Here is a 57,435-nt window from a genome sequence, read left to right on the forward strand (position 1 = left end):
CCCGGATGGCGCCGCACTGGCCCGCCTCGACGGACCCCTCCGCCCGCCCGGTCCCGCCGTCCTCGATCCACGGGGTACGCGTCCCGCCGCGCTCGGCGCGCCTGGTCGACGCCATGCCGGACTACGGCGACTGAGCCGGGGCGCACGAAAGGGAACCGCGCGCCCCCCACCCACGTCCCACCGCCGCCCCCGCGACACGGGGCACGGACCGGCGAGGAGCGATGCGGTGAACCCCGAGCGACCTGAGGACGTCAACGTCCCGGACCCCGACAACGCGGAGGAGCCCGCGGCGGCTCAGCGGGCGGAGCAGCGCGCGGGTGAGGGGACCGGACCGCGTGCGGGTGCGGAGTCGGGCACCGGCACGGGCACGGACGCGGAGCCGGGTGCGAGCGGGAGGGCGGACGCGGTCGGCACGAGCACGGCGGCGACCGCGGAGGCGGCGACGAAGCCGGAGGCGGCGGACACCGGCGGGGGCGCGGAGCCCAACGCTACGGACACGAGCGTGGCGGCGAAGCCGGAGGCGGCGGCAGAGTCGGGGGCGGCGGACGCGGGCGCAGAAGCGGAGGCGGAGGCGGAGGCGGCGCACAGCACGGCGGACGCCGAGGCTCCCCACCCCGGAGACCCCACCCCGGACACCGACAGCGACACCGACACCCCCGCCGAAACCACCCACTCAGCCGCGCCCCACTCGGATGAACCCGCTCCCCCGCCCCGCCCCCGTACCGCGCTGATCGTCGCCTCCGTGGCCGCTGCCGTGCTGGCGCTCGGGGGCGGTGGGGCGTGGCTCGCCGCCGGGGTCGGGGCGGACAGTGAGCCTGGAGCGGCTGGGGCGGGAGGCACTCCCCCGCCGCTCGCGTTGGACGGGGGAAGCACCGCGGGGATCGCGCCCGGGGAGTCGAATCCGTACGGCGTGCGGTACGTGGCCGAGGGGAAGTTGCCGGACGGACCGGGGTCGGCGGCGGTGCGGGCGCCGGAGGGTGCCGTCGGGAAGGACGCGGTGGCGCGGCTGGCGCGGGCGCTCCAGGTCGACGGGGCGCCGGTGGCGGACGGGGACGGATGGCGGGTCGGCGGGCGCGCCGGGGAGCCGGTGCTGCGGGTGAGCGGGGGCTCGGCGGGCGGGTGGTCGTTCAGCCGGTACACGCCCGGCACCGACAACTGCCCCAAGGGCGACGTGTGCGCGCAGGACCCGGTCGCCCCGGCAGCCGACGCGGTGAGCGTGGCGAAGGCCAGGGCGGTGGTCGCGCCCGTGCTCAAGGCGCTCGGGCAGGACGGCGCGAAGACGGACGCGAGCCAGGTCATGGGTGCCCGGCGGGTGGTGAACGCCGATCCGGTGGTGGGCGGGCTGCCCACCTACGGCTGGACGACCGGGCTGACCGTGGACGAGCGGGGCGAGATCGTCGGCGGGCACGGGATGCCGGCCGTACCGGAGAAGGGCGCGGAATACCCCGTACTGAGTGCGGACAAGACCCTCGCGCTGCTCAACTCGGCGCAGCCGGAGGGGCATCGGATGGGCATCGGGGGCTGTGCGACACCGGAGCCGCTGAAGGACCGGCTGGAGCAGCCGTGCGGGGCGAACACGACCCCCGCCTCCCCCGCGTCCCCGAAGGGTGACCGGCTGACCGTGGAGAAGGCGGTGTTCGGGCTCGCCGCGCACGCGGTGAACGGCCAGGAGGCGCTGGTGCCGTCGTGGCTGTACCAGGTGCGGGGTACGGCGGCGCGCGGCACGTTCACGGTGACGTACCCGGCGGTGGACCCGAAGTACCTCACCACGGCGGCGCCGTCGGGCTCGGCGGGGAGCGGGCGGTCGGTGAAGATCGGGGCGTACAGCGCGCACGGACGTGAGCTGACCGTCCGCTTCATGGGCGGTGTCTGCGCCGACCACCGCGCCGCCGCGAAGGAGAGCGCCGGGCGGGTCACGGTGTCGGTCACCGAGCACCCCCGGGCGGGCAAGGTGTGCGTGCTGATGGCGAAGGAGTTCGCCGAGACCGTACGGCTGGAGGCGCCGCTCGCCGGGCGGACGGTCGTCGCGGAGGACGGCGGGCGCGTGCCGCAGGCGGAGTCGCTCGCCCGCCCCGAGAAGTAGTCACCCGCGCCGGGGCGCGAGAACGCGCGAGGCGGCGGACCCCCGGGTCGGGGGCCGCCGCCTCGCGCGTCGGACCGGTCGGACCGGGCCGCTTAGCTGAAGGAGTCGCCGCAGGCGCAGGAGCCCGTCGCGTTCGGGTTGTCGATCGTGAAGCCCTGCTTCTCGATCGTGTCCACGAAGTCGATGGTGGCGCCGCCCAGGTACGGGGCGCTCATGCGGTCGGTCACGACCTTGACGCCGTCGAAGTCCTTCACGACGTCGCCGTCGAGGGCGCGCTCGTCGAAGAAGAGCTGGTAGCGCAGGCCGGAGCAGCCGCCGGGCTGGACGGCGACGCGCAGGGCGAGGTCGTCACGGCCCTCCTGGTCGAGCAGCGCCTTGACCTTCGACGCGGCGGCGTCGGTCACGATGATGCCGTCGGTGACGGTGCTGGTCTCGTCCGATACGGACATCTACATCTCTCCCAAGTCGTACGGAGACTGCTTTTCGAGGAGTGCAACCGGCGCGTCGGCCGATTCATTCCGGGCCGGGCGGGCGCGTTGCCGCGTTCTGCTTCTCTCTTCAATGCTCGCACACGGCCGGGAGGGGGGACAGCGGCTCGGCGCTCCGGTCCCGGAGCGTGCCGGGATTCACGTCACATGGACACTTTCGCCATCGTCAAAGTGACGTGAAGCGGTTATGATAGATAGCGTCAGTTAGACGAAAACTAGAAAGGGTAGGTGTCGTGACCACCGCCCAGACCCCGCAACTCGACGTCCAGCCGTCTCCGCTCGCCCTGCTGCTGCTCGGCCGCGGCGCCGACCCGAAGAGCGAGCGGGGCGTCGAATGCCCCGGCGATCTGCCCGCGCCCTCCGACCCGGACCTCGTCGAGCGTGCCCGCGCCGCGAAGGCGAAGCTCGGGAACAAGGTCTTCGTCCTCGGCCACCACTACCAGCGTGACGAGGTCATCCAGTTCGCGGACGTCACGGGCGACTCCTTCAAGCTGGCCCGGGACGCCGCCGCGCGTCCGGAGGCCGAGTACATCGTCTTCTGCGGTGTGCACTTCATGGCGGAGTCGGCCGACATCCTCACCTCCGACGACCAGAAGGTCGTCCTGCCCGACCTCGCCGCCGGCTGCTCCATGGCCGACATGGCGACGGCCGAGCAGGTCGCCGAGTGCTGGGACGTGCTGACCGAGGCGGGCGTGGCCGAGCAGGTCGTGCCGGTGTCGTACATGAACTCCTCCGCCGACATCAAGGCGTTCACCGGCAAGCACGGCGGCACGATCTGTACGTCGTCCAACGCCAAGCGCGCCCTGGACTGGGCCTTCGAGCAGGGCGAGAAGGTGCTGTTCCTGCCCGACCAGCACCTCGGGCGCAACACCGCCGTGCGCGAGATGGGCATGTCCCTGGAGGACTGCGTCCTCTACAACCCGCACAAGCCGAACGGCGGGCTCACCGCCCAGCAGCTCCGCGACGCCAAGATGATCCTGTGGCGTGGCCACTGCTCCGTGCACGGCCGCTTCAGCCTGGAGTCGGTCGAGGACGTACGCGCCCGGGTGCCCGGCATCAACGTGCTGGTCCACCCCGAGTGCCGGTACGAGGTCGTGGCCGCCGCCGACCACGTCGGCTCGACGGAGCACATCATCAAGACCCTGGAGGCGGCTCCGGCAGGCTCCAAGTGGGCCATCGGCACCGAGCTGAACCTCGTCCGCCGCCTGGCGAATCGTTTCGCGGCCGAGGACAAGGAGATCGTCTTCCTCGACCGCACGGTCTGCTTCTGCTCCACCATGAACCGCATCGACCTCCCCCACCTGGTCTGGACCCTGGAGTCCCTCGCCGAGGGCACCCTGGTCAACCGCATCGAGGTGGACCGCGAAACGGAGGCGTTCGCGAAGCTGGCGCTGGAGCGGATGCTGGCGCTGCCGTAAGAGCCTTCATCTGTACGTGGGTCAGGGGCGCTTCCCGGTGTCGGGAAGCGCCCCTTTCGTGCCACGATCGGGGGAACGGTTCCCGATCTCTTGGACAGGTGATCTTCCGGTGTCCCAGTCTGGCGAACGACCGAAGGAGGGGCGTGACATGACTGCCGTCGCGCATGAGCCGACCACGCCGGCTGAGGGACTGCTGGACATCTTCCTGTCCCTGGACACCCCCGAGGGCTTCCGTGCCGAGCTGATCGAGGGGGAGATCGTTGTGACACCGCCGCCCGACGGGGACCATGAGGACTACATCGGACTGATCGTGAGCCAGGTGATCAGGCGGTCCCGGACCGATATGCAGTTCTCCGGGAACAAGGGCCTGCTACTGAAAAGCGCGGAGCGCGACCCGAAGGACCATGTGATCCCGGACGGCACCTTCGCGCCCACCGCGCTGCGGCTCTACCGCGGCGCCGAGTCCTGGATGCCCTGCGACGGCGTCGTCTTGGTGCTCGAAGTGACGTCCAGCAAGCCCCGGACGGACCGCGAGGCCAAGCGTCACGGTTACGCGCGTGCCGGGATCCCCCTGTACCTGCTGGTGGACCGGGATGCCTCCTCGATCACGCTGTTCAGCGATCCGGGGAGCGACGACTACCGCCAGCTCTGCACCGTCCCGTTCGGCACGTCCCTCGCGCTCCCGGACCCCTTCGGCTTCGAGCTGGACACGACGGACTTCCTCTGAGGCTCTGACGGTGACAGACAGAGAGGCCCGGCCCGCACGATCGTGCGGGCCGGGCCTTTTCCACGTCCGGACGTCACATCCGGCCGCCCGGTTACACCTTCACCGGCTCCGGTTCGTCCGCCGAAGCCTCCGGCTCCGTCGGGTTCGCCTTCTTCGCTGTCTTCTTGGCCGCGCGGCGTTCCTTGCGGAGTTCGAGCATCGCGTAGAGCGTCGGGACCAGGAGGAGGGTGAGGAGGGTGGAGGTGATCAGACCGCCGATGACCACGACCGCGAGGGGCTGGGCGATGAAGCCGCCCTGGCCGGTGACGCCCAGGGCCATGGGGAGCAGGGCGAAGATCGTCGCCAGGGCGGTCATGAGGATGGGGCGGAGGCGGTGGCGGCCGCCCTCGATCACGGCTTCGACGACGCCGTAGCCCTGGGACCGGTACTGGTTGATCAGGTCGATCAGCACGATCGCGTTGGTCACCACGATGCCGATCAGCATCAGCATGCCGATCATCGCCGGGACGCCCATCGGGGTGCCGGTGACGATGAGGAGACCGAGCGCGCCGGTCGCCGCGAACGGGATGGAGACCAGCAGGATCAGCGGCTGGACCAGCGAGCGGAACGTCGCCACCAGCAGCATGAACACGATCGCGATGGCCGCCAGCATGGCGAGCCCCAGGTTCTTGAACGCGTCGTCCTGGTCGGAGGAGACACCGCCGATCTCGGCCGTGGCGCCCGCCGGGAGCTTCAGCGTCTTGAGCTTGGCCTGGAGCTGGGTGCTGACCGCGCCGGTGTTGTCCCCGGTCGGCCGGCCCTTGATCGTCGCGGCGCGCTGGCCGTCGATGCGGGTCATGGAGACGGGTCCGTCGACCAGCTTGACGGTCGCGATGTCACCGAGCTCGACCCGCCCGAGGTTCAGGTTCTTGAGCTGGGCCAGCGTGGTCGCGGGCTTGGCGGAGCGCACCACGATGTCGCGCTCGGTGTCGTCCAGGATCGCCTTGCCCGCGGGGGTGCCGCGTACCGCCTGCGCGACGGCGCCGCCCAGCTTCTGCTGGTCGAACCCGGCGGCGGCAGCCTTGCCGTTGGCCTTGACCGAGATGCGCGGCACGCTCTGCGAGAGGTCGCTGGTCACGTCGGTGACGTCGTCCAGCCCCGCCACGGTGGAGCGGACCTTCGCGGCGGCGGTCTTCAGGGTGGCCGGGTCGGCCGCCTTGACCACGACGCTGAGGTCCTGGTTGCCGAAGCTGTCGCCGCCCGACACGGTGGTCGTGCCGATGCCGTCGAGCCTCGCGAGCCCGTCCGTCAGGTGCTTCTGCACGTCGGCGAAGGACGCCCCGTCCTTCAGCATGACCTGGTACGACGCCTGGTTGGTGTCGGTGCCGCCGCCGAACGCCGCCATGAAGCCGGAGGAGCCGATGGTGACCTGGTAGTCCTTGACGCCCTTGATCGAGCCGAGCAGCTTCTCCACCCGCTTGGCCTGCGCGTCCGTCGCCTCGAGGCTGGTGCCGGGCTTCAGCGTCTGCTTGACGGTGAGGACCTGCTGCTCGCCCTGGTCGAAGAAGTTCGTCTTCAGCAGCCCGGACATCCCGAAGGTGCCGAGCAGCACGACCACCGCGATCAGCACACTGGTGAGACGGCGCCGGGTCGCGAACCGCAGGACCGGGACGTAGACACGCTGGAGACGGCTGTTGTTCTCCTTCTCCTCCGCCCGGCGGCGCGCCTCCTCGGCGTCCTCGGGGGTGCCCTTGGGGGCGCGCAGGAACCGGTACGACAGCACCGGCACGACCGTCAGCGACACCAGCAGCGAGGCCAGCAGGGCCGCCGTCACGGTGATGCTGAAGGAGCCGAACAGGGCGCCCACCATGCCGCCGACCAGCCCGATCGGCAGGAAGACGGCGACCGTGGTGAGGGTCGAGGACGTGACCGCTCCGGCCACCTCGCGCACCGCGCCGATGATGGCGGCGCCGCGCTCCTCGCCGTAGCCGAGGTGGCGCTTGATGTTCTCCAGGACCACGATCGAGTCGTCCACGACCCGGCCGATGGCGATGGTCAGCGCGCCCAGGGTGAGCATGTTCAGGGAGAGCCCGCGCGTCCACAGCACGATCAGCGCGAGGACCACGGACAGCGGGATGGACACCGCCGTGACCAGCGTGGAGCGCACCGAGGCGAGGAAGACCAGGATGACCAGGACCGCGAAGAGCAGACCGAGCGCGCCCTCGGTGGTCAGACCGTCGATGGCCTTGGAGACCGCCGGACCCTGGTCGCTGACCACGGTCAGCTTCGCGTCCGGGCCGAGGTCGGTACGGAGCTTCGGCAGCTTGTCCTTGACCGCCTGGGAGATGGCGACGGCGCTGCCGTCGTGGTCCATGGTGACGTTGACGGCGAGGCTCGGGCGGCCGTCGGTGCGGGTGAGGGAGTCCGACGGCGCCGGGCGCTCCTCGACCTTGGCCACATCACCGAGGCGTACGGGCTTGGCGCCCGGCTCGCCGGTGACCATCAGATCCTTGATCTGGGTCAGCGAGGTGTAGCCGCCGCCGACCTGGACGGTGCGGTTGGCGCCCTGCTCGTCGAAGGAACCGGCCGGGACGGTCGCGCCGCCCGCCTGCAGCGCGGGGACCAGCGCTGCGGGGGTGAGACCTGCCTTGGCGAGCTTGGCGTTGTCCGGGGTGACGGCCACCTGGACGTCACGGACGCCGGTGACCTGGACGCGCCCGACGCCGTCGATGTCCTTCAGCGCGGGGACGACCGTGCGGTCCAGCTTGTCGGCGAGCGCCTGCTGGTCCTGGCCGGAGGACGCGGCGAGGACGACGGTGGGCATGTCGTCGGTGGAGCCGGAGATGACCTGCGGGTCGACGGTGTCCGGGAGCTGCCCCCGGGCCCGGTTCACGGCCTGCTGCACGTCGGTGACGAGCCGCTTGGTGTCGTTGCCGTAGTCGAAGGACGCCATGATCACGGCGTTGCCCTCGGAAGCGGTGGAGGTGACACCGGTGATGCCGTCGACGCCCTGGAGGTTGTTCTCGATGGGCTCGACGACCTGCTTCTCGACCACGTCGGGCGAGGCGCCCTGGTACGGCGCGATCACCGACACCATGGGCAGGTCGATGGTGGGCAGGAGCTGCTGTTTGATCTGGGGTATCGCGATGGCTCCGAAGAGCAGCGCGACGAGCGACACCAGGCCGACGAGGGCCCGCTGTTTGAGGCTGAACCGGGACAGCCAGGACATGGGACAGGGTCTCTCTTCTGTGAGCGGCAGAAGCTGCTGGGACGGGCGCGGAAGCTTGGGCGGGCACGGAAAAGACGCCCACTCCATACCCTGGCCCATGGCCGGACCCGGCTCCGTAGCCCCCAGGTCCCGTCTCTTACCCGGCTCCTACTCCACGCGCAGTACACGCGGGTGGAGGTCACTCCGTCCGGGGACGTACCAGTCCGGACTCGTAGGCGATGACCACGAGCTGGGCGCGGTCGCGGGCGCCGAGCTTGGCCATGGCGCGGTTGACGTGCGTCTTCACGGTCAGCGGGCTGACCTCCAGGCGCTCGGCGATCTCGTCGTTGCTGAGCCCGCCGGCCACCTGGACCAGCACCTCGCGCTCACGCCCGGTGAGCGCGTCGAGGCGGGCGAGGCGGACCGGGTCGGGGGCGGCGGTGTCCGCCTGGGCGAGGAAGCGGGCGATCAGTCCCTTGGTGGCGGCCGGGGAGAGCAGCGCCTCGCCGTCGGCGGCCAGCCGGATCGCGGCGAGCAGTTCCTCCGGCTCGCTGCCCTTGCCGAGGAAGCCGGAGGCGCCCGCGCGCAGCGCCTCCACCACGTAGTCGTCGACCTCGAAGGTGGTCAGGATGACCACGCGGACCCGGGCGAGGTCCGGGTCGGCGCCGATCATGCGGGTGGCGGCGAGTCCGTCGGTGCCGGGCATCCGGATGTCCATGAGGACCACGTCGGCGGCGCGCTCCTTGGCCAGCCGTACCGCCTCGGCGCCGTCGGACGCCTCCCCGACGACGGCCATGCCGGGCTCGGACTCCACCAGCACCCGGAACGCGCTGCGCAGCAGCGCCTGGTCGTCGGCGAGCAGGACGCGGATCGTCACGCGGACTCCTCCCGGTCGGTCGTACGGGTCTTGACCGGCAGGATGGCATGGACGCGGAAGCCGCCGCCGAAGCGGGGTCCGGTGGTCAGGGTGCCGCCGAGCGCGGTGACCCGCTCGCGCATCCCGAGCAGCCCGTGCCCGCCGCCCCCGCCGGGCGCAGCGGTGCCGCCGGGTCCGTTGTCCAGCACGCTGACCTCGATGTTCGGTCCCACCCGTACGACACTGACCTCGGCCTTGGCGCCGGTCCCGGCGTGCTTCTGGGCGTTGGTCAGCGCCTCCTGGACGATCCGGTAGGCGGCGAGGTCGACGGCGGCGGGCAGTTCGGTGTCCTGGTCGGCGCGGGCGACCTCCACCGGGAGTCCGGCGCTGCGGAAGGTCCCCGCCAGCTCGTCGAGGCGGTTGAGACCGGGGGCGGGTTCGGTGGGCGCGGCCGGGTCGCCGGACTGGCGCAGCAGACCGACGGTGGCGCGCAGCTCCCCGAGCGCGGAGCGGCTGGCGGAGCGGACGTGGGCGAGCGCTTCCTTGGCCTGGTCGGGGCGCCGGTCCATGACATGGGCGGCGACGCCCGCCTGCACGTTGACCAGGGCGATGTGGTGGGCGACCACGTCGTGCAGCTCGCGGGCGATGCGCAGCCGCTCCTCGGCGACCCGGCGGCGCGCCTCCTCCTCGCGGGTGCGCTCGGCGCGTTCGGCGCGCTCCCGTATCGCCTGCACGAAGGCGCGGTGGCTGCGCACGGCGTCGCCCGCGGTGGCGCCGATGCCGGTCCAGGCGATGATGGCGAGGTTCTCCTGGGCGTACCAGGGCAGCGGTCCGGCGAGCATCGCGGCGGCGGTCAGCAGGGTCGTGACCAGCAGCGCGACGCGCCAGGTGGTGGCCCGCCCGGTGGTGGAGGCGACCGTGTAGAGGGCGACGACGGCGCACATCACGACGGGGGCGCGCGGGTCGCCGGTGACGCACTCGACGAGCGAGCAGACGCCGGTGACCGCGAGGACGGCCATGGGCGCGCGGCGGCGCAGCACGAGCGCGACGGCACCGACGACCATCAGGACCAGGCTCAGCGGGTCCGGGGCGCGCTCGCCCCAGGCGACACCGTGCTCGCCGTGCGGCGAGGCGAAGGAGCCGCCGATCATGCACACCAGCACCAGACCGGCGAGGACGGCGTCCAGTGCGAGGGGGTGGGCCTGCGCTCCGTACCGGGCGCGTTGGAGAGTGCTCACCGGTGAACAGTACGGGCGCCGGGCGGGGTACGGGAATCGGTCCCCGGACAGCCGGGGTCTGTCATGGTCGCCACGCCGTCGCTGACAGCCCCCCACGCGCCGCACGGACCGTCAGGTGTCGGTCGGTGTTCGCCCCGGGTATCCATGACGGACGCCTGGTGTTGGCCGTACCGGCCCAGCCTTCTGCTCGGCGTCCGTGCCCAGGCGGCCGGACGCGTCCAGTCGACGAAAGGCGGTCCCCGTGCGCCCCCACCCCTCGTCCCTCCGCTCCCTGTGGACGGTCGCCGCGCTCGCGCTGGTGTCGGCGGCTGCCCCGCTGCTGCCGACCGCCCCGGCGGCGGCAGCGAGCTACGGGACGCCGACGATCAAGCTGTCGGCCGGGTATCTGTCGGGCGCGGTCGGCGCGAGCGGGGACCCGGTCGTCACGGCGACGGTCGCGCAGAGCGGCGCGAGCGCCTCCGACCTGACGGTCGCCGCGAGCAAGACGAGCAGGTCGGCGGTGGCGGGCACGGGAGACGTGCAGGTCACGGGCGCGGGCGAGACCCGTACGGTCGCCGTCACCGCCCACGCGCAGGGCTACACCGACCTCACCCTGAAGGTGACCGGGCTCGGCGGCAAGACGGCCACCGCGACCCTGCACTACGCGGCGTCCCCGGCGGTGCAGCACTCGGCGGACGCCCGCTATCTGACCGGCGCGTCGGACGCCTCGGCCGCCGTGGACGCCGGGAACGGCTACCTCCTGGTCGCCAACGACGAGGACAACACCCTGCGCCTGTACGACGGTTCGTCCTCCGGGGCGCCGGTGAGGAGCTGGGACCTGAGCAGTGCGCTGGGCGCCGACAAGGAGGTGGACATCGAGGGCGGCACCCGGATCGGGAACACCGTGTACTGGACCGGCTCGCTCGGCAACAACAAGGACGGCGCGTACAAGCCCGCCCGGAACACCGTCTTCACCACCACGCTCTCCGGCTCCGGCGCGGCGACCTCGGTGACCTTCGGGACGGCGGGCCACCGGCTCCGGGACGACCTGGTGGCCTGGGACCAGGCGAACGGCGACCGGTACGGCTTCGCCGCGGCGACCGCCGACGGGCAGACCCCGAAGCAGGTCGACGGGCTCAACGTGGAGGGCCTGGAGTTCGCGCCCGGCTCCACCACCACCGCCTACCTGGGCTTCCGCGCCCCGCTGGTCCCGCCGCAGGAGGGCGGGAAGGCGCTGCTGGTGCCGGTGACGAACATGGACCAGGTGGTACGCGGCACGAAGGCGACGTTCGGCACGCCCGTCGAGCTGGACCTCGGCGGTCTGTCGGTGCGGGATCTGCGCCTGGGCGACCAGGGGCAGTATCTGATCCTGGCGGGGTCCTGGGCGGCGGAGGACAACAGCGCGCCCTATGCGCTCTACACGTGGGACGGCGTGGCGGGGCACCAGCCGGTGAAGGCGCTGGACCTGCCGACGGCGGACGCGGGCGGCTGGGAGTCGATCGTGACCACGCCCGATCTGTCGGTGCCCGGCGGCCGGGTTCAGTTGATCACCGACGACGGCAGCGCCGACCTCTACGGCGACGGCACCGAGGCGAAGGACCTCTCCCACCCGGAGTGGCAGAAGTCCCGCACCACGTGGTTCACGCTGAACTGACGTCCCGGAGTCTGCGTGGTCCCGGGCAGGTCAGCCCGGGATCAGTCCGTCGTCCCCGAGCAGCTCCCGGACCTCCTCCAGGGTGGCGTCCGGGGCGGGCAGGATCAGCTCGGAGGGCTCCAGGGCGTCGTCCGGCAGCGGGGTGCCGAAGCTCCGGACGGCGTCGAGGAGGGCGGTGAGGGTGCGGCGGAAGCCCGCCTCGTCACCGCTCTCCATCTCGGCCAGCAGCTCGTCGTCCAGCTTGTTCAGCTCGGTGAAGTGCGCGTCGTCCACGCGCACCTGGCCCTCGCCCATGATCCGTACGATCACGTCGGCCTCCTCGGCGTCGGTCCCGGCGGCGGGCTACTGCTTGTCGAAGCGCGGGGTGTCCTGCGACTGCCGGTCCTGCGCCTGGCCGGTGCCGCCCTCGATGGCCTGCTGCGGGGAGCCCCCGGCCAGCTCGGCCTTCATCCGCTGGAGTTCCAGCTCGACGTCCGACCCGCCGGAGAGGCGGTCCAGCTCGGCCTGGATGTCGTCCTTGGCCATGCCGGACTGGTCGTCCAGGGCGCCGGAGGCGAGCAGCTCGTCGATGGCACCGGCGCGGGCCTGGAGCTGGGCGGTCTTGTCCTCGGCGCGCTGGATCGCGAGACCGACGTCGCCCATCTCCTCGGAGATGCCGGAGAACGCCTCGCCGATGCGGGTCTGCGCCTGGGCGGCGGTGTAGGTCGCCTTGATGGTCTCCTTCTTGGTGCGGAAGGCGTCCACCTTGGCCTGGAGGCGCTGGGCGGCGAGCGTCAGCTTCTCCTCCTCGCCCTGGAGCGTGGCGTGCTGCGTCTCCAGGTCGGTGACCTGCTGCTGGAGGGCGGCACGGCGGGAGAGCGCCTCGCGGGCGAGGTCCTCGCGGCCGAGCGCGAGCGCCTTGCGGCCCTGGTCCTCCAGCTTCCCGGACTGCTGCTGCAACTGGTTGAGCTGGAGCTCCAGGCGCTTGCGGGAGGTCGCCACGTCGGCCACGCCCCGGCGCACCTTCTGGAGCAGCTCCAACTGCTTCTGGTACGAGTAGTCGAGGGTCTCGCGCGGGTCCTCGGCCCGGTCAAGGGCCTTGTTCGCCTTCGCGCGGAAGATCATCCCCATACGCTTCATGACACCGCTCATGGGCTTCGCGCGCCCCCTTCTGACGGAACTCCGGCTCACCGATCCTGCGACAGAACCCACAGTACGGGCCCTGCCTCCATTACCGCACCGTTCGGGACCTCATGCTCTCCTCCCCAGGGACGAGGGCGGACGCCCCCGCTCCGGCGTGAGGAGTAGGTGATCCCCGGGCGGCGCCCCGTTCGTCCCCCGTTTCCCCCGGTGCGGTCCCTGCTACAGACGCCGGGTGTTGCCGGATCGTTCCCCAGAGGGCTGGGGTCCATGCCGCGAAGCCCGTACCCTTGGGTTTTGTGTTCCGTAGCCGTGCCAAGGAAGAGAAGGCCCCCGCCGACAAGGCGCAGGTGACCCTCTCCAAGCAGACCCGTGACCCGCAGGCCCCGAAGGGCAGGCCCACGCCCAAGCGCAGTGAGGCCCAGTCCCAGCGGCGCAGCGTGGCCAGTACGCCCACGAACCGCAAGGACGCGGCCAAGCGCCAGCGCGAGGAGCGCCGCGGCGCTCTCGAGCGGCAGCGCAAGGCGCTGGCCGGCGGTGATGAGCGGTACCTGCCCGCCCGTGACAAGGGCCCGATCCGGAAGTTCGCCCGTGACTGGGTGGACTCGCGGATCAACGTCGCGGAGTACTTCCTGCCCTCGGCCATCGTGATCCTGGTGCTCAGCGTCGTGCGGGTGCCCGCGCTGCAGAGCATCGCGCTGATCCTGTGGCTGATCGTGATCGTGCTCATCGTGGCCGACTCGGCGTGGAGCGGCGTCCGGCTGCGCAAGGCGCTGGCCCAGCGCTTCCCGAACGACAACCGCAGGGGCGCGGTGGCCTACGGTCTGATGCGCTCGCTCCAGATGCGTCGGCTCCGGCTGCCCAAGCCGCAGGTCAAGCGCGGAGAGCGACCCTGAGCGCAGACGCAGCTCCCCGGCCCGCCGCCGGGCTCCGGCCGGGCGGACCGGGTGTTCCGCGTGACCTCCTGCGCCATGAACTGGTGACCCGGCAGCTCGACGAGCAGCTCCGGGCGCGCTACTCCCTGGGGCGGCGGCTGCGGGTGCTCGACGTGGGCACCGGCCGGGGCGCGGGCGCGCTCAGGCTGGCCCGGCTCGGCCATCACGTCACCGGGGTGGAGAACGACCCGGTGGTGATCGCGGGGGCGCGCGCGAACCTGGCCGCCGAGCCGGAGGGCGTGCGCGAGCGGGTCCGGCTGGTGCACGGCGACGGGCGGGACACCGGCGTGCACTTCCTGCCGGGCAGCTTCGACGTGGTCCTCTGCCACGGTCTGCTGATGCGGGTCGAGGAGCCCGATCCGCTGGTCGCGGGTCTGGCCAGGATGCTCGCGCCCGGCGGTCTGCTCTCCCTGCTGGTGCGCAACGGCGACGCGCTCGCCATGCGGCCCGGTCGTGCCGGTGACTGGACGGCAGCCCTCGCCGCGCTCGACGCCACCGCCCTGCTGCCGCGCTCGCGCTCCGAGTCCGACGGCGAGAGCCCGGCCGAGCAGCCCGGTCCCCGGGGTCGCGCGGAGCGCCTGGCGGTACTGACCGCCACCCTCGACGGCATCGCCGCCCCGCTGCACGCCTGGTACGGCGTGGGCGTCTTCACCGACCTCGCCGACGCGGACGACACGGCGACGGCGCCGCCGTCCCCGCCGTCTTCGTATCCGGCCACCGACGTGCCCGGACTCCTCGACGTGGAGGAGCGGGCGGGGTGTACGGACCCCTACCGCGGGGTCGCGGCGCTGCTGCACGTGTGCGGGGTGCGGGGCTGAGCCCGTCACCTGCACGGGGCTGAGCGCCCGTTCGGGCGTATCCGGCGGGGCGGTACGCGCCCCGCGCGCTCAGACTCGGGGCATGGACGCTTCCCGTACCCGCACCCTCGGCCGGGTGGCGGCTCCGGCAGCCGTGCTGGTGTGTTCCGCCGTCCTCGGCTCCGGCTGTTCGGCGCCGGTCACCGCCCCGGCGGAGCCGTCGGCCGCGCGGGCCGCGGTGCCCGAGGTGTCGAACCAGCTCCAGGACCAGTACCAGCGGGTGATCAAGGAAGCCCTGCCGTCGGTCGTACAGATCCAGGCGAGCCGGGATCTGGGCTCGGGGGTCGTCTTCGACACCCAGGGGCACATCGTCACCAACGCGCACGTGGTCGGCTCGGAGAAGACCTTCAAGGTGACGACGGCCAGCAGCGAGGACCAGCTCACCGCGAACCTCGTCTACTCCTATCCCGACCAGGACCTCGCGGTCATCAAGCTGGACCGGGTGCCCGCCGGGCTGAAACCCGCGGTGTTCGCGGACTCCGCCAAGGTGCAGGTGGGCCAGATCGTGCTGGCGATGGGATCGCCGTTCGGGCTGTCCTCCAGCGTGACGCAGGGCATCGTCTCCGCGACCGGGCGGACGGTCAGCGAGGGCGACGAGGGCGGCGGCACGGGCGCGACCATCGCCAACATGGTGCAGACCTCGGCCGCGATCAACCCGGGCAACAGCGGGGGCGCGCTGGTGAACCTGGACGGCCAGGTCGTCGGCATCCCCACCCTCGGCGCCGCCGACCCCGGGACGGGCGGTGGCGCGGCACCCGGCATCGGCTTCGCCATCCCGTCCTCCCTGGTCCGCACGGTCGCCGGTCAGATCGTCGAGCACGGCAAGGTCACCGACTCCGGCCGCGCCGCCCTCGGCATCAGCGCCCGCACGGTCGTGGACGACAGCTACCGCCCGGTCGGCGCCGCCATCGTCACCGTCACCCCGAGCGGCCCCGCCGCCCAGGCCGGCCTCCGCACCGGCGACGTCATCACCCGCCTCGACACCACCACGATCACCTCGGTAACAGCCCTGGCAGAAGCCCTGGCAGCGGACAAGCCCGGCCAACGGGTAAAGGTGACCTACCAACGAAACGGCAGAGAGGGAACGACAGAGGTAACCCTGGGCGAGCAGTGAGCCTCTTTCAACGGGGCGAGCTGTGATCTTTTAGGGGCGCGGGGAACTGTGATCTTTTAGGGGCGCGGGGAACTGCACGACCAGCCACAACGAACCCGCACCCACCCGACAACGGACCCCCAACGGCGATCAGGCGCCCCGCCGAAGCCTGCGCAGCATCCGCGCATCGTCGAACCCAACCTCCCGCGCCGCCGACTCCACCGTCGCCCCATGCCCGATCAGATGCTCCGCCCGCTCCACCCGCAGCGCCTGCTGATACCGCAGCGGCGTGAGCCCGGTCGCCCGCCCGAACACCCGCGTGAGCGTCCGCGCGCTGACCCCGGCGTGCGCGGCGAGAAGATCCAGCGGCAACCGCTCGGCGAACCGCCCGTCGATCAGGTCCTGCACCCGATGCGCCGTGTCGTCCAGATGCCCCCGGTGCCGCAGCATGGCGCTGGTCTGCGGCGCATCGCCATTACGGCGCGCGTAGATCACCATCTCGCGGGCGACCCGCGCGGCAAGCGCGGGCCCGTGCCGTACCGCCAGCAGATGCAGCGCGAGATCGATCCCGCTGGCGATGCCCGCGGAGGTGACCACGCGGTCGTCGGTGGTGAAGAGCACGTCCCGGACGACGGTGGCCCGGGGGTGGCGGGCGGCGAGTTCGTCCTGGAGCGCGTGGTGGGTCGTACAGCGGCGCCCGTCGAGCAGTCCCGCGCGGCCGAGCGCCTCCGCCCCGGCGCAGACGCTGGCGACCGTGCCGCCCGCCGCGTGGTGCGCGCGCAGCCGCTCGACCAGGGCGGCGCCGGGCGCGGGACCGCCGCGCAGGGCGGGGGCGCGCCAGCCCGGTACGACGACCAGGTCCTCGGCGCCGAGGGAGGGCCACTCGGTGCGGGTCGTGAGCGGGAGCCCCTGCGCGCTGGTGACCTGCGGGGTCTCGGCGACGTAGTCGAGGGTGTACGGCTGCCCGAAGCTCGCCGCCGTGGAGAAGACCTGGGCGGGTCCGGCGAGGTCGAGGAGGTGGACGTCGGGCAGCAGGACGAAGACGACGCGGGTCATACGGGCGATGCCGCCAGCTCCGCGACCGTGGCGATGCGGGCGAAGCGGTCGCGCAGGACAGCCTGGGTGCGCTCCATGATCGCGTCGACGCCGAGGTCCCCGATGGGGTTGGTGGTGGTCGCGTCGGCCACGAAGACGATCTCGTAGCCGAGGTCGCTGCCGAGCCGGGCGGTGGTCTCCACGCACTGTTCGGTGCGGATGCCGCACACCCACAGCTCCCCCACGCCCGCCTCGGTCAGCAGTTGCTGGAGGTTGGTGGTGGTGAACGCGTTGTGCGCGGTCTTGCGCAGCACCGGCTCGCCGGGCAGCGGCTGCTCCAGCTCCTCCAGGAGCCGTACGTGTCCGAGGTCCGGGTCGAAGACGTCGCCGCTGCCGGGCTCGGTGTGCAGCACCCAGACGACGAGGTCGCCGTGGTCGCGGGCGAGCCGGACGAGCCGGTTGACGGGTCCGGCGATCCCGGGGTTGCCGATCTCCTTCCACAGCGGACGGGCGCGGAAGGATTCCTGGACATCGATGACGACGAGTGCTCGCTTCATGCCGTCCAGTCTGACCTGGGGATACGCGGTCGCGGCAGACACGATCGGGGCCGGGTGCGGAACGATCCGGTCACCTCGGGGAGGGTGTCAGGTCCCGGGCGCGCCGGGACCTGACGGGTGAGCGGGTTACGCGGTCTGTTCCGCGTTCAGGCTCATCGGGCCGTAGATCTCGGTGCTCTCCTCGAACAGCCGCACCTGCTCGGCGCCGCCCTCCAGGAGCGCCTTCCAGTGCTCGCCGATCCAGGACTCGGCGTCCCCCTGCGTGGTGAACTCCTCCGGCTCGACCGCGGGCGGGACCTCCGTCCCGTCGGCCTTCTCGAACCGCCACGTCCATGCCGTCATGCATGCCTCCTTCGATCCGACGCTGCGGGCAGCGTATGCGCTCGGCGGCGCCGGTCACAGGAGATCGTGGATCATCACCCGGCCAGGGCACCCTTCCCGCACACCCTTCCCGCGCACCCTTCCCGCGCACCCGGCCAGGGCACCCCGGGGCGGCGACACGCCCCGCGGCACCGCGTCTTCGGGGGCACCGGGGCGCGGGAGCCCCGGTGCCGGGTGAAAATCGGTCCGTGGACGTCACTCTGCTCGGCACCGGTGCCCCGCCGGGGCTGCCCCGGCCCGACTGCCCCTGTGCCGTGTGCGCGACCGCCCTCGGGCGGGACGCGCGGGCGGCGACCGCGCTGCTCGTGGACGACGCGCTGCTGCTCGACCTCACCCCCGGCGCGGCGTTCGCGGCGGCGCGCGCGGGGCACTCGCTGGGCGGGGTGCGCCAGGTGCTGCTCTCCCATCCGCACGACGGACCCGCCGTGGAGGTGCCCGCCGGGCTGCCCCAGCCGGTGCGGGTGCCGGACGGCCGCGAGCTGACCCTGCTGACCGGGCACCGGGTGCGGGCGCTGGCGATGGACGCGGGCGGCACCGGGTACGCGGTGACCGGTCCTGACGGGCAGCGGCTGCTGTATCTGCCGCCGGGCGGCTTCCCGGCGGGGCTCGAAGCACCGACCCGGGCGTACCACCTGGTCCTCGCCGACGTGGTGGGGCGCCCGGACGCGCTGGCCCGGCTGCGCGCTGCCGGGGCGGTCGGTCCGACGACGGACGTGGTGGCCGTCCACCTCGACCACGACGTGCCGCAGGGCGCGGAGGTCGCCCGGCGGCTCGCGGCGGCCGGGGCGCGCGCGGTGCCGGACGGTACGACGCTGGCCGTGGGGGCGTACGAGGAGGTGCCGGACGTGCCCCGCAGGACGCTGGTGCTCGGCGGCGCCCGCTCGGGCAAGTCGGTGGAGGCGGAGCGCCGCCTGGAGGCGTTCCCGGACGTGCTGTACGTCGCCACCGGCGGCACGCGCGGCGGCGACTCGGAGTGGGCGCGGCGGGTCGCGCTGCACCGCGAGCGGCGTCCGGGGTCGTGGCGTACGACGGAGACGACGGACCTGGTGCCGGTGCTGGCCGAGGAGGGTCCGCCGGTGCTGGTCGACTGTCTGTCGCTGTGGCTGACGGACGCCATGGACGCGGTCGGGGCGTGGGACGACGCGGAGTGGGCGGACGGCGGCGAGAAGGCGCTGCGCGAGCGGGTGCGGGAGCTGGTGGCGGCGGTACGGGACGCGCGCCGCACGGTGGTGGCGGTGTCGAACGAGGTGGGCTCGGGCATCGTCCCGGCCACCGCCTCCGGGCGCCGCTACCGCGACGAACTCGGCCGACTGAACGCGGCGTTCGCGGCCGAGTGCGAGCAGGTGCTCCTGGTGGTGGCGGGTCAGGCGCTGGTGCTGCGGGGCTAGCCCCGGCGTGCTAGCCGGGGGTCAGCCGGAGGTGTCCTCCTTGCGGGCCACCACCCGGCAGGCGTTGGCGAAGCGGGTGCGCCGGGTCAGCGGGGAGAGCAGCAGTTCCGCCCCGGCGGCTGCCGTCAGCGCCGGGGACGTGACCCGGCGCAGGGGCGGGGGAACGTGGGCGAGCGCCAGGGAGAGCGCTGCCGTGAGGTCGTAGGGCAGATGGGCGGCGGCGCGGTCGGTGGTGACGATCGCGCAGCCCCGCTCGGCCAGTTCGGCGCGGAGGTTGGCGAGCGGGGGCAGGTGGAGGTGGCGCGGCTGGCCGTGCGGGAGCCACCACTTGCCGAGCAGCGCGGCGAACGCGCTCGCCGGGTCCGGGACTTCGAGGACGAGATGGCCGCCGGGGCGCAACACCGTGAGGGCGGCGCGCAGTTCGGCGCGCGGGTCGGGGACGTGCTCCAGGTGGTGGAACATGCTGACCACGTCGTAGCGGGCGCGCAGCTTCTCCGTGACGCCCGGGGTGGTGAGGAAGCCCCGGTGAGCCTCCTCGATCCGCCCCGCGGCGCGTGCCTTCTCGACGCGGGCGGTGGGGTCGAGTCCGTCGAAGCTCGTGTAGGGGAAGAACTCCTTGGCGGACTCGGGGAAGCGTCCGTCGCCGGTGCCCACGTCGAGCCAGCTCTCGGGGTCGGAGAGACCGGTCAGGGCGCGGGCGGTGGCGCGGTGGCGGCGGTGGACCGCGCGCGGGGACAGCACGCGGGCGGCGATCTGGTCCAGATGTCTCTCGCAGGGGTCCCGTTCGGTCGCGGCGAGGTCGTCGGCGGCGAGCCGGGGGTTCTGGAAGGTGTGGGCGCAGTCGGCGCACTCGTCGAGCCCGAAGACCCCGGGGCGCTCCCGCAGCGGGTCGGGGGCGCGCAGCCGGGTGCGCAGCCTCGGGGAGCCGCACCAGGGACAGTCCGCGCGGAGCGGTCCGGAGAATCCGTCGGTGGACTGCGGGGCGGGTGGAGAGGGCTGCATGGGCGGCTCCCTGTACGGCATTTCGCGGTAAACCGGAACGTATGGGATACCGATCTTGGGCGCAACGACGTGCCGGTGACGGGCTTGCGGTGTGGCGCGGAAGCGGCGGAGCGTGGACGGTACTGTTCCGCGAATGAGCAGGATTGATCTGGACGAGTTCTCCGATCTGATCGAGCGCCCGGACGGCGCGGTGCGCCGCGAGGCCGAGGCACGCCGGGAGCGCCTGGCCGTCACGCCCGGTTCGCTCGGGCGCCTGGACGAGCTGGGCGAGTGGCTCGCCGCCGCGCGGGGCACCGTGCCGGTACGGCAGATCGAGCGGCCACGCGTGGTGCTCTTCGCCGGTGACCACGGCGTCGCCCGCCTCGACGTCTCGGGGCGGACCGCGGGCACCGCCGGGGAGCTGGTGCGGGGCGTGCTGGAGGGCGCGAGCCCGGTGGCGGTGCTGGCCCGCCGTCTCGACGTACCGGTACGGGTCGTGGACCTCTCCGTGGACACCGAGCCGGACGCCTTCCCGGCGGAGGTCGTACGGCACCGGGTGCGGCGCGGCAGCGGCCGGATCGACGTCGAGGACGCGCTGACCCTGGACGAGGCGGAGGCTGCCTTCCGCGCGGGTGTCGCCGTCGCGGACGAGGAGGCGGACTCGGGCACGGATCTGGTGGTGCTCGGCGATCTGAGCGTGGGCGGTACGACGGCGGCTGCGGTGCTGATCGCCGCGCTGTGCGGGACGGACGCCTCGGTGGTGACCGGGCGTGGTGGTCTCGCGATCGACGACCTGGCGTGGATGCGCAAGTGCGCGGCGATCCGCGACGCGCTGCGCCGGGCCCGGCCGGTGCTCGGGGACCAGCTCCAGTTGCTCGCGACGGTGGGCGGCGCGGACCTGGCCGCGATGACCGGGTTCCTGCTCCAGAGTGCGGTGCGCAAGCTGCCGGTGGTCCTGGACGGGGTGGTGTCCGCCGCGTGCGCGCTGGTCGCCCAGCGCGTCGCCTTCCGGGCGCCCGACTGGTGGCTCGCGGGCCACCTCAGCGGCGAGCCGGGTCAGGCCAAGGCGCTGGACCGGATGGCTCTGGAGCCGCTGCTCGACCAGGGTGTGCGGGTCGGTGAGGGCGTGGGCGCGCTGCTCGCGCTGCCGCTGGTGCGGTCCGCCGCCGCGCTCGCGGCGGAGCTGCCGGAGGTGAAGGCCGGGGAGGCGGGGGCTGAGGAGACCGGGGCTGAAGAGGCTGAGGAAGCTTCGGACGAGGAGAGCGCGCGGCCCGTGGAGTGAACCCCGGGCCGTCGGTGGCTGCCACCCGCCGATGAGCGCGTTTCGCGGCTTTGGCGCCCATATGATCGTCCGTCATGGGAGACGCCCGAATCGCCGTGGACCCGCAGACCGAGCCCGGGCGGCGGTCCGGCGGACGGTCCCGCCGGGCCGCCGCGTGCGCGGTCTGGTATCTGCGGGCCGTCGCGTTCGTCAACTTCCTCAGCGCGGTGTGGGTGTCGCTGGGCCAGGACGTGCGCCGCCACAACCAGGAGAACCTGTTCACGCCGTATCTGCTGACGGCGGGCTTCGCCTCCGGGGTGTTCACCGCGTTCCTGGCGATCACCATGCGGCGGCGCAAGCGGGCGGCGTGGATCCTCAACCTGGTGCTCAGCGGGGTGTTCCTCGCGCTGTTCGCCTTCGCCATGGTGTTCCCGGAGATCCACGGCTCCGTGCAGAACTGGGTGTCGCTGGTCCTCACGGCGGCTTTCGTCGCCGCGCTGCTCACCGGGCGCCGGGAGTTCTACGCCAAGGGCGACCGGTCCAACCCCCGGCTCGCCGCGACTGTGGCGGGCGGGGGCGGACTCGCCGCCTCGCTGCTCGCCGGGCTCGTGGTGACGGTCACCAACCAGGCGCCGGACGCGGCGCGTTCGACCTTCCTGGAGCGCTGGCACTACGGCACCCTGCGGCTGATCTCGGTCGCCGCCGAGGAGTCCCACTTCCCCGGCATCGACCCGCCCAACTGGGCGAACGTCGGCGTCAACGTGCTCAGCACCGCCCTGCTGCTCGCCGTCCTGTACGCCGCGTTCCGCTCCCGGCGCGCGGTCGACCCGCTCACCGAGGACGACGAGAAGCGGCTGCGCGAGCTGCTCGACCGGCACGGCGAGCGCGACTCGCTCGGCTACTTCGCGCTGCGCCGGGAGAAGAGCGTGGTGTGGTCCCCGACCGGCAAGGCGGCTGTCGCCTACCGCGTGGTGGGCGGGGTCAGCCTCGCCTCGGGCGATCCGCTGGGCGACCCGGAGGCATGGCCGGGCGCCATCGTGCCCTGGCTGACCGAGGCGCGGGCGCACGGCTGGATCCCGGCGGTGATGGGCGCGAGCGAGGAGGCGGGGACCGTCTACGCCCGGCACGGTCTGGACGCGCTGGAACTCGGCGACGAGGCGATCGTGGAGGTGGCGGACTTCACCCTGGAGGGCCGCGCGATGCGCACGGTCCGCCAGGCGTACAACCGGGTACGGCGGGCGGGGTACCGGGTGCGGGTACGGCGCCACGAGGACATCCCCGCCGACGAGATGGCGTACCTCGTGAAGCGGGCCGACGACTGGCGCGACGGCGCCACCGAGCGCGGTTTCAGCATGGCGCTCGGGCGCCTCGCGGACCCCGAGGACGGCCGGTGCGTGATGCTGGAGTGCGTGGACGCCGAGGGGCGGCTGCGGGCGCTGCTGTCCTTCGTGCCGTGGGGTCCGGGCGGGCTCTCGCTGGACCTGATGCGCCGTGACCGGGACTCCGACAACGGGCTGATGGAGTTCATGGTCATCGATCTGCTGCGCGGGGCGCGGGAGTTGGGGGTCACCCAGGTCTCCCTCAACTTCGCCGTGTTCCGCTCGGTGTTCGAGCGGGGCTCGCGACTCGGGGCGGGTCCGGTGCTGCGGCTGTGGCGGTCGCTGCTGAGCTTCTTCTCGCGCTGGTGGCAGATCGAGTCGCTGTACCGGGCGAACGCCAAGTACCGCCCGATCTGGGAGCCGCGCTTCCTGCTCTTCGAGAAGAGCGCGGACCTGCCCCGTATCGCCCTCGCCTCGGCGCGCGCGGAGGGCTTCCTGGAGGCACCGGGGCTGCCCAAGTGGCTGCACCGCAGACATCTGGAGACCCACCGGTGAGGGTCCGCAGGTGAGCCGCGCGGTCCGGTGGGCCCGCGCCGAGTGGGGACCGCTGTACGGCGCCCTGCGCGCGCGGGGCGGACTGCCCGCGATCCCGATGACGTTCGCGGCGGTGTCCCTGACCGCGCTGCTCCAGTACGTCCAGAACCAGCCCTGGGGCTTCCGCGCGGTGCAGGCGGCGGGCGCGGTGCGCGCCCAGGACCCCTGGTGGGCGGCTCTGCTGCGCACCCCGCTCTCCCTCTTCGTGCCCGCGCTCGACCTGCCGGTGTGGGGCGCGCTGGCGCAGATCCTGTGCGTGTTCGGCATCGCGGAGATCTGCCTCGGCCGCCCGCGGACCCTCACCGTCGCCTACGCCGCCACCCTCGCGGGCACCCTCTACGCCCGCCTCGGCATCGGACTCGGCCCGCACTCCCCGCTGGGTCTGCCCGCCTCCGACGCCCTGGTGGTGGACACCGGTCCGTCGGCGGCGGTGGTCGGGCTCGCGGTGTTCGTGGCGGCTCGTTACGGCGCCCGGACGACGGCTCTTCTGGTGCCGGTGGCGATAGTGGCCGAGGTGCTGGTCAAGGACAACCTGGCGGGCAAGGAACATCTGGCGGCGCTGCTGGCGACGGGGGCGCTGTGCGCGGTCTCGGCGGTGCGGCGCCGGTACCGGACCCGGACGGCGGGTCAGTTGCCGCGCGGGAGGCGGGCCGGGCTGGGGTCGGGTTTGCCGCCGATCCAGTCCTGCACGGCACGGCGGGGACCGGCCCAGCGGCGGTCGTGGCGGTAGGCGCGCAGCAGGGCACGGGCGCGGGCGCGCGGGCGGTGGACGTAGAACCGGCGCGCCCACGGCGAGGTGGGGCGGGCCAGCCGGATCGCGCCCGCGAGGGCGAGCAGGGGCACGACGGCGCCGAAGATCGCGACGCGTGCCTTGCCCTTGCTGAGCGCGACCAGCGAGAAGAAGAAGTTCACCGCGATGGTGGCGATGACCCCGCCCCGGTCCTGGAGTTCGTCCTGGGTGAGGTCGTTGACGCCGAACGGGGAGAACCCGGCGAGGAGCAGCCCGACCAGCGCGGCGGTGAGCACGACGACCTCGACGCTCTTGCGCCCCTCGGCGGTCCAGTAGACGTCGTCCAGATGCAGGATCAGCGCGAACTCGTCGAGCACCAGCCCGGCGCCGATCCCGAAGACCACGGCCGCGAACGCGCCTCCGAAGCCGTGCCGGTCACTGGCGACGGCGCCGAACCCGCCGACGAGGGTGAGGACGATCCCGGGCACCACGTGATGGATGTGCACCCCGCCCGCGCTGACGTTGCCGAACGGCCCCTTCCCCGCGCGGATCAGCCGGGTGACGAGCCGGGTCACGAGGAAGGTGAGCACGAAGGCGGCGAGGGCCAGCAGCAGCGGAAGCTTGCCCGGTTCCAGGATGTTCCGCTCCCACCAGTGCCCCATGTGCGCACTTTATCCCCGTTGTCCCGGGCGAGCGGGGCAGACCGGGCGGCGCCCGGAGTACGGCTCCGGCGACCACCCCCCTCGCGACCGCCCCTTCGCGACCACCCCGACGCTCGCCCTCGCGCCCGCCCGATAGCCTGCGCCGATGCCCGAGACCCCCGCCGCCGCCCCGCTCGACGGGCTCCGCTTCGCCTTCGGCACCCTCACCGTGCTGCCCGTGCGCGTGCGCCGCTGGGACCGGGAGGCGGCGCGCGCGGGCATGGTGTGCGCCCCCGTCGCCGGGCTCGCCGTCGGTCTCTGCGCGGCGGCGCTCGGGCTGCTGCTCCTGCTGCTCGGCGCGGGACCGCTGCTCGCCGCCGTCGCCTCGGTCGCCGTACCGGCGGTGCTGACGCGGGGTCTGCATCTGGACGGGCTCGCCGACACCGCCGACGGACTCGGCAGCGGCAAGCCCGCCGAGGACGCCCTGCGGATCATGAAGCAGTCGGACATCGGACCGTTCGGCGTGATCACCCTGCTCCTGGTGCTGCTCGCTCAGGTGGCCGTCCTGGCCCAGCTCTACGGCGCCTCCTGGACCCGGGGCGCGGTCGCGGCGGTCGTCTCGGCGCTCGCCGCCCGGCTCGCGCTCACCCTGGCCGCCCGCGCCGGGGTGCCTGCCGCCCGCCCGGAGGGGCTGGGAGCGGCGGTCGCCGGGGTGGTGCCCACGCGGAACGCGGGGGCGGTCGTAGCGGGGTGCGCCCTGCTCGCGGCGGGCTGCGGCGCGGCTCTCGGCGCGTGGGGTGCCGTCCACGCCGCGGTGGCCGTCCTGTTCGCCCTCGGCGCCGCCGAACTCCTGCTGCGCCGCTGTGTCCGGCGCTTCGGCGGGGTCACCGGGGACGTGTTCGGCGCCCTCGCGGAGACGGCGGCGACGACGGTTCTGGTCGTGCTCGCGCTGGGCGGCGCGGGGTAACCGCCCTGTGGGCGTGCGGAGTTGCCCGCAGGCGAAGGGAAGGCCACGTTCGGGTGGCTGCCCGAAGGAATGAGCGAGCGGGCGCACGCGCGTAGTCTCGTGGCGGGTGTTCGCCGACGGGGTGGAGACCCCGGTTGCCGAAGTGGTCCAGCGCTGGGCCTAGGGTCGGCTCTCGGGCCCGGTCGACCCACCCCTTTGCGTGAGGCCGCCCCACCGGGCGGCCGAGGAACGCAAACGGCCACTGCAACTTCACATCGGAAGCGAGATTTCACCACCGTGACTGCTCTGACTCTCAGCACCGCCGCGGCGCCCGGCGTGAGCGCCGACGCGATCGTGATCGGTGTCGCCAAGGCCGGCGCGGGCCCCGTTGTGGCGCCCGGCGCCGAGTCCGTCGTCGAGGCGTACGACGGCGCGCTGCCCGGCGTCCTGGAGACCCTCGGCGCCTCGGGTGCCGAGGGCGAGCTGACGAAGCTGCCCGCCCCGGCGGGCTTCGAGGCGCCGCTCCTGGTGGCGGTGGGCCTGGGCGCCGAGCCCGAGGCGGAGGCGGGCTACGACGCCGAGACCCTGCGCCGCGCCGCCGGTGTCGCCGCGCGCGGGCTCGCCGGTACCGCCAAGGCCGCGTTCGCGCTGCCCGTGGACGGCCCCGGCGCCGTCGCCGCGATCGCCGAGGGCGCGCTGCTCGGCGCCTACGCCTTCGACGCGTACAAGGAGAAGACCGAGGACGGCGACGCCAAGAACGCCCCGCTGGGCGAGGCGGTCGTGCTCACCGCCGGTGGCGACGACCACGACGCGGCGCTCGCCCGCGCCGTCGCGGTCAGCGAGGAGCTGAACCGCGCCCGCGACCTGGTCAACACCCCGCCGAACGACCTCGACCCGGAGGCGTTCGCGGCCATCGCGCGCGCCGCCGCCGACGAGCACGGCCTCGAGATCGAGGTCCTCGACGACGCGGCCCTGGTCGAGGGCGGCTACGGCGGCATCATGGGCGTCGGCGGCGGCTCCGCCGCCACCCCGCGCCTGGTCAAGCTGGCCTACACGCACCCCGACGCCGACAAGCACCTCGCCTTCGTCGGCAAGGGCATCACCTACGACTCGGGCGGCATCTCGCTGAAGCCCGCCGGGCACAACGAGACGATGAAGTGCGACATGGCCGGTGCCGCCGCCGTGTTCGCCGCGGTCGTCTCCGCCGCCCGCCTCGGTCTCAAGGTCAACGTGACCGGCTGGCTGGCGCTCGCCGAGAACATGCCGTCGGGCTCCGCCGTCCGCCCGGGCGACGTGCTGCGCATGTACAGCGGCAAGACCGTCGAGGTGCTCAACACCGACGCCGAGGGCCGCCTGGTCCTCGCGGACGCGCTGTGGGCCGCCTCGGCCGAGGAGCCGGACGCGATCGTGGACGTGGCCACGCTCACCGGCGCCATGGTCCTGGCGCTCGGCAGCCGCACCTTCGGCATCATGGCCAACGACGACGCCTTCCGCGCCTCGCTGCACGACATGGCCGAGGAGACCGGCGAGCCCGCCTGGCAGATGCCGCTCCCCGAGCACCTGCGCAAGGGCATGGACTCCCCCGTCGCCGACATCGCGAACATGGGCGAGCGCATGGGCGGCGGACTGGTCGCCGGTCTGTTCCTGCGCGAGTTCGTCGGCGAGGGCATCACCTGGGCGCACCTGGACATCGCGGGTCCGGCCTTCAACGAGGGCGGTCCCTTCGGCTACACCCCGAAGGGCGGCACCGGTACCGCGGTCCGCACGCTGGTTCGGCTCGCTGAGCTGACCGCCGACGGCGACCTGGGCTGAAACCACCCGCCGGAGCAGGGGGCGCGGTCCCGCATCGCGCCCCTCGCACCACCTCCGGCACCGCTCCGCCCCAGGTGAGGGCGGTGCCGACGCACCCGAGGGGCGCGCAGTGCCGCCGGAGCGGACGTGGGACGTCTCACACCCCGGCCCGGCGTATGGACCACCCCGGACAAGTGCAAAGATGGAGCCCGGCAGGACAGGGCCCCACCCGAGGGCCGAAGCATCAAGCGGCCGGACACCAGCCGCCTGCCGGTCACCGACGACCGGCGTACGGCGCACATGCATGGAGGACGTGACGTGGCGAACGACGCCAGCACCGTTTTCGACCTAGTGATCCTCGGCGGTGGCAGCGGTGGTTACGCCGCGGCCCTGCGCGGAGCGCAGTTGGGCCTGGACGTCGCCCTGATCGAGAAGGACAAGGTCGGCGGCACCTGCCTGCACCGGGGCTGCATCCCCACCAAGGCCCTGCTGCACGCGGGCGAGATCGCCGACCAGGCCCGCGAGAGCGAGCAGTTCGGTGTGAAGGCCACCTTCGAGGGCATCGACGTCCCGGCCGTCCACAAGTACAAGGACGACGTGATCTCGGGCCTCTACAAGGGTCTCCAGGGTCTGATCGCCTCGCGCAAGGTGACGTACATCGAGGGCGAGGGACGGCTGTCCTCCCCCACGTCGGTGGACGTCAACGGGCAGCGCGTCCAGGGTCGTCACGTCCTGCTCGCGACCGGCTCCGTGCCGAAGTCGCTGCCGGGCCTGGAGATCGACGGCGACCGGATCATCTCCTCCGACCACGCCCTCGTCCTGGACCGCGTGCCCAAGTCCGCGATCATCCTCGGCGGCGGTGTCATCGGCGTCGAGTTCGCCTCGGCCTGGAAGTCCTTCGGCGCCGACGTGACCGTCATCGAGGGTCTCAAGCACCTGGTGCCGGTCGAGGACGAGAACTCCTCCAAGCTCCTTGAGCGCGCCTTCCGCAAGCGCGGCATCAAGTTCAACCTGGGCACCTTCTTCGAGAAGGCCGAGTACACCCAGGACGGCGTCAAGGTCACCCTCGCCGACGGCAAGGAGTTCGAGGCCGAGGTCCTGCTCGTCGCCGTCGGCCGCGGCCCGGTGTCGCAGGGGCTCGGCTACGAGGAGCAGGGCGTCGCGATGGACCGCGGCTACGTCCTGGTCGACGAGTACATGCGCACCAACGTGCCGACCATCTCGGCCGTCGGTGACCTCGTCCCGACCCTCCAGCTCGCGCACGTCGGCTTCGCCGAGGGCATCCTGGTGGCGGAGCGCCTGGCCGGTCTGAAGGCCGTCCCGATCGACTACGACGGTGTCCCCCGCGTGACGTACTGCCACCCGGAGGTCGCCTCCGTGGGCATCACCGAGGCCAGGGCCAAGGAGATCTACGGCGCGGACAAGGTCGTCGCTCTGAAGTACAGCCTGGCGGGCAACGGCAAGAGCAAGATCCTCAAGACCGCGGGCGAGATCAAGCTCGTCCAGGTCAAGGACGGTGCCGTGGTCGGCGTCCACATGGTCGGCGACCGCATGGGCGAGCAGGTCGGCGAGGCGCAGCTCATCTACAACTGGGAGGCGCTGCCGGCCGAGGTCGCCCAGCTCATCCACGCCCACCCGACGCAGAACGAGGCGCTCGGCGAGGCGCACCTGGCGCTGGCCGGCAAGCCGCTGCACGCCCACGACTGAGCCATCGGCCCTCGGGCGCGACGACACAGACTTCCGCAATTCCTTAAGGAGCAACCGAAACCATGGCGGTTTCCGTAACCCTTCCGGCGCTCGGTGAGAGCGTCACCGAGGGCACTGTCACCCGCTGGCTGAAGGCCGAGGGCGAGCGCGTCGAGGCCGACGAGCCGCTGCTCGAGGTGTCGACCGACAAGGTCGACACCGAGATCCCCTCGCCCGTCTCCGGCGTGCTGGCCTCGATCAAGGTCGCCGAGGACGAGACCGTCGAGGTCGGTGCCGAGCTGGCCCTGATCGACGACGGCTCCGGCGCCCCCGCCGCCGCCCCGGCCCCGGCCGCCGAGCCCGCTCCGGCGCCCGCCGCCGAGCCTGCCCCGGCGCCCGCCGCCGAGGCACCGGCAGCCCCCGCCGCTCCGGCCGCCGAGGCGCCCGCCGCCCCGGCCGGTGCCGCCGAGGGCACCGACGTGGTCCTGCCCGCGCTCGGTGAGTCCGTCACCGAGGGCACCGTCACCCGCTGGCTGAAGTCGGTCGGCGACTCGGTCGAGGCCGACGAGCCGCTGCTCGAGGTCTCCACCGACAAGGTCGACACCGAGATCCCGGCGCCCGTCTCGGGCACCCTGCTGGAGATCGTGGTCGGCGAGGACGAGACCGCCGAGGTCGGCGCCAAGCTCGCCGTCATCGGTGTCGCCGGTGCCGCCCCCGCGGCCGCCCCGGCTCCCGCCGCCGCTGCCCCCGCCGCGCCCGCCGCTCCTGCGGCTGCCGCCCCGGCCCCGGCCGCCCCCGCGGCTCCGGCGACTCCGGCTCCGGCTCCCGCCGCGCCCGCCGCCGCTGCCCCCGCCGCTCCGGCCGCGCCCGCCGCCGCTGCCCCGGCTCCGGTGGCCCCGGCCGCCCCGGCTCCGGCTCCGGTGACCCCGGCCACCGCGCCCAGCTCCCCGACCGCCACCCAGGCGACCGACGAGGGCGCCTACGTGACCCCGCTGGTGCGCAAGCTCGCCGCCGAGAACGGCGTCGACCTGGCCGGCGTCAAGGGCACCGGCGTCGGCGGCCGTATCCGCAAGCAGGACGTCCTCGCCGCCGCCGAGGCCGCGAAGGCCGCCGCCCCGGCTCCGGCTCCGGCCGCTGCCGCCGCTCCGGCCGCCGCGAAGAAGGCTCCGGCGCTGGAGGTCTCCCCGCTGCGTGGCCAGACCGTCAAGATGACCCGCATCCGCAAGGTCATCGGCGACAACATGGTCAAGGCGCTGACCGAGCAGGCTCAGCTCTCCTCGGTCGTCGAGGTCGACGTCACCCGTCTGATGAAGCTGCGCGGCAAGGCGAAGGACTCCTTCGCCGCCCGTGAGGGCGTCAAGCTCTCCCCGATGCCGTTCTTCGTCAAGGCCGCCGCGCAGGCGCTGAAGGCCCACCCGGTCATCAACGCCCGCATCAACGAGGCCGAGGGCACCATCACCTACTTCGACACCGAGAACGTCGGTATCGCGGTGGACTCCGAGAAGGGCCTGATGACCCCGGTCATCAAGCACGCCGGTGACCTCAACATCGCGGGCATCGCCAAGGCGACGGCGGAGCTGGCCGGCAAGGTCCGCGCCAACAAGATCACCCCGGACGAGCTGTCCGGCGCGACCTTCACCATCTCCAACACCGGTTCGCGCGGCGCCCTGTTCGACACGATCATCGTGCCGCCGAACCAGGTCGCCATCCTCGGCATCGGCGCCACGGTGAAGCGCCCGGCCGTCCTGGAGACGGAGGAGGGCACGGTCATCGCCGTCCGCGACATGACCTACCTGACCCTCTCCTACGACCACCGCCTGGTCGACGGCGCCGACGCGGCCCGTTACCTGACGACGGTCAAGCAGATCCTGGAAGCGGGCGAGTTCGAGGTAGAGCTCGGCCTGTAACCCCCGGTCGCTGAAGAAGCCCCCTGTCCCAGGACAGGGGGCTTCGCCGTTTCAGCCGAGGGCGAGGGCAACTCCCCGAAGGGGCGCGGGGCTGTGTCGACATGCGGCTCCGCCGCGCGGGCGCGATCAGCCACAACCCACCCGCACCCGCCCAAATCCAGAACCCCCCGAGTCCTCCCGCGTCGAAAACACCCTGTGCCCCTCGTCTCACCTGGGCAAAAGCACCCCTATGCGCCGCACGGCATCCGCACCGCACCCTTATCGTCGTAGAGCCGCCTCGCGAAGGAGCCCAGAATGACCGCGCCCGTAATCCACTCGCTGCGCGAACAGATCCGCGAGCACATCGTGGAGGGCATCGTCAGCGGCCGCTGGCAACCGGGCGAGCGCATCGTCGAGCGCCGTATCGCCACAGAACTGGAGGTCAGCCAGACCCCGGTCCGCGAGGCGCTCCGCGAGCTGGAGTCCCTCCGCCTGATCGAGTCCGCCCCCAACAAGGGCGTACGGGTCCGCAACCTGACGGCAGCCGACCTGGAGGAGAGCTACCCCGTCAGGGCGGGCCTGGAGGCCATAGCCGCAGAACTCGCGGCCGAAGCCCTCGCCGAGGACTGCTCGGCCCTGGAACCCCACGTGGCGGCCCTGTACGAGGCCGACCAGGCGGCCGACGGCACCGGACAGGTCCGCCACACCGTCGGCTTCCACCGCGAGCTGGTGCGCGCCGCGGGCAACTCCGTGCTGCTGCACACCTGGGAGGGGCTCGGCATCGAGGTCTTCACCGCGCTGTCGATCCGCTGGCTGGGCACCGTGCAGCAGTCGTACGCGGAGGAGCACGAGGAGCTGGTGGAGGCGTTCAAGCGCCGCGACCCCCGGATCGCCGAGCTGGTGAAGGCGCACGTGCTGGGCTGCGCGCCCCGCGCCTGAGCCGTACCTCGCTCACCTGCGGAAACGGGCACGAAAACCCGCAAAAACACGGCACCGGGTGCCTGTCCAAAAGACACCGGGTGCCTACTTTCGCGCAAAGACGGGGTTTTCAACCCCAAACCTTTGATCGATCATCGATCAGGGGGTTACAGTCACCGACGGACTTCCACCGAAGTTCTCGCCCTGTCCTGCCAAAGACCAAGGGCACCCCCATACCTCTTCTCCTTGAGGGCACCCCCTTCGACTGAGGAAGGCGGCGACATGACCGACCCCAACGCCATCCAGCAGAGCGCGCTCGACCAGCTCCCGGACCGCGACGCCGAGGAGACCGCCGAATGGCGGGCCTCCCTGGACGCCGTCGCCAGGGAAGCGGGCCCGCATCGCGCCGCGTACCTGATGCGGCGCACGCTGGAGCGCGCCGAGGCGGACGGCATCGGGCTGCCGAAGCTCGTCGAGACGGACTACCTCAACACCATCCCCACCGCCGCCGAGCCGGGCGTGCCCGGTGACGAGGCGATGGAGTCCCGGATCACCGCCTGGAACCGCTGGAACGCGGCCGCGATGGTCACCCGGGGCAGCAAGTACGGCGTCGGCGGTCACATCGCCACCTTCGCCTCCGCCGCGTGGCTGTACGAGACCGGCTTCAACCACTTCTTCAAGGGCAAGGAGGGGGACGGCTCCGGCGACCAGCTCTACATCCAGGGCCACGCCTCCCCGGGCATCTACGCCCGCGCCTTCCTCGACGGCCGTCTCACCGAGACCCAGCTCGACAACTTCCGCCAGGAGGCGGGCGGCAACGGTCTGCCCTCCTACCCGCACCCGCGCCGGCTGCCCTGGCTGTGGGAGTTCCCGACGGTGTCGATGGGCCTCGGCCCGCTCTCCGCGATCTACCAGGCGCGGTTCAACCGCTACCTGACCAACCGCGGCATCAAGGACGTCTCCGCCTCGCACGTGTGGGCGTTCCTCGGCGACGGCGAGATGGACGAGCCGGAGTCGACGGCGGCGCTCGCGCTCGCCGCCCGTGAGGAGCTGGACAACCTCACCTTCGTCATCAACTGCAACCTGCAGCGCCTGGACGGCCCGGTCCGCGCGAACTTCAAGATCGTGCAGGAGCTGGAGGCCCAGTTCCGCGGCGCGGGCTGGAACGTCGTCAAGACGCTGTGGGGCACCGCCTGGGACGAGCTGTTCCAGCTCGACACCACGGGCGCCCTTGTCCGCCGTCTGCGCCAGGTGCCGGACGCCCAGATCCAGACGTACCAGACGCGTGACGCCGCCTACATCCGCCAGGACTTCTTCGGCGCCGACCCGGCGCTGGTGGAGATGGCGAAGCTGCTGAGCGACGACAAGATCCTCGAGTGCTTCCACCTCTCGCGCGGCGGCCACGAGGCGCGCAAGGTCTACGCCGCGTACCGGGCGGCCGTCGAGCACAAGGGCGCGCCGACCGTGATCCTGGCCCAGACGGTCAAGGGACACACCCTCGGTCCGGGCTTCGCCTCCAAGAACGCCAACCACCAGATGAAGAAGCTCTCGGTGGACGAGTTCAAGGCGATGCGCGACCTGCTCGAACTGCCGATCCCGGACAGCGCCTTCGCCGACGGCCAGGTGCCCTACGGCCACCCGGGCGCCGACTCCCCCGAGGTCCGCTACCTCCAGGAGCGCCGCGCCGCCCTCGGCGGTCCCGCCCCGGCCCGCCGCACCCAGCCGCTGCCCGCGCTGCCCGCCCCCGCCGACAAGGCGTTCGCCTCCTTCGACAAGGGCTCCGGCTCGCAGAACGTGGCGACCACCATGGCGTTCGTCCGCCTGGTCAAGGACCTGGTCCGCGACAAGGAGACCGGCAAGCGCTGGGTGCCGATCGTCCCCGACGAGGCGCGCACCTTCGGCATGGAGTCGCTGTTCCCCTCGCTCGGCATCTACTCGCCCAAGGGCCAGACGTACGAGCCGGTCGACCGCGACCAGCTCATGTACTACAAGGAAGCCAAGAACGGCCAGATCCTCAACGAGGGGATCACCGAGGCCGGTTCGATGGCCGACTTCATCGCCGCGTCCAGCGCGTACTCCACGCACGGCGAAGCGATGATCCCGTTCTACATCTTCTACTCGATGTTCGGCTGGCAGCGCACGGCCGACCAGATGTGGCAGCTCGGCGACCAGCTCGGCCGCGGCTTCCTCGTCGGCGCGACGGCGGGCCGTACGACCCTGACGGGCGAGGGTCTCCAGCACGCCGACGGTCACTCCCCGGTGATCGCCGCGACCAACCCGGCCGCGCTGACGTACGACCCGGCGTTCGCCTACGAGGTCGCCGCCATCGTCAAGGAGGGTCTGCGCCGGATGTACGGCGAGGCCGCCGAGGGCGAGGACAGGGACGTCTTCTACTACCTGACGGTCTACAACGAGCCGCTGCCGCAGCCGGCCAAGCCCGCCGTCCCCGGCATCGACGAGGGCATCGTCAAGGGTCTGTACCGCTTCAACACGGCGGAGTCCGCGGGTGTGACCGTCCCGGCGAACGCCCCGCGCATCCAGCTCCTGGGCTCGGGCACGGCGATCCACTGGGCGCTGGACGCGCAGAAGCTGCTCGCCGAGGAGTGGGGGGTCGCCGCCGACGTGTGGTCCGCGACCTCCTGGTCCGAGCTGCGCCGTGACGCGATGGACGCCGACGCGGCCCTGCTGCGCGGCGAGGAGCGGGTGCCGTTCGTGCGCCGGGCGCTCCAGGGCGCCGAGGGTCCGGTCCTCGCGGTCTCCGACTACATGCGTCAGGTCCCCGACCAGATCGCGCAGTGGGTCGACCAGGACTGGTCCTCGCTGGGCGCGGACGGCTTCGGTCTCTCCGACACCCGCGCGGCGGCCCGCCGGCACTTCGGTGTCGACGCCGAGTCGATCGTGGTCGCGGCCCTGGCCCAGCTCGCCAAGCGCGGCGCGGTCAAGGCGACGGCGGTGAAGGAAGCCCGCGAGAAGTACGGTCTGTGACCTTCTGAGGTCGCTGGAAGGGGTACGGCGTGACGCCGTGCCCCTTCTTCGTTTCCCGGGTCCGTTTCCCCGCCGTTCACCGTGCCGTTCCGCGTGCGGGGCGGGTGCCGAGGCCCGATGCTTGTGCCGTGATGGACGAGACGGAGTTCTGGGAGCTGATCGACGCCACCCGCGAGGCCGCCGAGGGCGACCCCGAGGAGCAGGCAGACCTGCTGGTGGACAAGCTGCTCCAGCTCGACCCGGACATGGTCCTGGACTTCGCCCGTCACTTCGAGGCCCGCTACAACCGCGCCTACCGCTGGGATCTGTGGGGCGCCGCCTGGATCCTGCTGGACGGGGCGAGCGACGACGCCTTCGACTACTTCCGGTGCTGGCTGATCGGCCAGGGCCGGGATGTGTTCGAGGGCGCGCTGCACGACCCGGACGCTTTGGCGGAGCTGCTGGACGACTTCGACGAGGAGATGGACGGCGACGGCGAGGAGCTGGGGTACGCCGCCGACGAGGCGTACGAGCGGCTGACCGGGGTGGTCGCCCCGGACCTGGGGATCGCCCCGGCGCCCGCCGAGCCCGCGGGCACGGCCTTCGACTTCGAGAACGACGCGGTGCTGGCGGAGCGCTACCCGGCCCTGTGGGAACGCTTCAGGGAGTGAGGCGTGCCCGCCCGCCCCGCGGCGCCCCGTTCACCGGTCCGCCGCTCACCGGCCCTGCAGCCGGGCCGCCGCGTTCCTGATCTCGGGGAGGCGGGCGCTCAGGGCGGCGCCGGGGCAGGTGGTCTGGTAGCCGTCGTTGTGGCCCGCGAGGGCGGGGAGGGTGGCGGTCGTGCCCGCCTTGTAGCGGCTCAGTCCGCTGCTGGAGACCAGGCGGACCCGGGAGCGCGGGTCGACGTCGGCGAGACCCAGCTTCCAGGCGGCGACGGCGGCGATCGCGTCGGTCATCGCGCGCGGGACGGGGACGCCCGCGGTGAAGGTGCCGAGCGCGGCGATCCCGGCGGTGCGGTGGTTGAAGCCCTGGGTGTGGGCGCCGGTGACGGCACGGTCCTCTCCCCCGGCGCGCCCCTCGTAGACGGTGCCGCAGCGGTCCACGAGGAAGTTGTAGCCGATGTCGTCCCAGTGCCTGCTGCCGGTCTGGCCCGCGTACAGGTCGCGGATGATGCGCGGGGCGTCCGCGCAGTCGTAGCCGTTGGGCGAGTCGGTGTGGTGGACGAAGACGGCGATCACCTTGTCGTCGTAGCGCGGGGCGGGCTGCTCGTGCCGGGCGGTGGCGTCCAGCCAGGCGGAGCGGGGCACGATCACCGGGCGGGGTGCGAAGTGGGGCGCCGGCGCGTGGGGGGCGGTCGTGAGGGGGTGGGCGGAGTGGTGGGTGACGATGCTCTCGCTGCCCCGCGCGAGGACGAGCACCGCGATCAGGGCGGTGAGGGCGGGCAGGCAGCCGACGACCAGCAGCACCGCGCCGGGTACCCGGACGCGCCGCCTCTGTCCGTCCGGTCCTCGCGTGGCACGCATGATCCCATCGTCGGATCGCCCGGCCAGGTCCGCGATGTGTGCTGTGCCACCCGGTGGAACCATCGTCCCCGTCCGGGACGTTTCCGGGGGTACACGCACACGTGCGCCGTTTCCCCGCCGGGGCGCTCGCGCGCGGCTGATCAGCGGGCGTGTCCCGACCGTACTGGGGGGTCCGAGAGAAAGGCGGCTTCGTGGACCTGCTCGACGTGCTGCTCGTGCTGGTGGTCCTCGTCTACGCGGCGGCCGGGTACCGGCGCGGTCTGGTGGCCGGGTGTCTGTCGCTGGCCGGGTTCGTGGGCGGCGCGGCCGTCGGTGTCTGGGCGCTGCCCTGGGTGACGGGTCTTGTGGAGCGCGGATCGGCGGCGGCGACCGTGGTCGCGGTGCTGACGGTGCTGGTGCCGGGTGTGATCGGGCACGAGCTGGCGGGACAGTTGGGGCTGCGGCTGCGCAGCCGTATCGACCGCACGGGCGGGGGCGCGCTGCGGGTCGTGGACGGGATGGGCGGCGCGGTGGCCAACTCGGTGGCGGTGCTGCTCGTGGCGTGGGTGGCGGCGAGCGTGCTGGCGGCGGCGCCCTCGCAGACGCTGACGACGGCGATCCGCAACTCGGCGCTGCTCGGCGCGGTGCAGGAGACGATGCCGGAGACGACCCCGGTGTGGTTCGCGCGGGCCACCTCCGCGCTGACGGAGGCGGGGTTCCCGCAGGTCTTCAACCCGTTCGAGAACGAGTCCACGGCCCGGGTCGCCAAGCCCAGCGGGGACAGTGTGACGGCGGAGGCGACGGAGGCTGCCCGGACGAGCACGGTGAAGATCGAGGGCGCGGTGGGCGCCGAGGGGCGCGAGGGCAGCGGGTTCGTGTACGCACCCCACCGGGTGATGACGAACGCGCACGTGGTGGCGGGGATCGACGACCCGACGGTGCGGGTGGGCGGCGTCGGTCCTTCGTACACGGCGCGGGTGGTGCTCTTCGACCCGAACCGGGACGTGGCGGTGTTGTACGTGCCCCGGCTGAGCGCCCCGGTGCTGCGTTTCGACGACGGCGCGCGGCGCGGGGACTCGGCGGTGGTCGCGGGCTATCCGGAGGACGGCGGGCTGAACCTCCAGGCGGCGACGGTGGCGAACCGGGTGCGGGCGACCGGCCAGAACATCTACAACGACCGCACGGTCACCCGCGAGGTGTACTCGGTGCGCTCGACGGTCCGCCCGGGCAACTCGGGCGGACCGCTGCTGACCACGTCGGGTCGGGTGTACGGCGTGGTGTTCGCCCGCTCCACCTCGGACTCCGAGACGGGGTACGCGCTCACGGCGGCGGAGGTCGCGGGCGACGCGTCCCGGGCGGCGAAGGCGACGGCGCCGGTGGACACGGGGCATCTGATCACGTCGTCGTAGGGCGCCCGGGAATCCTCGCGGGAGCTGAGGTCTCTCAGACCGGGCGCCCCATGCAGACGTCGTCCACGTACTCCCCGGCGATGAAGAACTCCTCCGGGAAGACGCCCTCGGTCTTGAACCCCTCGGACTCGTAGAGCCCGCGGGCCGGGGTGTTGTGGCCGAGGACGCGCAGGGTGAGGCGCCGGGCGCCCTGCGCGCGGGCCAGTTCGACGGCGCCCCGGACCAGGGCGCGTCCGACGCCCAGACCGCGTGCCTCCTCGGCGACGGCGATGCCCTGGATCTGCCGTACGTGCGCGTTCACGGCGAGCGGGACGGGCTGGCAGATGCGGACGTAGCCGACGAGGCGGCCGTCGAGTTCGGCGGCCAGGTGGTTCTCCGGGGGGTGCCGCTCGCCGAAGAAGGCGGGGTAGGGCGGGCTCGGCTCGGGCTGCACCGAGTGCAGGGTGGACCAGGTGAGCCGGTCGAGCAGGGCCAGTTCCGCCTCGTCCTCGGGCCGGGCGGGTCGTATCAGCGGGTGCGTCATGGGAGGACTGTACGGCGGGTGCCTGGCGGCGAATTGGGGAGCCGGGGGCTGTTCTCCCCGGTTTCCGGGGCACTGGCGGCCATGCTGGGATCATGGAGCATGCGAAAATCGCGGTGGCCGGTGCGTCCGGTCTGATCGGCAGCGCCCTGGTGCGGTCCCTGCGGGGCGACGGGCACGAGGTGGTCCGGCTGGTGCGGCACGAGCCCCGGGGCGGCGACGAGGTGCGCTGGGACCCCGAGCGGCAGACCGTGGACGCGGCCGGGCTGAGCGGCTGTGACGTGGTGGTGAACCTGGCCGGGGCGGGGGTCGGGGACAAGCGCTGGACGCCGGAGTACAAGCGGCTGATCAGGGACAGCCGGGTCCTTGGCACGGCGGCGCTCGCGGAGGCCGCCGCCTCGCTGCCCGAGCCGCCCAGGGTCTTCGTGAACGGCAGCGCGATCGGCTACTACGGCGACACCGGGGACCGGATCACCGACGAGAGCGCCCCGCCCGGCGACGGTTTCCTGCCCTCGGTGTGCGAGGAGTGGGAGGAGGCGGCGGCGCCGGTGCGGGAGGCGGGCATCCGGACGGTGTTCGTGCGCACCGGTCTGGTGGTGGCGTCCGGGGGCGGGGCGTGGGGGCGGCTGTTCCCGCTGTTCAAGGCGGGGCTCGGGGGGCGGCTCGGGAACGGGCGGCAGTACTGGTCGTACATCGCGCTGCACGACGAGGTCGCCGCGATCCGGCATCTGATCGACCGTGAGGACCTGTCGGGACCGTTCAATCTGACGGCGCCCGAGCCGCTGACCAACCAGGAGATCACCGAGGCGATGGGGCGCGTGCTGCACCGGCCGACCCCGTTCCCGGTCCCGGCGGCGGTGCTGCGCACGGTGCTCGGGGAGATGGCCGGGGATGTGCTGGGCAGTCAACGGGTGGTGCCCGCGCGGCTGCTGGAGTCGGGGTTCGCTTTCGCGTTCCCCGGGATCGAGGACACGATCCGCGCGGCGGAGTGACCGTATGCGACCTCCATGCGACCGTGCCCTGTCGATGCGCGACTGTCCCTGACCGTTCGGAGCCCTAACCTCGACCCGAACTCGGGTATCCCCGGGGCCTGTTGGGGGCATCACGTCTCCACCGGCCGCGCAACCACAGGAGGGGCCTCGTGCTTGAGCCCGCGTACCAGGTGGACGTCGTCGTCGTGGGAGCCGGGATCGCCGGTCTCGCGGCGGCCCGTCGGCTCGCCAGTGCTGGAGTGTCGACCGCGGTCCTGGAGGCCGACGCGTGTGTCGGCGGCCGTATGGCGACCGAGAAGGTCGACGGCTTCCGGCTCGACCGGCTGGGACAGCCGCTGTTCACGTCCTGGTCCGAACTGCGCACCACCCCCGGTCTCGACGCGCTGCCGCTGCGCCGCTTCGCGCCCGGGGTCCTGCTGCACCGCGACGGGCACCGGCACCGGGCGGGCGCCCCGGCGGTCGCAGGGGGCGCAAGGGGCGCACTTCACATCGCGCGCGCCCTCGCGAGCGCCCCTCGGGGTGCGGGAAGCGCCCGCGAGAGCCGTACGGGAGGCGCCGCCGGGGGCGCCATGGACCGGGCGCGGCTCGGCAGCGCGCTGAACCGGCTCGCCGCCACGCCCGTCGAGCGCCTGCTGTCCCGTCCCGAACTGCCCGCCGCCCAGGCGCTCCAGGCGCGCGGTCTGCCGCCCCGCACCGTCGAGGGCTTCCTGCGCCCGCTGCTCGCCGCCCTGCTGTGCGACCCGGAGCTGACCACCTCCAGCCGGGCCGCCGACCTGGCGCTGCACGCCTTCGCGGGCGGACGGCTGTGCGTGCCGGAGGGCGGCGCCCAGGCGCTCCCGGACCGACTGGCCCGCTCGCTGCCGCCCGGCACCGTGCGCACCGGCGTCCGCGTCACCTCGGTCTCCACCACCTCGGTCACCACCGCCGAGCACGGCGTGATCCGCTGCCGCGCGGTGCTCCTCGCGACCGGCGCACGCGCCGCCGCCGAGCTGCTGCCCGGGCTGCGCGTACCGGACTTCCACCCGGTGACCGTCGTCCACCACACCACCGACGACCCCGCCCCCGCGCTCGCCACCGGCTCCGCGCTGCTCCTCGACGCCGACCGCGGCGGTCCGGTCGCGCACACGGCGGTGCTCAGCACCGTGGACCCGGGACGGGCGCCCGCCGGGCGCGTGCTGATCTCCTCGACCGTGCTCGGCACCCCGCCCGGCACCCCCGGCGAGCTGGACAGCGCGGTCCGCATCCAGTTGGCCCGCCTCTACGGCACCTCGACGCACCGCTGGGAGACCCTGGCCGTCCACCACACCCCCGAGGCGGTCCCCGCCCTGCGCCCGCCGTACGACGCGCGCCGCCCGGTGCGCCTGATGGCGGGGCTGTACGTGTGCGGCGACCACCGTGACTCCGGCACCGTCCAGGGCGCCCTGCACTCCGCCCACCGCGCCGCCGCGGCCCTGCTGAGCGACCTCGGCGCGGCGGGCTCGATGCACCGCGCCGACCCGGCGGCGACGGTGCCCCGCGCGGCGTAGCGCGGGGACGAGGACCGTACGGACCGCCGCTCAGCCCAGGGCGGCGGTCCGCTCCCGGTATCCGCGCGCCGGAGCCGCGTCCCGGTACGGCTCCAGACGGCGCTCGAAGTCCCGGACGTACTCCACCGCGCGCACCGAGCGCATCTCCGCCGCCTGCGCCGCCGCGTCGGCGGCCAGCGCGCACGCCTGGTCGAGTTCGCCGAGACCCAGCCGGGCGGTGGCGAGGACCACCCGGCAGAACAGCCTGCTGCGGGCGTGCGCCGGACCGCGCAGCCGCAGCGCGCGCTCCGCGTGCTGCGCCGCCGCGCGGAACTGCTGGAGGTCCCGGTGGCAGTGCCCCAGCTCGTCCGCGAGCTGACCCTCGTCGAAGAAGCGCGCCCAGTGCGGCACCTCGTCGCCGGGGCGGGCGGACTCCAGGGCGTGTTCGGCGCGCAGCAGCGCGCTGGTGCACGCCCGCGCCTCCCCCAGCACCGCGTGCGCCCGCGCCTCCGCCGCGTGCAGCAGCGCCTGGACGACCGGGGGCGCCGTCGTGCCGATGCCCTGCTGGGCGACCCGGGCGAGCTGGAGCGCCTCGCGGCCGTGCCCGAGGTAGACGGCCTGGCGGCTCATGGTGACCAGCACGTAGGACCCGTAGGCGCGGTCCCCTGCCGCCTGGGCCAGCCTCAGCGCCTGGACGAAGTAGCGCTGGGCGAGCCCGTGGGCGGCGATGTCGTACGACGTCCAGCCCGCGAGCCGGGTGAGGTCGGCGGCGGCGCCGAAGAGCCTGCGGCCGGTCTGCTCGGAGTAGACCCCGCGCAGCATCGGCTCGCACTCGTGCTCCAGATAGCGCACCAGCGCCTGCCGGGCGTGGCCGCCGCCGTACTGGTCGTCCAGGGTGCGGAACAGCTCCCCGACCGAGCGCAGCGCGGCGATGTCGCCCGAGGTGACCCGGTGCCCGGAGGAGCGGTCGGGGTGACCGGGCGGGCGGAGCGCGCCGGGGACGGGCTCGGGCCGCTCGGGCGTGCTGCCGTGGCGGCCCTGCGCGGGCACCCGGGGTGCCGGTTCGCGCGCCACCCGGTCGTCGGGCCTGCCGATCAGCCAGTCCCGGCTGGGCACCACGAGCCCGGCCGGGGTGAAGGCGATCCGGCGCAGCTCGGCGTGGCTGCCGGAGTCCTTGCGCCACAGCCCGCCGACGATGTCCACCGCCTCCTCCGGCGTGGCGGCGAACTCGAGCCCGGCGTACACCGGCGCACACGCGTCCAGACCGAGGTCCTGCGCGGTGAGCCGGCGCCCGAGACGGCGCGTGAAGACCTCGGCGATGAGCGCGGGGGTGGTGCCCCGGGGCTGCTGGCCGCGCAGCCAGCGGGTGACGGAGGTCTTGTCGTATCTGAGGTCCAGCCCGTGCTCCAGGCCGAGCTGGTCGACGCGCCGGGCCAGACCCGCGTTGGAGAACCCCGCCTCTGCGATGAGCGCGGCGAGCTGGCGGTTGGGGGTGCGCTGCGCGGGTCGGTCCGTCATCTGTGGTGCGGTCTCCTGCCTTCCAGCCCCCTGAGGTGCCGGGATCGCCTGTGAGCAGCCCTTTCGGCCGCACGAACGGCGCGAATGTAGCGGAGAGTGAGCAAGTAGTCGCACATTCCGCCGCGCATTCATCCGATCGTGTGAGGATCACCCGCGGGACTGACGCGTCCGAGCCGGACGTACAGTGGCGTGGGCGCCCGACGCGCCTGACAGACCCGACGAGGGGCGGCCTGAACGAGGGGCAGCCTGAGGGAGGCGCTTGCCGTGAGTGAGTTGCGGTTCGTCCACATGGGGTTCGGCGCGGACGCCGTCGAGTACCAGGAAGCCTGGGACGAGCAGCGCCGGGTGCACGCCGCCCGGTTCGCCGACGAGGTGCCCGACACCGTGCTGCTCCTCGAACACCCCCCGGTGTACACGGCGGGCCGGCGCACCGAGGACAGCGAGCGCCCGCTCGACGGCACCCCGGTGGTGGACGTGGACCGGGGCGGCAAGATCACCTGGCACGGTCCCGGCCAGCTCGTGGGCTACCCGATCCAGAAGCTGCCCCGCCCGGTCGACGTGATCGCGCACGTACGGCGCCTGGAGGAGGCGCTGATCCGCACCTGCGCGGAGTTCGGTCTGGAGACCACCCGGGTCGAGGGCCGCAGCGGGGTCTGGGTGCTCGGCGACCCGGTCGAGCAGCGCCCGGCGCTCGGCGGGCTCTCCCTGGACTTCGACCCGCGGCTGAACGACGAGGAGTTCGACCCCCGGATGAACGGTCCGGAGTACGCCCCCTCCAACGCGGGCCAGCGCCGCGAGGACCGCAAGATCGCCGCGATCGGCATCCGGGTCGCCAAGGGCGTCACGATGCACGGCTTCGCCCTCAACGTGAACCCGGACAACCGCTGGTTCGACCGCATCATCCCCTGCGGCATCCGTGATGCCGGAGTCGCTTCCCTTGCCAACGAGCTGGGCCGGGACGTCACGATCGCCGAGGTCGTGCCGGTGGTCGAGCGGCATCTGCGGGACGTCATGGAGCACGCGGACCTCAAGCCCCGGGTGATCGAGAAGACCGCCGCGGTCTGAAGCGGTCCGACCGGGAACGGTCCGATCGGTCCGACCGGGAATTCGGCCTGCGTCCGCGAGGTTTTCCTCACCCGTAGGGCCCAATGAACACGGGCGTACTCTGTTGTACGCCGAAGAATCGAAGCTACAGGGAGCCGGTCGTGTCCGCAGTCGCACCCGACGGACGCAAGATGCTGCGCCTGGAGGTCCGCAACAGCCAGACCCCCATCGAGCGCAAGCCCGAGTGGATCAAGACCCGGGCGAAAATGGGCCCCGAGTACACGAAGATGCAGAACCTCGTGAAGAGCGAGGGTCTGCACACGGTGTGCCAGGAGGCCGGCTGCCCCAACATCTACGAATGCTGGGAGGACCGCGAGGCCACCTTCCTCATCGGCGGCGACCAGTGCACCCGGCGCTGTGACTTCTGCCAGATCGACACCGGCAAGCCCGAGGCGCTGGACCGCGACGAGCCGCGCCGCGTGGGCGAGTCCGTGGTCACCATGGACCTCAACTACGCCACGATCACCGGCGTCGCCCGCGACGACCTGGAGGACGGCGGCGCCTGGCTGTACGCCGAGACCGTGCGCCAGATCCACGCGCAGACCGCGGACCGCGAGACCGGGCGCACCAAGGTCGAGCTGCTCGCCCCCGACTTCAACGCGGTGCCCGAGCAGCTCGCCGAGGTCTTCGCCTCCCGCCCCGAGGTCTTCGCGCACAACGTCGAGACGGTCCCGCGCATCTTCAAGCGCATCCGCCCCGGCTTCCGCTACGAGCGCTCGCTGAAGGTCATCACCGAGGCGCGCGACTTCGGTCTGGTCACCAAGTCCAACCTGATCCTCGGCATGGGCGAGACCCGCGAGGAGATCAGCGAGGCGCTGCGCCAGTTGCACGAGGCAGGGTGCGAGCTGATCACCATCACCCAGTACCTGCGCCCCTCGCTGCGGCACCACCCGGTGGAGCGCTGGGTCAAGCCGCAGGAGTTCGTGGAGCTGAAGGAGGAGGCCGAGGAGATCGGCTTCTCCGGTGTGATGTCCGGTCCACTGGTCCGCTCGTCGTACCGCGCGGGGCGCCTGTACCAGATGGCGATCGAGAAGCGGGGCGCGTTCGTCGCCAGCCAGGCGGTCTGACGCACGGGTGCTGACGTACGGGTGCTGACGTACCCGTGGTGACGTACCGGTGCTGACGCGCCCGGCGCGCGCCCCGGGCGCCCGAGCGGCGTGAGCAAGCCGTGTGAATTCACGCACAAGTTCCTACTGGCCAGTAATGGCCGAGTCGACGCGGTCCCGGCCGTCCTCGCTGATGAGGGCACCCGCCGGGACCGCGCCGTCGTACCCGGGGTCCGCACCAGGGCTTCACTGGCGTTTGACCGGTCGGTCACGCCCTGGTAACACCAATCAGTGACCCTGGAATCACGCCCCGTACTCCACCCGCTCCGAGGGGGGACCTCGATCATGCAGGCCGCACCCGTCCGCGCCAACGCCATCCCGTCCCTGAGCGGCGCCCTGCGCGCCGTCGAGTCCCTGCTGATGAACGGCGGTCAGCGCACCGCCCGCCGCAACGCCTGGACGTCGGTCCTGGAGGACCGCCGCCGGGCCAAGGACCGCGTCGAGGCCCAGCAGGTCCTCGACCGCGCCGCCGCCCGTCTCTGACCGTTCCCCGCCCGGGTGTGACCCTCCCGACACCGCCGTCGAGAGCGCTCCGGATGCCACGTAGACTTCGTGGCATGGCGAGGAAGGAAACCGCGGCGGACGCCGCGAGCGCAGGGCGACTGAAGCAGATCGCTCTCACGTACAAGATGACCCAGAAGGCCGACAAGACGATCGGCCTGGTACTGGCTGCCGTCGCACTCGGTATCTTCGGTGTCCTCCTCGTGATCGGCTTCCTGGTCGGGCATCCGTACTACTTCGGCTTCGCGGGTCTGCTGATCGGTCTGCTGGCCGCGGCCGTCGTGTTCGGCCGCCGGGCCGAGCGGGCCGCCTTCGGGCAGATGGAGGGCAAGCCGGGCGCCGCCGCGGCGGTGCTGGACAACATCGGCCGGGGCTGGACCACCACCCCCGCGGTCGCGATGAACCGCAGCCAGGACGTCGTGCACCGCGCGGTCGGCAAGGCCGGCATCGTGCTCGTCGCGGAGGGCAACCCGAACCGGGTGAAGAGCCTGCTCGCGGCCGAGAAGAAGAAGATGAACCGCATCGTGGCGGACGTGCCCGTGCACGACCTGATCGTGGGCGGCGGCGAGGGTCAGGTCGACCTGAAGAAGCTGCGCACGACGATGCTGAAGTACCCGCGCGTCCTGACCGGCCCGCAGGTGACCGCCACCAACGACCGGCTGCGCGCGCTCGGCGACCTGATGAGCAACATGCCGCTCCCGAAGGGACCCATGCCGAAGGGGATGCGCCTGCCGAAGGGCGGCAGCCCGAAGTCGCGCTGACGGCTTCCCGTACGCGTACGGGAGTGGGGCCCGGCCGGAGGAAGTTCCTCCCGGCCGGGCCCCACTCTCATGTGTCCCGGGGTGCCGGACAGGCCCTAGATGCGGACCTCGACGGTCTTGGCGAGGCGGTCGTGCAGGCCGCGGCCGTCGCGGTCCCAGACCAGGGCGGGGACGGCGAGGCAGAGCAGGACGGTACGGAGCACGGCGCGCAGCGGGTTGACCACGCCGGTCTCCAGGGACACCACGCGCAGCCCGAAGAGCCGCTTGCCCGGGGTGAAGCCGAGGGTGCCGACCAGGAGCGCGCTCATCGCGAAGAAGACGAGGAGCGCCCAGTTGCTGGTGGCGGGGCTGTTGCCGTGGGTGATCAGGCCGTATGCGATCAAGACGCACAGCCCCCAGTCCACGGCGAGCGCGCCGAGCCGCCTGCCGGGCCGGGCGACGGAGTTCGGACCGCTCTCGGGGAGCCCGAGCTGCTCGCCCCGGTACCCGAAGTCCGCGCCCGCCTCTTCCATGGCCGCGCGGGGCCCGGAGAGCCACGATCCCATTGCTTGCCTGTTGTCCACCCGTCCACGGTACTGTGCCGGGTTTTGATCACTGCCTGGAGGGGGGTTCCGGGGCTACGGTGGAGGGGCGGCCGGTTAACTTCTGCGAAACAAACGAGTCACGCCCGAGAAACCGCGCTTCCCTAGTGTCGGAACCAGCGTGTGCCACCGCACTGGCCGCACGAACCCGATCTACCGCCCCGACCGGACTGGCCGGGAGTAGGAGGAGCTGGATGTTCCAGAACGCCGACGAGGCCAAGAAGTTCATCGCGGACGAGGACGTCAAGTTCGTAGACGTCCGTTTCTGCGACCTGCCGGGCGTCATGCAGCACTTCACGGTGCCCGTCGAGGCGTTCGACCCGGACGAGGAGCTGGCCTTCGACGGCTCGTCGATCCGCGGCTTCCAGGCCATCCACGAGTCCGACATGGCGCTGCGCGCCGACCTGTCGACGTCCCGCGTGGACCCGTTCCGCCGCGACAAGACGCTGAACATCAACTTCTTCATCCACGACCCGATCACGGGCGAGCAGTACTCCCGTGACCCGCGCAACGTGGCGAAGAAGGCGGAGGCGTACCTCGCCTCCACCGGCATCGCGGACACCGCGTACTTCGGTCCCGAGGCGGAGTTCTACGTCTTCGACTCGGTGCGGTTCGCCACCAGCGCGAACGAGGCGTTCTACCACATCGACTCCGAGGCCGGCGCCTGGAACACCGGTGCGGTCGAGAACAACCGCGGCTACAAGGTCCGCTACAAGGGCGGCTACTTCCCGGTGGCCCCGGTGGACCACTTCGCCGACCTGCGCGCGGAGATCTCCCTGGAGCTGGACAAGGCGGGCCTGAAGGTCGAGCGCCAGCACCACGAGGTGGGCACGGCGGGCCAGGCGGAGATCAACTACAAGTTCAACACGCTGCTCGCCGCCGCCGACGACCTCCAGCTCTTCAAGTACATCGTGAAGAACGTCGCCTGGCGCAACGGCAAGACCGCGACCTTCATGCCGAAGCCGATCTTCGGTGACAACGGCTCGGGCATGCACGTCCACCAGTCCCTGTGGTCCGGCGGCGACCCGCTCTTCTACGACGAGGCCGGTTACGCGGGTCTGTCGGACACCGCCCGCTACTACATCGGCGGCATCCTCAAGCACGCCCCGTCGCTGCTTGCGTTCACCAACCCGACGGTGAACTCGTACCACCGCCTGGTGCCGGGCTTCGAGGCGCCGATCAACCTGGTGTACTCGCAGCGCAACCGCTCCGCGGCGATGCGTATCCCGATCACGGGCTCCAACCCGAAGGCCAAGCGCGTCGAGTTCCGCGCGCCCGACTCCTCCGGCAACCCGTACCTCGCCTTCTCCGCCCTGCTCCTCGCGGGCCTGGACGGCATCAAGAACAAGATCGAGCCCGCCGAGCCGATCGACAAGGACCTCTACGAGCTGGCTCCCGAGGAGCACGCCAACGTGGCCCAGGTCCCCACCTCCCTCGGCGCCGTCCTCGACCGCCTCGAGTCCGACCACGACTTCCTCCTCCAGGGCGACGTCTTCACCCCGGACCTCATCGAGACGTGGATCGACTACAAGCGCACGAACGAGATCGCTCCGCTGGCACTGCGCCCGCACCCGCACGAGTTCGAGCTGTACTACGACGTGTAGAAAATAAAGACTCTCGACTCAGTCAGCAGCGAGGGTTGGCCCGCCTTGACCGGTGGACCAACCCTCGCTGCTGTTGCTTTTATGGTTGCCCTAGGACGCTATTACGGCGCCTCTCCACCTGCACCTAGTCGCACTGTCATCACGCCGCCGTTGTCCAAGCCGAAAACGAGATATTCACCGACTTGAACAACGGAGAAAACTTCACGACGGACTGGGATCTCCATCATCTGCCGCAGATCATCGCTGACCCACAGCCGCACCGCCCGCTCGGTCTGACCAGCACTTGCCATACCAGTACGTCCTGCGTACTCCACGGGACTGACCGCACTTACCCAACCACTATGCAGGTCCCGCTCGCCGACCCTTCTACCGTTGGCTGGATCGAAGACCCAGACCGAGCCAGTGCCGACCATATCGTCCTCGCCATCATCCTGATGCCTTACAACGGCCAGCAGAGTTCGGTCATCCCCATATAGAGCGGACATAGATCCGAGAGAGGCATCAGGAACCTCGAAGGAATCCACAATTCCACCGTCGACGGCATCCCAGAGGCTGACGACAGCCCCGTCAAATTCCCCTGGCCAGATACCGAAGTAACCGGTAAGAATAGCAACGATACGACGACCATCGCAATCTAGAGCGCAGAGACCTCGAATGAGTCCTTCCTCAGCGCTGATGCCTCGAAGCACCTTGTCCGCAGAGAGATCCCAGAGAGATACACTATTTACCTTATTTTCTCTACTGCTAAAGGCTAGACATGGCTGTCCATTGATCTCCAATGCGCATAGCGTGTCGATGCCCGGGCCTTCGAGACACCGAATCACACCACCAGTGGTGGAGTCCCAGACCTGAATTGCACCTCCCGCCGTCCCTCTACTGGCGATGGCCAGGCATGCATGACCTGAAATATCTACAGCGCACAGGCTCGTAACCGATGCATGGCGGGAGCTGATCTGGCCGATCACTCTGCCACTGGCCACGTCGTGGACCAGAACCAATCCGGCCCTGCCGCTGCTGGCCACCGCTGTACAGCCGTCGCCCTCCAGCGCCGCGAGGGATCCGATCCAGAGATTGGATTCACCAATTTGGTCTGGATCCACGCAGTTGTTCAAGTCCCAAAGCCGCACCGTGCAGTCCTGGCCCGCACTCGCGATCAGCGCCTCTCCGGCCGACTCCACCGCACATAGGGCACCAGCCCAGCCGTCATGTCCCTCCAGACGGTGAGTCTCCTCGCCTGTCATCGGATCCCAGATCATGACGGTTCCGCTTTCGTCCTCGCCAAAGCCAGCGGCCACAAAATTGCGGTCTTCGATATGAACGTCAACGAGCTCGAAGATGCTCCCCTGTCCGCCTTCGAGTATCTGAACAGCTCGACCAGTCAGACCATCCCACAGGGCAACGACGTGATCGTCTTCATCGGGCTCGCCGGTAGCGAAGAGGAGGCCGGCATCGCATTGCACTGCCGCGAAGCCGTGAGAGCCGGAACTGTCAATAGATATTGCATGGACAGTTTCTCCGGTCATGGGATCCCAGAGCCGCACCTTGGAGCGTCCTCCCGCTTGCCCTGTCAGCAGAGCAAGCAACGGACGCCCCTCTACGTCAACAGCGCACATCCCGTTGATGTCATACTTGCGAGTGCGGAAGGTCCGTACGACCTCTCCGGAAACCGGGTCCCATACCTTCACTCGCATATCGCGTCCGCGACTCGCCAAGAGAGCGCGGCCAGCTACATTGAGAACACATAGTTGGTCAATCGGCGCATGGTGGCCGTCCAATGCACGGACCACCGTGCCCGCCTCAGGTTCCCAAATCCGCAATACGCCATCCAGTCCCGCACCAGCCAGCAACGTGTGGCTACCCATGGTCACAGCGCACAGCGCAGCAATCCAGCCCGGCGTCGTGAAGGTCTGAATTGTGTCACCCGTGTTCGGATCCCAAAGGCGGATCGCGTCATCGGCGGCGCTCGCGAGCAGTCCACGACCACCGGAGTGCAGAAAACAGAGGGCGTGGACTTCTTTCTTATGCCCCTCGAGTACAGCCGTTTCCATCGAGGGAGGAACGGTTGACCACACGGCTTGATATGGCTTGGCAATCAGGGAATCGCGATATGTCGTCCCGAGGCGCTCTTGTACTTCTGTCACACTGAACAGAGCAGCACGCTCCGGTCCTGGCGCATCGAGAGCGCGCGGCGTCTGACGTAGCAACCGGGCGCGTTGGCGGCCGACGTCCGTAGTAGCAAGGCGGGCCTGTGGTACAAGCCTTCTCAGATCGGCGTACAACGGATACTCGTTCTCCGCCAACAACTGGTCGATCACACCTCCTCGACCAGCGTGGACGGCGAGCGAGCGCAGCAGATAGGAGGGGGCCGCAGCCCAACCCGTTTTCGCCCCAGCCGCTATATAGGCACACGCAAGCGCCCGCTCATCACTGACGGGTGAAGCCACATCAGCACGTGCAGTCCGCAGGGAATCGCTCAACGCCTGATGAAAGAGCCGGAAGGTGATGCCATCCACTTCTCCATCTACAGCGGCCTCAACGAGGAAGTTCGCAGCGGACGAGCGGGCAAACGCGAAGAGTTCACTTTCTGCGGGAGCTGAACCGAAAAGAGCGGTCAATGCGGTACGCCACAGGCCAGTGGTCAGTCCAGGCGCCTCCGCGTAGGCAAGCGGTATCAGCAAGTTCTCTGCGGAAAGCGAGCCGACGTCAGGCAGGAGACGCAAATATGCACGCAGTGATGAATCCACCGTGACAGGGAATGACATTCCGCGCGGTTCGACTGCGCACTCGTCATGCATTCCGTGGGCTCGGGCTACCAGTCCGGCGACAAGGTAGTTCCCATCGGCCAGGGTTGCGATGCGTTCTGCAACAGGACGGGCGACCAAAATGTCGGAATAGGGATTGTCGACGCGCTCGTCGCCCTGCAGTCGGAGCGTGGCTAGCGCGTAGGCAGTCAGGTCCGTAACGGAAGTGAAATCCGGTGCATCGAGATTCACGACCCGGGCTGAACGACCGAATACGCTCAGCAGGTCTCCGGCGTCATCTCTGTGCCTGGTACCGACCACCACCCGCACCTGGAGATCTGCGCAAGTCTCCACCAGCGGAACGATGATGTGATTGACAATGATGCGCGCCTCACCAGCGCTGCTGGCTTCGTCCAGGGCGTCCACGATCAGTGTGAAGGGACCACCAAGACGGTTCTCCAGACTCGCACGCAGAGCAGGTAGGAGATCAACTACTTGGTTCGGCAACGGCGCGGAGGCTGCACATGCGATCTCCTGAGCCACCTCCAAAGCTGTCTTTCCCTTGGCGTGCACCGCGCAGGAAATACTCCCCAAAGGCGCCCGCACAGCCGTGTCATCAGGCGGAAGCGCGGCAGCAACCTCCCGATCGGCAGTGGTGATGATGCGCCCCAGGACAGCGGACTTACCGGAGCCCGGGGCTCCCGTGACCACCAGAGCCTGACGGCGTGAGCAGGTACCGGTGATCCATTTAATGATCTCCTGTAGCGCAGCGACACGACCTCGGAAGCGAAAGCCTCGTTCGGCCGCTGTACTCACGCCTCGGGCACGCGGATGCCAGTGCCGGCCTGCCTCGGGGTCCGTATCGAGGGACCAGCCCCACGAGGTCAAGGCTGTCTCATCACTGGCCTCCAGAGACCAGTCGATGAGGCGTTGAAGCTCCTGACCGGGCAGCATCTTGTCGATAGCCCGCATGGTGAGGGCACGAGCGTCACCAGTGGCACTGTGCGCCTGCCCTACCATGCCGACGACCGCCTGGTAGGTCGGTGACCACACAGCCGAACCGCTGTAGCCTCCTTTGACCGGATAGCGGGACGTCAAGGAGTCGAGACGCATCCATCCGTATCCGAGCGCTTCACCCACGTTCCCATTCACGGAATTTCCAAGCACTCCGTCGGGGAATCCGAAGGACCACCAGTCTGCACCGACAAGGTCCTCCGCCAGCGGACTCCGCAACCGCGCAGCCAGACCAGCGGGCACCGAATCGGTCAAATGCAGTACCGCCACATCCTGAATCTCGCGATCGTCACCTGACGGCAGCGTTACTTCGGCTACTCGTATTCGATGACGCACGGCCTCGTCCGCCTTGGGAAAGGCCACCCAGAGCTCTGAATCCTTGCTCCATGCCGACTCCACCACATGAGCACAGGTCAACACGCGCGATTCATCGATCAGGAATCCTGACCCGTGCGGTCTGGTGTCTCGTTCGGTCAAGTGAATGGATGTGACCCAGGTATCACGCCCCGGTCGTCGGCCCGGCGAAACGCTGTTCATGCGGGAGACGCGAGCTCGTCGGCCCCAGGCTGCGGCTCCCATGTAAGGCTGATCTCGAAGTTGGCTTCCGTTGCAGCCTTGGCCACAACCCAGTTCGCGCTGCCATTCACTTTGAGACCGAACTTCACCTGGACCTGGTTTGGGTGCAGCTCCGCAACTCGACGCAGCACCGTGCGTGCGGCATCGACTGCAGGACCAGCAGCGTCGCGTACGCGCCCGGCGATGTCCTCCACTGCCACTGGCTGCCAGTCGCCGGTCGGCTCGATCTCAAACCGGACCACCGTCTCATCGTCCAGCGCGTACGACACGAATTGTGACGCCACCTTGTCCCCCTCGCTTCGCGTTGGGCAAGGATTCTACTGCTGTCACTCACTGCTCCAGGTCCCGTCGCCTCTGCGCCCTGTCTCACGCGTCTGCCCGGCATACGGCTCGTCACCACGTGGCCGACCTGCTCAATCGTCTCTCGTCCGCTCGGACTCGATAACGAGGCTTCCGCGCACTTCCTGCAGAGGTTGCCGTATCTGACAAGGCCACGAGCAGCCGTCACGCACACGCACTCACGCCGGACGATAGAGGCGGACCGAACCTCCATCTCTCCCTCCGGCTACGCATTCCTTGTTCCAGCCTCCATTGCCCAGGACCGAGCTGTTTCGAGCCACTAACGCGGACCGACCCGGTAGAAGCGAACGGAGGCATGGCGGCGGCTGCAGGGCCCAGACGGGATCACAATTCCGGTTGGCTGCGACCCTGTTCGGTGATCCGGACCACTGAGTGCGAGCGAAGCGAGCAGTACAGCGCTTAAGGCTCTGCGGACCGTGGAGCGATCCCCGTACACCCCCGCCAGTACTACGGTTCGAGCTGTCCTACGACATGTGACTGTTGCCTGACAGCGCCATTGGGAGTGCCCCCGGCTCCGTGTACGGAGCCGGGGGCACTCCCCTAGCCGCTCGATGCTTCTCGTCAGACCTCGTACCGGCCGACTTCGAGGAAGTGGCGCAGAGCCGCCGGGGAGCCGTCCTCCAGGGCGGCGGTCGCGGCGGCACGCAGGGCGTCGCTGGTAGTGGGGTCGGCGAGGATCGTGAAGATGGCGACGCGGTCGTCCTCGGCCTGGGCGAGGACGTAACCGGACTCCAGCCAGGCGCGGATCTCGGCGGGGTCGTTGCGGTCGAGCAGCTCGTTGACCTCGCGCTTCACCCGCTTGCCGCTGTCGGGGTCGCCGAGCAGACGGACGAGCGCCACCCGGTCGTCCTCGGCCTGGGCCAGCGGGTAGCCGGTCTCCAGCCAGGCGCGCATCTCGTCCACGGTCCCGCTGTCGAGCAGCGCGTTGGCCTCCTGCTTCACGCGCCTGCCGCTGTCCGGGTCGGCCAGGATGCGCAGGATCGCGATCCGCAGGTCGTCCACGTCCATGTCGTCGTACGGCGACCCGGCGTCGGCGGCGACAGTCACCGCGGGAGCGGTCGCGGGCGCGGAGGCACCGGCCGCGAAGGAGGGCGTCGCGAACAGCAACGCCGGAGCCATCGCCCCGGCAGCCACAGCGAGCGTCACACGGGTCAGCCTCACGGGATCAACCACCTCTAGTCGTAGTCGCGACCTGGTACAGCGGGGTGATGATGCCAGGCGGGGCGGCGAAGATCATTGCCTGAACCATGCAGTCTTCGGGGCATCGCGTTGCCGTTACCGGGCCCGGCAATGACTCTGGGAGGCCGCGACCGCTCAGTCGTCCGACGGCTCCGGTATCCGCCAGGTGATCTGGAACCGCTCGGCGTCGGTACGGCGGTGGGAGCCCACGGGGCTGATCTGCTTGATCAAGTACCCGAAGACCATGTGCTGCGCGTCTTCGGAGACCTCGTCCCAGGTGTCGGGAGTCACGATCATCACCTCACGCATGAGGCTCATGTCCGCCTCGAACTCAAGCATCTCGGCACGTTCGTCCCGGCTCATCGTCTCGTCGGCATGCATCGCTCGAATCGACTCCGCGAGAAGGTTGGGTTCGCGGCTGAGGCGACGACGGATCTCCTGACAGCCGTACCGGAATACCGCGATGGCCTCCATCACTTCCCGGTCGGGGTTCTGGTAGCCGTACGGCGCGCCCGCCTCGGCCCCTACGTAGTCGCCCTTCAGCGTGTGCAGGAGGACACGCAAGGCGTGTTCGGCGCCCTGTTCCTCGATCAACCTCATCATCACGTGGACCCAGTCGTCCTCGGACACCACCGGCTCATGAGGAACCGCGAGCGACGGATCGATCTCGATGGCGGTGAAGGGGTTGACCAGCATCCCCATGACCAGCTCCGGGGTCCACTCGCCATCCTCGCCTCCCCAGCCGCTGTGGAGGATCTCCCGGAACGACTTCAACGAACCGGCTTCACCTTCGCTTATCGCCCGCCACAAGGGGAGGAAGCGGGCCACCTCGGAGTCCGCGTCCCGAGGTGGGCTGCACAACCCGGCCAGAACGACGACGATGTCACGGACCGTTTCCCAACGTGGCACGCGTATCCCGTTGAGGGCGGAGCGCACACTCTCGTGACTGGCATCCGACAGCCGGTCGTCACGGCTGCGGATGAGCGTGCTCACCTTGCGAAAGCTCACGCGCCCCGCCGCGCGGTACAACTCACCAAGAGCATCGACCAATTCCTTGTGCGCGCCGGTCGGCTGGGGCGAGATGGGCACAGCCACGTGTGTTCCTCCTGAACCAGGTGTCAAGTTTCGTCGGCAGCAGAGGGGCCGTGACGGGAGCCGAGTCAGCTTTCGTCAAGTTGACGGCGCCACCCGCCAAACCGTGACTCGCGGTCAACCGGCCAGGTCTGCATGGAGAAGACGCTGTCGGACAGCGCCTTCGTCCAAGGAGTTGCCACACATGCACATCCCTGCGTACGCCTACGCCACCATACGAGCCGCCCTGCCCACCGTGCCCACGTCGCGCCAAGTGGGAGCCCTGGAGTGCTGCCTGTGCTACGAGCCGTTCGGCAAGGACCTCGGTCCCGTGCCCCTCGGCCCGACCCCGACGTCCGGGCTGTTCGGATGTCACCCCTGCCTGAGTCGGTTGATAAGGACTGCGCGCCGCTCTCGCGATGCCCGACTGCTCCGGGACGCCGAGCGGGCCAGAGCCGAAGCAGCCCTGTGGGACGCACAGTGCGAGCGGTACCTGGCCGAGATCGCCAGCGTCCGCGAGGCGGCTGAAGCCGTCACCCGGCTCGCGGAGGAAGGCACTGTGGAACCCCTTCAAGCCGCTTGGCTCCATGTGTCATTGGAGTCGGCGTACGCCTGGGTCGCGGAGGACATCCCCAAGCCTCCGGCGTCCGTCGACGCCGAGGACGACCCCTTGCGCGACGCGGACTTCCGGCTCCATCTGGAGATGATCTCCGCACGAGAGGCGATCGCCGACCGGCTGGCGTATCACCTCATCAACGAGGCCACCCCCGTACAACCGGAACTCTGCGTGGAACTCGATTGTCCCGACGACTGCTCCGGGCGGCACGAGACGGAGCACATCGACTGTGGACCCGACGCTGTCTTCGAGGACCTTGCCAAGCACGGGATCGAGATCGAGCGCCGCGCGGAGGACCGGACCCATGTCAGCCGGACAACGGCAGAGCAGTCGACGCGCACCATCGATGATGAGGACCTGATCGCCGTGCTGACGCACTGTGGCGTGGACGCCGACGACACCGAGCTGCTCGTCAGCGCGGCAGCGGTCGGGCTCGTCGCCGTTGCCTGGCGGGATGGGCCGTTGGAAACGATCCGTGAGGCAGGCAGCGGCCCGAGCGACGGCGAGATGATCGCGCAGAGCGTCGACCTCTATCGCCGGGCTCGGAAAGCGCTGTTCGCCGCTCAAGAGGGCAGCCCCGAGGCATTGCTCGCCTTCCAGGCCGTCGCTTCGGACCTAGTTCTCCCTTGGGCAGGTGGTTCCAGCTTCACTTTGCAGGGCTGCGGGCAGCCCACAGAGGAGTTCGTGCGGAACGTCGACAACCGCGTCTGGTTCACCTCGCAAGTCATGCGCGAACAGGGTTGGCGAGTAGGCGTGTTGCACAGAGCCGCCACTGCCGCGCTGATGGACCCCGACCAGTTCGGTATGCCGGGCTGGAGCGAAGTCGTGGCCTCCGTCATGCAGCGGCTCGCGGAGTTAGACCGGTCGGACGCTCCCGACGCCCTGACCGAACTGCCAGCTGTGGAATCCGCGTTGCGGGAGGCACCGGACCGGCTGGGCGTGGCCGCCCTCGACTGGCTGGCCGACCACTCGCTGCTCGGGTTGTGAGGGCGGGTCGCGCGATGGGGTGGGACGACATCACGCTGGCCATCCTCGCCGCGTTCGGGTGCGTCACCGTGTTGCTGACGCAGATCGACGACGTACTGGGCAGATTGCCGCGGATCATCCGGGCTTGGCGACGGGTGCGCCAGGAGTTGGCGGGTCGTGCGGAGGAAGCCGACGACGGGGACGACCGAAGCTGACGGCAGACTGCACCGCAGAAGTCCAGGCAGGACAGCGCGGAGTAAAGGGGGACATGCATGCGGGTGGGGATCGCAGAAGCTCGGCGGCTGTTCGAAGTCGGCGGGCCGAGGGACTGGCTGGAGTGGGACCAGCGGGTGCGCGTCGAGGGGTGGTATCTGCCGGGTGACTACGGGTCCGGGTTCCGGGTGCTGGCCGCGTTGGAGTCGGGTGAGGCGCTGGGCGACGAAGAGCTCGCGGTCGCGCTCTGTCATCGGTACGGGCGGGTCCGGCGGAGGGCGTTGGAGCGGGTCGTAGGGCGGCCCGCGTTGCTTCCGCTGGTGGTGGTGCGGTGTGGCGACTGGGCCGGGCCGGTGCGGGAGCGGGCGCGGGAGGTGCTCGTGGAGGCGCTGGACGCGGAGGCGGCGGTACGGCTCGCGCCGTTGATCCTGCGGCTGGCCGACCGGCAGCGCGGTGGCTTCGCCCTCGGGTTGCTCGATCGGGTGCTGCGCGGGGAGGGGACGGGGACGCTGCTGGAGTCCGGTGACCGTCCGACGCGCCGGTTCGCGTACCGGCTGGCCATGGAGGAGGGGCTTCTCTCGCCTGCCGGGCTGGCGCGGGCTGCCGCCCACGACGACGACGCCGTCGTACAGGGGCTGTGCGCGGACGCGGCGCTGGCCGCCCCGGCGGACGCGGAGGTGGTGGACGTCCTGCTCGGCGCCCGCACGCCCCGTGTCCGCGCCGCCGGGGTCACCGGGCTGCGGCGGCTGGGTCGCGGGGAGCGGGCCGAGGAGTTCCTCGCGGACCGGTCGGGGCTGGTGCGGGCCTGTGCGCGGTATGTCGTACGGCAGCTCGGGGGCGACCCGCTGTCCTGGTACCGGGCGCGCTGCGCGGAGCCGGCTCCG

The 57,435-nt window shown here is 71.3% G+C and carries 49 protein-coding genes (2 of these 49 only partly in view); 30 read left to right on the forward strand and 19 right to left on the reverse strand.

Annotation, left to right across the window (positions count from 1 at the left end; genetic code table 11):
• Positions 1–134: the 3' portion of a hypothetical protein gene (locus IF655_RS08375; RefSeq protein ID WP_199583417.1), read on the forward strand. The gene continues 76 nt to the left of window position 1, outside the view; only the last 134 of its 210 coding nucleotides appear in the window; its start codon lies off the left edge, out of view; the stop codon is at positions 132–134.
• 92 nt (positions 135–226) lie between these two features.
• Positions 227–2,083, forward strand: a complete 1,857-nt coding sequence (locus tag IF655_RS08380) for a hypothetical protein (RefSeq protein WP_242488660.1) — start codon at positions 227–229, stop codon at positions 2,081–2,083.
• A 92-nt stretch (positions 2,084–2,175) separates the two neighbouring features.
• On the opposite strand, the gene erpA is transcribed toward IF655_RS08380, so the two are convergent.
• Positions 2,176–2,532, reverse strand: coding sequence for an iron-sulfur cluster insertion protein ErpA (gene erpA, locus IF655_RS08385; protein WP_161180710.1), 357 nt, complete (start codon positions 2,530–2,532; stop codon positions 2,176–2,178).
• A 272-nt stretch (positions 2,533–2,804) separates the two neighbouring features.
• Between erpA and nadA the strand changes: the two genes are divergently transcribed.
• Complete coding sequence (gene nadA / locus IF655_RS08390) at positions 2,805–3,989, forward strand: quinolinate synthase NadA (protein ID WP_199583419.1); 1,185 nt, start codon at positions 2,805–2,807, stop codon at positions 3,987–3,989.
• A 148-nt stretch (positions 3,990–4,137) separates the two neighbouring features.
• A complete protein-coding gene (locus IF655_RS08395; RefSeq protein WP_018545526.1) occupies positions 4,138–4,716 on the forward strand; it encodes a Uma2 family endonuclease in 579 nt (192 codons plus the stop codon).
• A gap of 91 nt (positions 4,717–4,807) precedes the next feature.
• On the opposite strand, the gene IF655_RS08400 is transcribed toward IF655_RS08395, so the two are convergent.
• The 3 genes from IF655_RS08400 to IF655_RS08410 form a co-directional block, all read right to left on the reverse strand.
• A complete protein-coding gene (locus IF655_RS08400; protein ID WP_199583421.1) occupies positions 4,808–7,924 on the reverse strand; it encodes an efflux RND transporter permease subunit in 3,117 nt (1,038 codons plus the stop codon).
• 178 nt (positions 7,925–8,102) lie between these two features.
• Positions 8,103–8,780, reverse strand: a complete 678-nt coding sequence (locus tag IF655_RS08405) for a response regulator transcription factor (protein WP_199583423.1) — start codon at positions 8,778–8,780, stop codon at positions 8,103–8,105.
• On the reverse strand, positions 8,777–9,997 hold the full coding sequence (locus IF655_RS08410) for a sensor histidine kinase (protein ID WP_199583424.1): 1,221 nt from the start codon (positions 9,995–9,997) through the stop codon (positions 8,777–8,779). The genes IF655_RS08405 and IF655_RS08410 overlap by 4 nt, the downstream gene beginning before the upstream one ends.
• A 295-nt stretch (positions 9,998–10,292) precedes the next feature.
• Between IF655_RS08410 and IF655_RS08415 the strand changes: the two genes are divergently transcribed.
• Positions 10,293–11,630: a DUF3616 domain-containing protein gene (locus IF655_RS08415; RefSeq protein WP_206775632.1), complete on the forward strand. Its 1,338-nt coding sequence runs from the start codon at positions 10,293–10,295 to the stop codon at positions 11,628–11,630.
• A gap of 30 nt (positions 11,631–11,660) precedes the next feature.
• Here the strand turns inward: IF655_RS08415 and IF655_RS08420 are convergent, their stop codons facing one another.
• On the reverse strand, positions 11,661–11,939 hold the full coding sequence (locus IF655_RS08420; RefSeq protein ID WP_199583428.1) for a hypothetical protein: 279 nt from the start codon (positions 11,937–11,939) through the stop codon (positions 11,661–11,663).
• 33 nt (positions 11,940–11,972) lie between these two features.
• Positions 11,973–12,749 carry a PspA/IM30 family protein gene (locus IF655_RS08425; RefSeq protein WP_199583430.1) on the reverse strand — a complete coding sequence of 259 codons (777 nt, stop codon included), beginning with the start codon at positions 12,747–12,749 and terminating at the stop codon, positions 11,973–11,975.
• Between the two features lie 299 nt (positions 12,750–13,048).
• Here IF655_RS08425 and IF655_RS08430 point away from each other — a divergent pair, with 299 nt between their 5' ends.
• From IF655_RS08430 to IF655_RS08440, 3 genes are all read left to right on the forward strand, one after another.
• Positions 13,049–13,645, forward strand: coding sequence for a DUF3043 domain-containing protein (locus tag IF655_RS08430; RefSeq protein ID WP_199583432.1), 597 nt, complete (start codon positions 13,049–13,051; stop codon positions 13,643–13,645).
• Between the two features lie 83 nt (positions 13,646–13,728).
• A complete protein-coding gene (locus IF655_RS08435) occupies positions 13,729–14,502 on the forward strand; it encodes a bifunctional 2-polyprenyl-6-hydroxyphenol methylase/3-demethylubiquinol 3-O-methyltransferase UbiG (RefSeq protein WP_199583434.1) in 774 nt (257 codons plus the stop codon).
• An 82-nt stretch (positions 14,503–14,584) separates the two neighbouring features.
• Positions 14,585–15,655: a S1C family serine protease gene (locus IF655_RS08440; protein ID WP_199583436.1), complete on the forward strand. Its 1,071-nt coding sequence runs from the start codon at positions 14,585–14,587 to the stop codon at positions 15,653–15,655.
• Between the two features lie 129 nt (positions 15,656–15,784).
• Here IF655_RS08440 and IF655_RS08445 read toward each other — a convergent pair whose 3' ends face one another.
• The 3 genes from IF655_RS08445 to IF655_RS08455 form a co-directional block, all read right to left on the reverse strand.
• Positions 15,785–16,690, reverse strand: coding sequence for a GlxA family transcriptional regulator (locus IF655_RS08445; RefSeq protein ID WP_199583438.1), 906 nt, complete (start codon positions 16,688–16,690; stop codon positions 15,785–15,787).
• Positions 16,687–17,226: a cysteine hydrolase family protein gene (locus IF655_RS08450; RefSeq protein ID WP_199583440.1), complete on the reverse strand. Its 540-nt coding sequence runs from the start codon at positions 17,224–17,226 to the stop codon at positions 16,687–16,689. Before IF655_RS08450 ends, IF655_RS08445 begins: the two co-directional genes overlap by 4 nt.
• Positions 17,227–17,352: 126 nt before the next feature.
• Positions 17,353–17,568 (reverse strand): hypothetical protein, encoded by a 216-nt coding sequence (locus IF655_RS08455; protein WP_199583442.1) that lies wholly within the window; start codon positions 17,566–17,568, stop codon positions 17,353–17,355.
• Positions 17,569–17,795: 227 nt separating this feature from the next.
• Here IF655_RS08455 and IF655_RS08460 point away from each other — a divergent pair, with 227 nt between their 5' ends.
• Positions 17,796–18,995 carry a bifunctional adenosylcobinamide kinase/adenosylcobinamide-phosphate guanylyltransferase gene (locus IF655_RS08460; protein ID WP_199583444.1) on the forward strand — a complete coding sequence of 400 codons (1,200 nt, stop codon included), beginning with the start codon at positions 17,796–17,798 and terminating at the stop codon, positions 18,993–18,995.
• Positions 18,996–19,016: 21 nt separating this feature from the next.
• On the opposite strand, the gene IF655_RS08465 is transcribed toward IF655_RS08460, so the two are convergent.
• The gene (locus IF655_RS08465) at positions 19,017–19,997 is read right to left on the reverse strand and encodes a class I SAM-dependent methyltransferase (protein WP_199583446.1); all 981 of its coding nucleotides are present in this window, start codon (positions 19,995–19,997) and stop codon (positions 19,017–19,019) included.
• Between the two features lie 133 nt (positions 19,998–20,130).
• Here IF655_RS08465 and cobT point away from each other — a divergent pair, with 133 nt between their 5' ends.
• The 3 genes from cobT to IF655_RS08480 all read left to right on the forward strand — a co-directional run bounded on the left by cobT (position 20,131) and on the right by IF655_RS08480 (position 23,880).
• On the forward strand, positions 20,131–21,258 hold the full coding sequence (gene cobT, locus IF655_RS08470) for a nicotinate-nucleotide--dimethylbenzimidazole phosphoribosyltransferase (RefSeq protein ID WP_199583453.1): 1,128 nt from the start codon (positions 20,131–20,133) through the stop codon (positions 21,256–21,258).
• 74 nt (positions 21,259–21,332) lie between these two features.
• Complete coding sequence (locus IF655_RS08475) at positions 21,333–23,111, forward strand: phosphatidylglycerol lysyltransferase domain-containing protein (RefSeq protein WP_199583460.1); 1,779 nt, start codon at positions 21,333–21,335, stop codon at positions 23,109–23,111.
• A gap of 10 nt (positions 23,112–23,121) precedes the next feature.
• Positions 23,122–23,880, forward strand: a complete 759-nt coding sequence (locus IF655_RS08480) for a hypothetical protein (protein WP_199583461.1) — start codon at positions 23,122–23,124, stop codon at positions 23,878–23,880.
• Here IF655_RS08480 and IF655_RS08485 read toward each other — a convergent pair.
• The gene (locus tag IF655_RS08485; RefSeq protein ID WP_199583463.1) at positions 23,778–24,542 is read right to left on the reverse strand and encodes a hypothetical protein; all 765 of its coding nucleotides are present in this window, start codon (positions 24,540–24,542) and stop codon (positions 23,778–23,780) included. The two genes, IF655_RS08480 and IF655_RS08485, sit on opposite strands and share 103 nt — an antisense overlap.
• Before the next feature lie 145 nt (positions 24,543–24,687).
• On the opposite strand from IF655_RS08485, the gene IF655_RS08490 reads away from it, so the two are divergent.
• The 7 genes from IF655_RS08490 (at position 24,688) to IF655_RS08520 (ending at position 35,383) form a co-directional block, all read left to right on the forward strand.
• Positions 24,688–25,488, forward strand: a complete 801-nt coding sequence (locus IF655_RS08490; protein WP_199583471.1) for an adenosylcobinamide-GDP ribazoletransferase — start codon at positions 24,688–24,690, stop codon at positions 25,486–25,488.
• A 276-nt stretch (positions 25,489–25,764) separates the two neighbouring features.
• Positions 25,765–27,279, forward strand: a complete 1,515-nt coding sequence (locus tag IF655_RS08495) for a leucyl aminopeptidase (RefSeq protein ID WP_199583473.1) — start codon at positions 25,765–25,767, stop codon at positions 27,277–27,279.
• 297 nt (positions 27,280–27,576) lie between these two features.
• On the forward strand, positions 27,577–28,965 hold the full coding sequence (gene lpdA / locus IF655_RS08500; protein ID WP_199583475.1) for a dihydrolipoyl dehydrogenase: 1,389 nt from the start codon (positions 27,577–27,579) through the stop codon (positions 28,963–28,965).
• Positions 28,966–29,027: 62 nt separating this feature from the next.
• Entirely contained in the window at positions 29,028–30,851 is a 1,824-nt protein-coding gene (gene sucB / locus IF655_RS08505) for a 2-oxoglutarate dehydrogenase, E2 component, dihydrolipoamide succinyltransferase (protein WP_199583477.1), read from the forward strand.
• Positions 30,852–31,145: 294 nt separating this feature from the next.
• On the forward strand, positions 31,146–31,769 hold the full coding sequence (locus IF655_RS08510; RefSeq protein WP_199583479.1) for a GntR family transcriptional regulator: 624 nt from the start codon (positions 31,146–31,148) through the stop codon (positions 31,767–31,769).
• A gap of 261 nt (positions 31,770–32,030) precedes the next feature.
• A complete protein-coding gene (gene aceE, locus IF655_RS08515; RefSeq protein WP_199583487.1) occupies positions 32,031–34,733 on the forward strand; it encodes a pyruvate dehydrogenase (acetyl-transferring), homodimeric type in 2,703 nt (900 codons plus the stop codon).
• A gap of 131 nt (positions 34,734–34,864) precedes the next feature.
• Complete coding sequence (locus IF655_RS08520; protein WP_199583782.1) at positions 34,865–35,383, forward strand: DUF4240 domain-containing protein; 519 nt, start codon at positions 34,865–34,867, stop codon at positions 35,381–35,383.
• A gap of 45 nt (positions 35,384–35,428) precedes the next feature.
• On the opposite strand, the gene IF655_RS08525 is transcribed toward IF655_RS08520, so the two are convergent.
• The gene (locus tag IF655_RS08525) at positions 35,429–36,235 is read right to left on the reverse strand and encodes a peptidoglycan recognition protein (RefSeq protein WP_199583489.1); all 807 of its coding nucleotides are present in this window, start codon (positions 36,233–36,235) and stop codon (positions 35,429–35,431) included.
• Positions 36,236–36,426: 191 nt separating this feature from the next.
• Here IF655_RS08525 and IF655_RS08530 point away from each other — a divergent pair, with 191 nt between their 5' ends.
• Entirely contained in the window at positions 36,427–37,623 is a 1,197-nt protein-coding gene (locus IF655_RS08530; protein ID WP_199583498.1) for a MarP family serine protease, read from the forward strand.
• Positions 37,624–37,657: 34 nt separating this feature from the next.
• Here the strand turns inward: IF655_RS08530 and IF655_RS08535 are convergent, their stop codons facing one another.
• Complete coding sequence (locus tag IF655_RS08535; protein WP_199583499.1) at positions 37,658–38,146, reverse strand: GNAT family N-acetyltransferase; 489 nt, start codon at positions 38,144–38,146, stop codon at positions 37,658–37,660.
• 92 nt (positions 38,147–38,238) lie between these two features.
• Between IF655_RS08535 and IF655_RS08540 the strand changes: the two genes are divergently transcribed.
• Positions 38,239–39,135, forward strand: a complete 897-nt coding sequence (locus IF655_RS08540; RefSeq protein ID WP_199583500.1) for a TIGR01777 family oxidoreductase — start codon at positions 38,239–38,241, stop codon at positions 39,133–39,135.
• A gap of 149 nt (positions 39,136–39,284) precedes the next feature.
• Positions 39,285–40,661, forward strand: a complete 1,377-nt coding sequence (locus IF655_RS08545; RefSeq protein WP_199583501.1) for an NAD(P)/FAD-dependent oxidoreductase — start codon at positions 39,285–39,287, stop codon at positions 40,659–40,661.
• A gap of 30 nt (positions 40,662–40,691) precedes the next feature.
• Here IF655_RS08545 and IF655_RS08550 read toward each other — a convergent pair whose 3' ends face one another.
• Positions 40,692–42,158, reverse strand: a complete 1,467-nt coding sequence (locus tag IF655_RS08550; protein WP_199583502.1) for a regulator — start codon at positions 42,156–42,158, stop codon at positions 40,692–40,694.
• A gap of 264 nt (positions 42,159–42,422) precedes the next feature.
• Here IF655_RS08550 and lipB point away from each other — a divergent pair, with 264 nt between their 5' ends.
• The 4 genes from lipB to IF655_RS08570 all read left to right on the forward strand — a co-directional run bounded on the left by lipB (position 42,423) and on the right by IF655_RS08570 (position 45,630).
• The gene (gene lipB / locus IF655_RS08555; RefSeq protein WP_199583503.1) at positions 42,423–43,223 is read left to right on the forward strand and encodes a lipoyl(octanoyl) transferase LipB; all 801 of its coding nucleotides are present in this window, start codon (positions 42,423–42,425) and stop codon (positions 43,221–43,223) included.
• 140 nt (positions 43,224–43,363) lie between these two features.
• A complete protein-coding gene (gene lipA, locus IF655_RS08560; protein ID WP_199583504.1) occupies positions 43,364–44,329 on the forward strand; it encodes a lipoyl synthase in 966 nt (321 codons plus the stop codon).
• Between the two features lie 324 nt (positions 44,330–44,653).
• On the forward strand, positions 44,654–44,851 hold the full coding sequence (locus IF655_RS08565) for a hypothetical protein (protein ID WP_161179873.1): 198 nt from the start codon (positions 44,654–44,656) through the stop codon (positions 44,849–44,851).
• 74 nt (positions 44,852–44,925) lie between these two features.
• Positions 44,926–45,630 carry a DUF4191 domain-containing protein gene (locus IF655_RS08570; protein ID WP_199583505.1) on the forward strand — a complete coding sequence of 235 codons (705 nt, stop codon included), beginning with the start codon at positions 44,926–44,928 and terminating at the stop codon, positions 45,628–45,630.
• 95 nt (positions 45,631–45,725) lie between these two features.
• Here IF655_RS08570 and IF655_RS08575 read toward each other — a convergent pair whose 3' ends face one another.
• Positions 45,726–46,193, reverse strand: a complete 468-nt coding sequence (locus IF655_RS08575; protein WP_199583506.1) for an RDD family protein — start codon at positions 46,191–46,193, stop codon at positions 45,726–45,728.
• A gap of 212 nt (positions 46,194–46,405) precedes the next feature.
• On the opposite strand from IF655_RS08575, the gene glnA reads away from it, so the two are divergent.
• Positions 46,406–47,815: a type I glutamate--ammonia ligase gene (gene glnA / locus IF655_RS08580; RefSeq protein ID WP_199583507.1), complete on the forward strand. Its 1,410-nt coding sequence runs from the start codon at positions 46,406–46,408 to the stop codon at positions 47,813–47,815.
• A 101-nt stretch (positions 47,816–47,916) separates the two neighbouring features.
• On the opposite strand, the gene IF655_RS08585 is transcribed toward glnA, so the two are convergent.
• The 4 genes from IF655_RS08585 to IF655_RS08600 all read right to left on the reverse strand — a co-directional run bounded on the left by IF655_RS08585 (position 47,917) and on the right by IF655_RS08600 (position 54,780).
• The gene (locus IF655_RS08585) at positions 47,917–52,047 is read right to left on the reverse strand and encodes a trypsin-like peptidase domain-containing protein (protein WP_199583508.1); all 4,131 of its coding nucleotides are present in this window, start codon (positions 52,045–52,047) and stop codon (positions 47,917–47,919) included.
• Positions 52,048–52,103: 56 nt separating this feature from the next.
• Positions 52,104–52,415, reverse strand: coding sequence for a CU044_2847 family protein (locus IF655_RS08590; protein WP_307814889.1), 312 nt, complete (start codon positions 52,413–52,415; stop codon positions 52,104–52,106).
• Between the two features lie 652 nt (positions 52,416–53,067).
• The gene (locus IF655_RS08595; RefSeq protein ID WP_199583510.1) at positions 53,068–53,667 is read right to left on the reverse strand and encodes an ALF repeat-containing protein; all 600 of its coding nucleotides are present in this window, start codon (positions 53,665–53,667) and stop codon (positions 53,068–53,070) included.
• Positions 53,668–53,820: 153 nt separating this feature from the next.
• The gene (locus IF655_RS08600; RefSeq protein WP_199583511.1) at positions 53,821–54,780 is read right to left on the reverse strand and encodes a hypothetical protein; all 960 of its coding nucleotides are present in this window, start codon (positions 54,778–54,780) and stop codon (positions 53,821–53,823) included.
• Positions 54,781–54,961: 181 nt separating this feature from the next.
• On the opposite strand from IF655_RS08600, the gene IF655_RS08605 reads away from it, so the two are divergent.
• The 3 genes in view from IF655_RS08605 to IF655_RS08615 are tightly spaced (at most 57 nt apart) and all read left to right on the forward strand, a layout consistent with a single transcriptional unit that may run on beyond the window.
• Positions 54,962–56,359: a hypothetical protein gene (locus IF655_RS08605; protein ID WP_199583512.1), complete on the forward strand. Its 1,398-nt coding sequence runs from the start codon at positions 54,962–54,964 to the stop codon at positions 56,357–56,359.
• Between the two features lie 14 nt (positions 56,360–56,373).
• Entirely contained in the window at positions 56,374–56,553 is a 180-nt protein-coding gene (locus IF655_RS08610) for a hypothetical protein (protein ID WP_199583513.1), read from the forward strand.
• Positions 56,554–56,610: 57 nt separating this feature from the next.
• On the forward strand, positions 56,611–57,435 hold the 5' portion of the coding sequence (locus tag IF655_RS08615) for a hypothetical protein (protein WP_199583514.1). The gene runs 528 nt beyond the window's last position; 825 of the gene's 1,353 nt are visible here — the first part of the coding sequence; it begins with the start codon at positions 56,611–56,613; its stop codon lies beyond the right edge, outside the window.

The sequence above is a fragment of the Streptomyces sp. DSM 110735 genome (assembly GCF_016482685.1).
In the GTDB taxonomy this organism is placed as follows: domain Bacteria; phylum Actinomycetota; class Actinomycetes; order Streptomycetales; family Streptomycetaceae; genus Streptomyces.

What these genes read in the sequence shown, in the direction of transcription:
- erpA (WP_161180710.1), bottom strand. Translation starts at nt 2,532, where the DNA reads ATGTCCGTATCGGACGAGACCAGCACCGTCACCGACGGCATCATCGTG.
- IF655_RS08395 (WP_018545526.1), top strand. Translation starts at nt 4,138, where the DNA reads ATGACTGCCGTCGCGCATGAGCCGACCACGCCGGCTGAGGGACTGCTG.
- IF655_RS08400 (WP_199583421.1), bottom strand. Translation starts at nt 7,924, where the DNA reads ATGTCCTGGCTGTCCCGGTTCAGCCTCAAACAGCGGGCCCTCGTCGGC.
- IF655_RS08425 (WP_199583430.1), bottom strand. Translation starts at nt 12,749, where the DNA reads ATGAAGCGTATGGGGATGATCTTCCGCGCGAAGGCGAACAAGGCCCTT.
- IF655_RS08440 (WP_199583436.1), top strand. Translation starts at nt 14,585, where the DNA reads ATGGACGCTTCCCGTACCCGCACCCTCGGCCGGGTGGCGGCTCCGGCA.
- IF655_RS08445 (WP_199583438.1), bottom strand. Translation starts at nt 16,690, where the DNA reads ATGACCCGCGTCGTCTTCGTCCTGCTGCCCGACGTCCACCTCCTCGAC.
- IF655_RS08450 (WP_199583440.1), bottom strand. Translation starts at nt 17,226, where the DNA reads ATGAAGCGAGCACTCGTCGTCATCGATGTCCAGGAATCCTTCCGCGCC.
- IF655_RS08455 (WP_199583442.1), bottom strand. Translation starts at nt 17,568, where the DNA reads ATGACGGCATGGACGTGGCGGTTCGAGAAGGCCGACGGGACGGAGGTC.
- IF655_RS08465 (WP_199583446.1), bottom strand. Translation starts at nt 19,997, where the DNA reads ATGCAGCCCTCTCCACCCGCCCCGCAGTCCACCGACGGATTCTCCGGA.
- cobT (WP_199583453.1), top strand. Translation starts at nt 20,131, where the DNA reads ATGAGCAGGATTGATCTGGACGAGTTCTCCGATCTGATCGAGCGCCCG.
- IF655_RS08475 (WP_199583460.1), top strand. Translation starts at nt 21,333, where the DNA reads ATGGGAGACGCCCGAATCGCCGTGGACCCGCAGACCGAGCCCGGGCGG.
- IF655_RS08485 (WP_199583463.1), bottom strand. Translation starts at nt 24,542, where the DNA reads ATGGGGCACTGGTGGGAGCGGAACATCCTGGAACCGGGCAAGCTTCCG.
- IF655_RS08490 (WP_199583471.1), top strand. Translation starts at nt 24,688, where the DNA reads ATGCCCGAGACCCCCGCCGCCGCCCCGCTCGACGGGCTCCGCTTCGCC.
- sucB (WP_199583477.1), top strand. Translation starts at nt 29,028, where the DNA reads ATGGCGGTTTCCGTAACCCTTCCGGCGCTCGGTGAGAGCGTCACCGAG.
- IF655_RS08510 (WP_199583479.1), top strand. Translation starts at nt 31,146, where the DNA reads ATGACCGCGCCCGTAATCCACTCGCTGCGCGAACAGATCCGCGAGCAC.
- aceE (WP_199583487.1), top strand. Translation starts at nt 32,031, where the DNA reads ATGACCGACCCCAACGCCATCCAGCAGAGCGCGCTCGACCAGCTCCCG.
- IF655_RS08520 (WP_199583782.1), top strand. Translation starts at nt 34,865, where the DNA reads ATGGACGAGACGGAGTTCTGGGAGCTGATCGACGCCACCCGCGAGGCC.
- IF655_RS08525 (WP_199583489.1), bottom strand. Translation starts at nt 36,235, where the DNA reads ATGCGTGCCACGCGAGGACCGGACGGACAGAGGCGGCGCGTCCGGGTA.
- IF655_RS08535 (WP_199583499.1), bottom strand. Translation starts at nt 38,146, where the DNA reads ATGACGCACCCGCTGATACGACCCGCCCGGCCCGAGGACGAGGCGGAA.
- IF655_RS08540 (WP_199583500.1), top strand. Translation starts at nt 38,239, where the DNA reads ATGGAGCATGCGAAAATCGCGGTGGCCGGTGCGTCCGGTCTGATCGGC.
- IF655_RS08550 (WP_199583502.1), bottom strand. Translation starts at nt 42,158, where the DNA reads ATGACGGACCGACCCGCGCAGCGCACCCCCAACCGCCAGCTCGCCGCG.
- IF655_RS08565 (WP_161179873.1), top strand. Translation starts at nt 44,654, where the DNA reads ATGCAGGCCGCACCCGTCCGCGCCAACGCCATCCCGTCCCTGAGCGGC.
- IF655_RS08570 (WP_199583505.1), top strand. Translation starts at nt 44,926, where the DNA reads ATGGCGAGGAAGGAAACCGCGGCGGACGCCGCGAGCGCAGGGCGACTG.
- glnA (WP_199583507.1), top strand. Translation starts at nt 46,406, where the DNA reads ATGTTCCAGAACGCCGACGAGGCCAAGAAGTTCATCGCGGACGAGGAC.
- IF655_RS08605 (WP_199583512.1), top strand. Translation starts at nt 54,962, where the DNA reads ATGCACATCCCTGCGTACGCCTACGCCACCATACGAGCCGCCCTGCCC.
- IF655_RS08610 (WP_199583513.1), top strand. Translation starts at nt 56,374, where the DNA reads ATGGGGTGGGACGACATCACGCTGGCCATCCTCGCCGCGTTCGGGTGC.